This is a genomic window from Comamonas sp. wu1-DMT (assembly GCF_040187805.1).
Taxonomy (GTDB): domain Bacteria; phylum Pseudomonadota; class Gammaproteobacteria; order Burkholderiales; family Burkholderiaceae_C; genus Comamonas; species Comamonas thiooxydans.
Genome location: NZ_JBANEM010000018.1, coordinates 1 through 55,460, shown reverse-complemented (window position 1 = coordinate 55,460; position 55,460 = coordinate 1). Strand labels below are relative to the sequence as shown.

Below are 55,460 nucleotides of genomic sequence, written 5' to 3'. Positions count from 1 at the left end.
CCAGCAGCGATTTGGTGCACGCGCCGTGGTGGATATCCACGTGGATGTGGGGCCCAACCGTGCGCGGCGCGTGATCGAGCGCTTGCGCCAGGCCGGCGCGCAAGCCTCGCAGGCGCTGGCCTAGGGACGCACAAGCAAAAGAGAAGTACCCGAGATGAAGACTGAAACCACGTTCGAGGTGCGCATTGCGCACAAGCAGGAGCAGGCAGCCGGTATCTGCAGCCTGGAATTGCGGGCTCTGGAAGGCGCCAGCCTGGCGCCGTTCAGTGCGGGTGCGCATATCGATGTGCACCTGCCTGGTGGGCTGGTGCGCCAGTATTCGCTGAGCAACGATCCCGCCGAGCTGGACCGCTATGTGATTGCCGTGCTGCGCGAGCCCGCCTCGCGCGGTGGCTCGGCGGCCGTGCATGAGCAGCTGCAGGCCGGCCAGCAAATCACCATCAGCCTGCCGCGCAACCATTTCGAGCTGCATGCGCCGGCCCGCAAGCATCTGCTGCTGGCGGGCGGCATAGGCATCACGCCGATTCTGGCCATGGCGCGCAAGCTGGCGCGCGACGGTGCGGATTTCGCACTGCACTACTGCGGTCGCTCGCGCGAGCGCATGGCGTTTGCCCAGACCATCGAGACTGCGCAATGGGCTGACAAGGCGCAGATCCATGTGGATGACGTGAATGGAAAGTCGTCGTTGGGTTTGAGCGAATTGCTGCAGCAAAGAGAGCAGGGTCAGCATCTGTATGTGTGCGGGCCCAAGGGTTTCATGGACGCCGTGCTCGATACGGCACGAGCGGCGGGCTGGTCCGCCGAACAGCTGCACTATGAGTTCTTTGCCGCTGAAGTGGAGCACCGCGCCGACGACGAGAGCTTCGAGGTGGAGGTCGCCAGCAGCGGCCAGGTGGTGCGCGTCACGCCGGCGCAGACCGTGGTGCAGGCGCTGGAGTCCATCGGAGTCTGCGTTCAGACCTCGTGCGAACAGGGCGTCTGCGGCACCTGCCTGACGCGCGTCATCTCTGGTCAGCCCGATCACCGCGATATGTATCTGACCGAAGACGAGCAGGCTGCCAACGACCAGTTCCTGCCCTGCTGCTCGCGCGCCAGGTCCGGCCGTCTGGTGCTGGATCTGTGATGAACGGATCGGGCAGGTTTTGACCATGCACGGGCAGGGCTGGCGCAGCCTGCTCAAAATAGGTGTTTTCCATGAAAGCGCCGCGTTCCCGCCATGAAGCCTGCCCTGCTAGTCCTGAATCTCCAGGTCCCCGCCCATCTGCAGCAGATGGAGCAGACCTTTGCCGACTTTGATGTGATCTATGCGCCCGAGGCCGATCAGGCCGAGGCCGCAATCGCCGCCCACGGAGCTCGCGTGCAATGCGTGTGCACGATTGGCGCAACGGGCCTGTCGGCCGCGCAGATGCAGCGCATGCCCGGGCTTGCTCTGGTCTGCGCCATGGGCGCGGGTTACGAGAACATCGACGTGGCCTATGCCAAGGCGCACGGGATTGCCGTCGGCAACGGCGTGGGCACCAACGACGACTGCGTGGCCGACCACGCCATGGGTCTGCTGATCGCCGCAGTGCGCGGCATCGTCAAGCTGGACAAGGCCACGCGTGCCGGCATCTGGCGCTCGGCCCTGCCGCTGCCGGCCAATGTCTCGGGCAAGCGCCTGGGCATCGTGGGGCTGGGCCAGATCGGCGCCAAGATCGCCAGGCGCGCGGCCGCCTTCGATATGCCCGTCGGCTATCACAACCGCAAGCCGCGCGAGGGCGCCGACTACCGCTACTTCGACGATCTGCTGGCGCTGGCTGCCTGGGCCGATGTGCTGCTGGTGGCCACGCCGGGAGGCGCTGGCACGCGCCATCTGATCAATGCCGAGGTGCTCGATGCGCTGGGCGAGAAAGGCGTGCTGGTGAATATCGCGCGCGGCTCGGTGGTCGATACTCAGGCGCTGGCCGACGCCGTGCGTGCATGTCGCCTGGCCGGAGCCGGACTGGATGTGTATGAAAGCGAGCCGCTGCCGCCGCAGGAGCTCATTGATCTGGACGCCGTGGTGCTGACGCCCCATGTGGGCGGCTGGTCGCCCGAGGCCGTGCAGAACTCGGTGGATCGCTTCATTGCCAATATGCGCTGCCATCTGGATGGCAGGCCCTTGGTTTCGCCCATCTGAGTGCTATTGAATCGAAAGCTGCTTGCGATTGATATGGTTGTATTTCAATTTGATTTGATGTTGAAATTCACTTATATCGGGCGCTTACAGCTTTGATATTCATAGCAAAAAAAATCCCCGCCACGGCAAGCCGTGCGGGGATTTTTACTATCTGCGGCGCCATGAAGCTGGCGCGGACCAAACCAGTGACACCAAGCAAGGGCCGCCCCGCAGCGAGGGTGTCGTCCCCCTCCCGAAGAGAGAGGGGGAAGCCGCGGGGCCGCCTAGGCGTAGCAGCTCAGGGGGAGCTTATTTCTGGCTGGCAGCAATGGCCTTTTCGGCCTTGTCGACCAGCGGTGCGCCGATCTGGCTCTTCCACTTGTCGTAGACGGGGCGGGTGGCCTTGACAAAGGCTTCGCGCTCGGCAGCGTTAGGCGTGGTCACCGTCACGCCGAGGCCGGCCAGGTCCTTGAGCAGAGGCTTATCGGCTTCGACCAGGCCCTTGCGAGCGATGGCGATTTCTTCCTTGGCGGCATCCAGCGCGGCTTGCTTGACGATGGCCTGGTCAGCCGGTGTCCAGCTGTTCCAGATGTCCTTGTTCACCACGAAGATCAGCGGATCGTTCATATAGCCCCACATGGTCAGATGCTTCTGGCCCACGGACTGCAGCTTGGCCGCCATGTAAACGCCGATGGGGTTCTCCTGGCCGTCCACGGCGCCGCTGGCCATGGCGGGCTGGGCATCGGCCCAGCTCATCTGCGTGGGATTGGCGCCCAGGGCCGTGAAGGTGTCCAGGAACAGGGGCGAGCCCACGACGCGGATCTTCATGCCCTTGAGGTCTGCGGGCGTCTTGATGGCGTGCTTGGAGTTGGAGATTTCGCGGTAGCCGTTCTCACCCCAGGCCAGAGGCACGACACCGCCTTTTTCCAGGGTCTTGAAGATTTCCTGGCCCACTTCGCCCTGGGTCACGGCATCCACGGCCTTGAAGTTGGGGAAGAGGAAGGGCATGGAGAACAGGTTCAGCGACTTGACCTGGGGCGACCAGTTGATGGTCGAGCCCACGGCCATGTCGATCACGCCCTGGCGCAGCGCGGAGAACTCGCGCGTCTGGTCGCCCTGCACCAGCGAGGTGCCGGGGTAGAGCTTGATGTTGATGCGGCCCTGGGTGCGTTCGCGCACCTTGTCGGCCCACAGCTCGCCGCCCTTGCCCCAGGGAAAGGCCGTGCCCAGCACCAGGGACATGCGGTATTCGCTCTTGTACTTGGTCTGGGCCATGGCCATGGGCGATGCAAAGGCCAAAGCGGCGGCCGTGGCCACGGCGGATGCGAGGAAGGTACGAAGTTTCATTTGGTTTGTCTCCCTTTTAGAAACGAAAAAATGCTTTGCTTGTTGGATGCATTGCACATGGAATCAGCACGGCCCATCTCAGCGGACACCGCGCAAGGGCCGAAGCTGGCCGCGCCGCCCCGCAGCACTGGTGTCGTCCCCCTCCCGAGAAGCGAGAGAGAGGGGGGAAGTGGTGGGGCCGCCTAGACATAGCCGCTCAGGGGGTCAATAGCCAAGTCTTGCGGGCAGCCACAGCGCGAGCTGGGGGAAGGCAATGACCAGAATCATCACGGCGAACATGGACAGCAGCATCCAGCCCACCCAGCGCACGGTGGACTCCATGCGCACGCCCGCGATGCGGCAGCTGACCATCAGGTTCACGGCCAGCGGCGGCGTGAACTGGCCCAGTGCCACCTTGAGCGTGAGGATCACGCCAAACCAGACGGGATCCCAGTGGTAGTGGTTCATGATGGGCAGCAGCAGCGGCACAAAGATCAGGAAGATCGAGATGCCGTCGAGGAACATGCCCACGGTGATCAGCAGCAGGATCAGCAGGCCCAGCACGCCGTATTCGCCGAGACCGGAATTCACGATGGCGTTGGCCACCGGATCGATCACGCCCAGGGTGGACAGCGAGAAGGCAAAAATGCCGGCCAGCGACACCACCAGCAGGATCACGGCCGACAGCTCGCCCGCTTCGCGCAGAATCGGAAACAGGTCGCGCAGGCCGATGGTGCGGTGAATCACCATGCCGACGAACAGCCCGTAGAACACGGCAACCACGGCGGCTTCGGTGGGGGTGAACCAGCCCATGCGCATGCCGCCCAGGATCAGCACCGGAGCGGCCAGGCCCCAGGAGGCCTCGCGCAGGCTTTTCCAGAACGGCGGGCGGGGCATGGAGGCTTCGAGCGCACCCATCTTGTGCTTGCGCGACATCCACACGGCGGGAATGATGAGCGCGATACCCGCCAGCACGCCGGGAATCATGCCGGCCGCGAACAGGGCCGGCACCGAAGCGCCGGGCACCAGCACCGAGTAGATGATGAAGGCCACCGAAGGCGGAATCAGAATGTCCGTCGCTGCGGCCGCTCCGACCACGCTGGCCGAGAAGCTCTTGGGATAGCCCGCGCGGCTCATGGCGGCGATCATCACGCCGCCCACGGCCGCCGCATTGGCCGGCCCGGAGCCGGAGATGCCGCCCAGGAACATGGCCACGGCAATCGCCACCAGCGGCAGCATGCCGGGGCCGCGGCCCACGATGGCCACGGCAAAGTTCACCAGCCTCAGGGCAACGCCCGAGCGATCGAAGATGGAGCCCACCAGCACGAACATGGGAATCGCCAGCAGTGGATATTTGCCCAGCCCGGCATAGAAGTTCTGCGGCACGGCCAGCAGACCGAACCACTGTGTATCGGCATTGGCCAGGGCAATCGCCGCCGCACCGGCCAGACCGAGGGCGGCGCCTATGGGCACGCCGATGAACATCAGGCCCAGAAAGGCCACGAACAGCAAGGTGGCGATCATGCGATCTCCTTGCTGTGGTCTTTTTCCACTGGCTCGTCGGGGAAGGCTCCGGGCTTGCCCTGGCGGATGAACAGGCCGATGGCGCGTGCAGTGATCAGTGCCGAGACCACGGGCAGCCAGATCGAATACCACCATTGGGGCAGGCCGATGCCGGGCGAGGTCTCCTCGAAACGGAAGTCGTCCCAGACTACGCGCACGCTGAGCACGGCAATGATGGCAAACAGCAATGCCACCATCAGAGAGCCGAACCGGGCCAGTGCCTTGCGGCGCTGGACGGAGCCGCTGTCCGAGAAAAACTCGATGCGGATATGCTGATTGCGAGCCACGGCGGCAGAGCCTGCGACCAGGGCCAGCAAGATCATCAGAAAGACCGAGATTTCCTCGGTCCAGGCGAAGGATGAGTTGGTGAAGTAGCGCACCAGCACATTGGCAAAGGTGATCAGGGCCAGAGCGGCCATGATGATCACGGTCAGCCAGTCTTCAATGCGCAGGGAACGAGGCTCGTCCGGGCGCGCGCCGGCATCGGCTGCACCATCGGTCTCGGGAGGAGTGGAGGACATGAACGCGGAAAGTCAGAAAAACACACAGGAGTCAGGGCAGCTCGCCTGAATGGCGTGATCCGCGCGCACTCGATGAGAATGCCCTTATGTTCACGACTTACGCAAAACGGGTTCCGGCAAGACGATTGCCTCAGGAGGCAGGCCGTCGTTGCATTCTTGTTTGCGTAAGTCCTTATGTTGTTCCTTGACCTTCACGGCGTTGTGCGCCGGGATGGCTTGGAGCGAGTAGACACACCGGATAGATGTGAGCAAATATTATCAAGGTATCTATGTCGCAGGGCTTACGTCCGGCGGCAGGCATTACCCTAGGGTCTGGCGACCAAGGCATGGCTCATCGTCGAGTCTGTGTTTTGTCCCGTTTACTAGCCAACAAGGATTACCTCCGTTGCACAGCTTTGGTGCAGGGCAGCGGATAATGAGAGTCTATGGAAACCAAATGGCTTGAAGATTTTGTCAGCCTTGCTGAAACCCGCAGTTTCAGCCGCTCGGCCCAGCTGCGCCACGTTACGCAGCCTGCGTTCTCGCGCCGCATCCAGGCGCTGGAGGCCTGGGCGGGAACCGATCTGGTCGACAGAAGCTCGTATCCGACGCGACTGACGCCAGCAGGCAAGACCATGTACGAGCAGGCGCTGGAGATACTGCAGTCCTTGCAGAGCACCCGCACCATGTTGCGTGCCCACGTCAGTGCGGGCAAGGGCATGGTGGGCTTTGCCGTGCCGCATACCTTGGCGTTCACGTTCTTCCCGAACTGGGTTTCGGCCGTGCACGAGAAGTTCGGCCCCTTCCGCAGCCGTCTGTTCGCACTCAATGTGCATGATGCGGTTATGCGTCTCGTGGAAGGTGGCTGCGATCTGCTGATTGCTTACTACCACTCTTCTCAGCCTTTCCAGCTGGACCCTTCGCGCTATGAGATGGTGAGCCTGGGGCATGAGGTGCTGGCTCCCTACTCCAAGCCGGACGAGAACGGCAACCCCATCTTTGCCCTGCCCGGCCGCCAGGGCCAGCCCTTGCCATACCTGGGCTATGCCGCTGGCGCTTATCTGGGGCGGGTGACGGAGCTGATCCTCAAGGAGGCGGCCGAGGCCGTGCACCTCGAGCGCGTCTATGAAACCGATATGGCCGAAGGCCTCAAGGCCATGGCGCTGGAAGGTCATGGCGTGGCCTTTTTGCCCTATAGCGCGGTGCGCGGCGAGCTGGAGTCCGGTCGACTGGTGCGTGCAGTGCCGGAAGGTGTGACCGGTTTTCAGATGGACATGGAAGTGCGGGCCTATCGGGAAAAACCCACAGGCGATGCCCCTCAGGGAGGAGCGGCTGCGCTATGGAACTTCCTCAAGGAGCAGGGCGAGATTGCGGGTGGCGAGGTCAAGGCTGTGTAACCCGATCGAGTGTTGCTTTTCTTCCAAAAGGGCCAGTTGGCCCTTTTTTTTGCTTGTGTGACCAGCTTGCCGTGATTTCAGGTGTTTTACTGGTGAAAACCCTAATGTTATGCATCGGGTTAATACTGAATATGCAAGTTGCGCATAAGGATTTTTGCCATCGGCATTGGCTTGTGAAATCACGAAAGCATTAGAGTTCGCAGCTTGCACAAAAAGAGGTGCTGCTTTGCAACACAAGATTGAGGCGGTAAGTAGGTGGTTGCCTTCCTGAATTGCCTACGGGAAAAGTCTTAGAAATGATTGCATTTCAGCCATCTTCATGACTGCACAATGTGTGCAGTACATTTGTTAACGCAACCTGTCCACCCTCACAAAGGGCGATGCGTTAAGGAGTGGCAAGCGTTTTTGGTCCTTACCAATAGGAGATCCGTATGAAGAAGCATTTGTTGGCCATCGCCGTAACCGCACTGGCAACTGGCACCGTGTTTGCACAGGCCAATGACACCTTGGCCAAGATCAAGTCCACCGGCAGCGTCACTCTGGGCGTGCGTGAATCGTCCGGCCTGGGCTATACGCTGGGCAATGGCAAATATGTAGGCTTCCATACCGAAATGGGTGAGCGCATTCTCAAGGACATCCAGAAGCAACTGGGCCTGACAGCGCTGGAAGTGAAGTACCAGCCCGTGACCTCGCAAAACCGTATTCCTCTGGTGCAGAACGGCACCGTGGACATCGAGTGCGGCTCCACCACCAACAACACGGCTCGTCAGAAGGATGCAGCCTTTGCCTTCACCACCTATGTGGAAGAAGTGCGCATTGCCACCCGTGCCAACTCCGGCATCACCGGCATCAAGGACCTGAACGGCAAGACCATCGTGACCACGACGGGTACGACTTCCGTGCAGACCCTGCGCAAGAACAAGCGCGCTGACGGCCTGACCTTCAAGGAAGTCATGGGCAAGGACCACGCCGACAGCTTCCTGATGCTGGAAACCGGCCGTGCCGATGCCTTCATCATGGACGGCTCCATCCTGGCCGCCAATATTTCCAAGTCCAAGGCTCCCAACGATTACAAGATCGTGGGTGAAGTGCTGTCGGTGGAGCCCATCGCCTGCATGATGCGCAAGGACGATCCCGCCTTCAAGAAGGCTGTGGACGAATCCATCGTGCGTCAGATCAAGGATGGTTCTCTGACCAAGCTGTACGACAAGTGGTTCCTGCAGCCCATTCCTCCCAACAACGTGAAGGTGGGTCTGCCACTGTCGGCAGCGACCAAGGATGCGTGGGCTCACCCCAACGACAAGCCCATGGAAGCTTACGAAGTCAAGTAATCCCGCCTATAGGTGTACCGCCCCTTCTGCCAAGCGGTTAGAAGGGGCTTTTTTGTTGCGAGGGCCGGTGTGAGCGTTTGCCCTCATAAACCAAGAATGAAAGAGGTGCTCGTATGAGTTGGGATTGGCAGGTGTTCTGTCAGGACACCATTACCCAAGAGGTCGGGCAGAGTTGTTTTGGCAAGAACGGTGACATCACCTATCTGGATTGGATGATGTCGGCCTGGGGCTGGACCGTGTCGGTGGCATTGCTGTCGCTGGTCATCGCTCTGGTGCTGGGCGCAGTCATCGGTACCTTGCGTACCTTGCCCGATCGTCCGTGGATAGTGCGCCTGGGCAATGCCTGGGTGGAGTTGTTCCGCAATATTCCCTTGCTGGTCCAGGTGTTCATCTGGTACCACGTGGTTCCGGCCATCTTCCCCGCAATGAAGTCCCTGCCGGGCTTTGTGCTGGTGGTGTTTGCGATCGGTTTCTTCACCTCTGCCCGTATTGCCGAGCAGGTGCGCTCCGGTATTCAGGCTTTGCCGCGGGGCCAGCGCTACGCCGGCATGGCAGTAGGCTTCACGACCTTCCAGACCTACCGCTATGTGCTGCTGCCGATGGCGTTTCGCATCATCATTCCGCCGCTGACCAGCGAGGCCATGAACGTGTTCAAGAACTCGTCCGTGGCGTTTGCCGTGTCCGTGGCCGAACTGACCATGTTCGCCATGCAGGCCCAGGAAGAGACGGCTCGTGGCGTCGAAATTTATATGGCTGTGACAGGTCTGTATGTGATTTCTGCCTTCATCATCAACCGCATCATGGCCTTCATCGAGAAGCGTTCTCGCGTGCCCGGCCTGATTGCAGCCAGCGGTGGAGGCCACTGATATGAATCTCAACCTCGACTGGTCGTTTTTCTCGTGGGACCTGTTCAGCAACTTTGTGCTGAAGGGGCTGTATTTCAGCGTGTCCCTGACCGTGATCGCCACGCTGGGCGGCATCTTCTTCGGCACCTTGCTGGCGCTGATGCGCCTGTCGGGCAAGAAGTGGCTGGACCTGCCTGCCACCATCTATGTCAACGGCATGCGCTCCATCCCGCTGGTGATGGTGATTCTGTGGTTCTTCCTGCTGATGCCCATGCTGATCGGCAAGCCCATCGGTGCGGAGACTTCGGCCATCATCACCTTTGTGGCGTTCGAAGCAGCATATTTCTCTGAGATCATGCGTGCCGGCATCCAGTCCATTCCACGTGGACAGGTGTTTGCCGGACAGGCGCTGGGCATGACCTATGGTCAGAACATGCGTCTGGTGGTGCTGCCTCAGGCCTTCCGCAACATGCTGCCCGTGCTGCTGACCCAGACCATCATCCTGTTTCAGGATACCTCGCTGGTCTATGCAATCGGTGCCTACGACATGCTCAAGGGCTTCGAAATCGCCGGCAAGAACTTCGGCCGACCCATCGAATCCTATCTGGCGGCTGCCGTGACCTATTTTGTGATCTGCTTTGCACTGTCTTGGTTCGTCAAGCGTCTGCACAAGAAGATTGCCATTATTCGATGAAACACCCCCTGAGTCGCTTCGCGCCCTCCCCCTCAAGGGGGACGACGGCCTCGGCTGCGGGGCGGCCCTTGCTGGCCGTCCCTGGCCTGACCGAGCCCGTTGCAGGCGCTGCGATGGATCACTGACAAAAGTCGGAGTGAAAAATGATTGAACTCAAGAACGTTTCCAAGTGGTACGGCAGCTTTCAGGTGCTGTCCGATTGCTCCACCAATATCAACAAGGGCGAGGTGGTGGTGGTGTGCGGCCCTTCGGGCTCCGGCAAGTCCACGCTGATCAAGACCATCAATGCGCTGGAGCCTTTCCAGAAGGGCGAGATCTTTGTGGACGGCACGGCAGTGCACGATCCCAAGACCAATCTGCCCAAGCTGCGCAGCCGTGTGGGCATGGTGTTCCAGCACTTTGAGCTGTTCCCCCACCTGTCGGTGACGGAGAACCTGACCATCGCACAGATGAAGGTGCTGGGCCGCAGTGCTGCAGACGCCAAGACCCGTGGCCTCAAGATGCTGGACCGCGTGGGCCTGACCGCTCACAAGGACAAGTTTCCCGGCCAGCTCTCCGGCGGTCAGCAGCAGCGCGTGGCCATTGCGCGCGCTCTGTCGATGGATCCCATCGTGATGCTGTTCGACGAACCCACTTCGGCACTGGATCCCGAAATGGTGGGCGAAGTGCTGGACGTGATGATGGGCCTGGCCAACGAAGGCATGACCATGATGTGCGTGACCCATGAAATGGGATTTGCGCGCAAGGTGGCAAGCCGTGTGATCTTCATGGACGTGGGCGGCAAGATTCTGGAGGACTGCAGCAAGGAAGAGTTCTTCGGCCATCCCGAAAACCGCCAGCCGCGTACCAAGGAATTCCTCAACAAGATCCTGCAGCATTGATGCTGCAGGCAAGCCGCAAAAAGGCGCTCGCAAGAGCGCCTTTTTTCATTTCACCATGACTCCAGCACCGAACTTCGCTGGACTACGCCGAAGCCCGATACAGCAGGTTTATCAATAACTTAGGCGAGTTCAACATATGCCGGTGCTTTCCGAAACCTGACCTGGCTTCCCCTCTGCTGGCCCCTACAAGGCTCCTGGGAATCGGGTCTTTCCGAGGAGTCATCATGGCGAAAATCAAGCTCACCAAGTCCGCAGTCGATGCGGCACAACCCCAAGCGCAGGCCGTCGAACTCCGGGACACGCTGGTGCCCGGCTTCCTGTGCAAGGTTACACCAGCGGGCCGCAAGGTGTTCATGCTCCAGTACCGCACGAACGCTGGCGAGCGGCGCAAGCCTGCCCTGGGCCTGTATGGGGAACTGACGGTCGAACAGGCCCGCTCGCTGGCCCAGGAATGGCTGGCCGAGGTTCGCCGAGGCGGCGACCCCAGCGCGGCCAAGGCCGCCGCCCGTTCAGCCCCCACGGTCAAGGAGCTGTGCACCAAGTTCATGGAGGACTACTCCAAACAGCGCAACAAGCCCAGCACCCAGCGCGGGTATCAGGCCGTCATCGACCGCTGCATAGTTCCGATGCTGGGCCGTTTGAAGGTTCAGGACGTGAAGCGGCCGGACGTGGCCACGGCGATGAAGAAGATGGCCCACAAGCCCGCCGAGGCCAACCGTGCTTTCAGCGTGATGCGCAAGATGTTCAACCTGGCCGAGGTGTGGGGCCACCGGCCTGATGGCACCAACCCCTGCCGCCACGTCCCGATGTACCCCAACGGCAAGGCTACCCACCTCATCAGCGACGAGGACATGGGCAAGCTGTTTCGGCGACTGGAGCACATCGAAGCCGAGGGTCTGGAGAACTACGTCATCCCGCTGGCGATCCGTCTGCAATTCGAGTTCGCTGGCCGCCGCTCCGAAATCGTGACGCTCCAATGGGATTGGGTGGACATGGACAACCGCCGCGTGGTCTGGCCGGACAGCAAGACGGGTGGCATGTCCAAGCCCATGAGCGAGGAAGCCTATCGGCTGCTCTCGACGGCGCCACGGCAGGAAGGCATTCCCTACGTGCTGCCGTCTCCAAGCCATCCGGGCAAGCATCTGACCACGGGCGAGTATTACAACGGCTGGAGCCGCGCCCTCAAGGCGGCGGGCGCCACGCACGTCGGCACGCACGGTATCCGCCACCGTTCTGCGACCGACATTGCTAACTCGGGCATCCCGGTCAAGGTCGGCATGGCGCTGACGGCGCACAAGACCGTGGCGATGTTCATGCGCTACGTCCACACCGAGGACGATCCGGTGCGCAAGGCGGCTGAACTGGTGGCGAACCGGCGCAAGACGATCACCGAGGCGCAACGTCCCGCAGAGGTGGCAGCATGACCAAGAAGACGCCTGCGGCGGCGGGAGCCGCACCCGCCGCTTTGCCTGCCGGCTACGCCGGCATCCACGGCGGTATCGTGGAAATGCTCGACGCTGCCCGCCAGGCGGCGGCGCGCAGCGTCAATGCGCTGATGACGGCCAGCTACTGGGAGATCGGCCGCCGCATCGTGGAGGCCGAGCAACAGGGCAAGCGGCGTGCGGGGTATGGCGAACAGTTGATGGCCCGGCTGTCCGCCGACCTGACCGCTCAGTTTGGGCGGGGCTTTGGCGTGAACAACCTGGAGAACATGCGGCGGTTCTTCCTCGCATACCCAGTCTCCGAGATTTCCCAGACACTGTCTGGGAAATTGGACAACGAGCTGCCTGATGAGAAATCCCAGACGGTGTCTGGGAAATTGAGCCTCGCCGAGCTGGCGCAAGTGTTCACGCTGCCGTGGTCGGCCTATGTCCGGCTGCTGGTGGTCAAGGATACCCATGCCCGGCGCTTCTACGAAACCGAGGCACTACGCGGCGGCTGGAGCGTGCGCCAGCTTGACCGGCAGATTGGCAGCCAGTTCTACGAGCGCACCGCCTTGTCCAAGGATAAGGCGGCGATGCTGGTCAAGGGAGCTGTGGCGAGGCCCGAGGATGCCGTCACGCCCGACGACGCGATCAAAGACCCGTATGTACTGGAGTTCCTGAACCTCAAGGACGAGTATTCGGAATCCGATCTGGAGGCCGCGTTAATCCAGCGGCTGGAGGATTTTCTGCTGGAGCTGGGCGAAGGCTTCACCTTCGTCGGCCGGCAGCGGCGCTTGCGCATTGACCAGACTTGGTATCGGGTCGATCTGCTGTTTTTCCATCGCAAGTTGCGTTGCTTGGTCATCATCGACTTGAAGCTGGGCAGCCTGACCCATGCGGACGTGGGCCAGATGCACATGTATTGCAACTATGCCAAGGAGCATTGGGCCTATCCCGATGAGAACCCGCCCGTGGGGTTGATCCTCTGCGCCGACAAGGGCCACGCGCTGGCGCGGTATGCCTTGGAAGGTTTGCCGACGAAGGTGATGGCGGCGAACTACCGTACTGTGTTGCCCGATGCCGAGCTGTTGCAGAAAGAGCTGGAAACCACGCGGCGCTTGCTGGAGTCGCGTGTGGTGAAGCAGCCCAAGAAGCTCCGGCAATAACCGGGCGTCCCGGCGTGCCGCCGTCGGGCTCGCGGGCTGCGCCCCGCGCTTCGTGCCGAATCGCGGCCATTCGGCTTTGATCCCTGACGCCTCCGGCCCTCTCGGGCCTGCGCGCTCCGCTTGCCCCCAAAGCCAACTGTGTGCAGTAGGCGGGTGTGGGCGGTCTTGCTGTTCCCTTCACCGTATCACGGCGTTCTCGCCGTCAAGGGCGGCGCGCGCGGGTGCGCGCTTGCGTCCTGGCGGCCGTCTGCGACCCCTGACTGCTTGCGCTGCGCCGTGCTCCCGACGGTTCCGGGCAATTCCGCCCGAGCAACCGGAGCACGATCATGTCGCAACTGTCCTTTTCCTCGTTCGATGCCTCGCTGATGGTGCGTGATGCGCAGGGCGGCTACCTGCTGGCGACGACTGACCAGATTCTGGAGGCTGCGCGCCAGGCCATCGAGCACAAGATGCAACGCGGTGAAGCGTTCAGTTCGCCGGCGGCGGTCAAGGAGTACCTGTGCGCCAAGCTGGCCGGCTACGAGCACGAAGTCTTTGCGGTGCTGTTCCTCGATTCGCAGCATCGCCTGATCGAATACGCCGAGATGTTCCGCGGCACCATCGACAGTGCATCGGTGTACCCGCGCGAGCTGGTCAAGGAGGCACTGCGGCTCAATGCGGCGGCGGTCATCGTGTCGCACAACCATCCGAGCGGGAACCCGGAGCCAAGCGCGGCCGACAGGGCGCTGACCCAGCGGCTCAAGGAGGCGCTGGCGCTGGTGGACGTTCGCACGCTGGATCACGTCATCGTCGCGGGAAGCAGCACTACGTCATTCGCCGAATGCGGTCTGATTTGACCGAGGGGGCTTCGGCCCCCTTTTTGCTGTGCCCGGCGGTGCAACTCTGGCCCGCGCGGGCCTGCGCGTGCTGCGCACTTGCCGAAAACCGGGTTGCGTGGAGGTGAGAGGGAGGCGGTCTTGCTGTTCCCTTCATCGTGCCACGGCGTTCTCGCCGTCAAGGGCTGCGCGTACTTGCACGCTTGCGGCCTGCGGCCGTCGTTGACCCCTGACTGCTTGCGCTGCGCCGTGCCCCGGAAGGGTCGGGCAATTCCGCCCGGCATCCTGTCAGGAGTTCATCGTGAACAACGCACTCATCACTAACGAGCAGCGCATCGTGCTGCTGGCCAACGGCCGCGAATCCTTGGAGAACCCAGACTTCGATCCGGCCCCCGTGGTCAAGCTGTACACGCCGGACGCCGGCGCGACCTGGCTGCTGACCGAGATTGATCCCGATGACCACGACCACGCCTTTGGTCTTTGCGACCTGGGCCTGGGGGCGCCGGAAATCGGCTGGGTCAGCCTGGGCGAACTGGCGACGGTGCGCGGGCGGCTGGGCTTGCCGATCGAGCGCGACCTGTCTTTCCACGCCGAGAAGCGGATGAGCGTCTATGCGTGCGATGCGCGGCTGGCCGGGCGAATCGCTGTCTGATCCCGCATTGGGGCTGCATTGAGCAGCCTCTTGCTCTAGGCGTCAGCCTGCGGCTCAGGCCACCTGCAAAGAGCCTACGGCGCCCATCAGCATATCGACCACATCGGGAGCAGTGATGATCTCGAAGCGCGCGTCCATCTGTTCGGCAGAAAGGCCATTGTGCAGCATGCACGACTTGCAAATGGCCACCCGGCCACCTTCGGCCAGGTATTTGCTCAGCAGGTCGGCCGCGGGCTCGAAGGGCTGACCAATATTGATGCCGTCGGCCGTGCCCGGAACGCCCAGTGCAACGCCCTCGGCCATGAGGATCAGGCAAGCCGAATGGCCCTTGAGCCGCGCGTTAAGCGCCATAGTCAGCGCGACGGTCATCTTGTCGGCGTTGCCAGGGCCGTGGAACAAGGTTGAAACAAAGGCTGCTGTCTGAAGCATGCGTTTTCTCCTTCGCTCAAGCTTGGGCCGGTGCGGAAAATTCATTGAATGCGGCCACTGCATTGGCCGCGTACATGGCCACTGGGCCACCACCCATGTAGATGGCAACGCCCAGGGCCTCGTGGACTTCCTCGGTGCTGGCACCCAGGCGCGCCAGCGCCTTGGTGTGAAACCCGATGCAGCCATCGCAGCGCGCAGCCACCCCCACGGCCAAGGCGATCAGCTCCTTGGTTTTGGGGTCGATGACACCTCCCGCCATGGCGGCCTTGCCCATGTCGCCAAAGCCTTTCATCACGCTCGCCTGGGTCTTGTGCAGTTGGGCCAGGTTGGTCGAGATGGTCTGAGTGAGTGATTTGTAGTGCGGGACGGTCATGGGATAGCTCCTGGTTTCGGGTTGATGAAGTGGATGGGTGCCCCCTGTCCTGTCGCGCGGACAGGGGCTTTCCTGAAAGATATAATTTAGCGCGAGCTAAATTAGACAATGCTAAACTATATGCGTCAACTTCCCCTGAAGACATGACCCAGCGCAAATCCGACATTGAGCTGTTGCAGGACAGCGCCGAGCAGGCAGCGGCATTGCTACAGGCGGTGGGAAACCCCAGCCGGTTGGTGATGTTGTGTCTGCTGATCGTCCACGGTGAGATGACCGTGGGAGCCCTCAACGAGCAGGTGCCTCTGAGTCCATCGGCGCTCTCGCAGCATCTGGCCCGGATGCGCGAGGAAGGTCTGGTGACTTACCGGCGTGAGGCGCAGACGCTGTACTACCGCATCGAAGACCCGAACGTGGCCAAGCTCATCGCCACGCTGAAGGACATCTTCTGTCCTTGATTCCTTTCATTCTGGAACCCACACGATGACCTTGAAGACGCTTTCTCCCGAAGCTGCTGGCGCGCTCCTCGCGCAGGGTGCTGTCCTGGTGGACATTCGCTCCGCCAACGAACATGCGCGTGTGCGCATTGCGCAGGCTCGCCACATCCCTTTGGCGAAATTGGCGCAAGGCGCCATGCGCTTCGAGGGGGCGAGCGCCGTCATCTTCCATTGCCGCTCGGGTGCTCGCACGCTGATGAATGCGCAGTTGCTGGACGGCTGTGCGGCCTGCGATACCTACCTGCTCGAAGGCGGGCTCGATGCGTGGAAGCGCGCCGACCTGCCCATCGTCACCGACGCTCGCCAGCCGCTGGAGTTGCAGCGGCAGGTGCAGATCGCCGCTGGCGCAGCGGTGTTCGCGGGGACGGCACTGGGCGCCACGCTGTCGCCGTGGTTTTACGCACTGTCCGGTTTCATCGGTGCCGGCCTGGTATTCGCGGGCGTGAGCGGATTCTGTGGCCTGGCGCGCTTGCTGATGAAGGCGCCTTGGAATCGGAGGGCGTTGTCCAGTTGATTCGTTTCCCTTTTATCTTTCATAGGAGAACTCATGAAATCGAATGTTGGCGGAATTGACCGCGTACTGCGCATTGTGGTGGGCGTCGTGCTTATTGCCTTGGCTGCAACCAATACCGTGGGCTGGTGGGGTTGGCTTGGGGTGGTGCCACTGCTGACCGGGTTGATGGGCGCTTGCCCGGCCTATCGGCTGTTGGGCTTGAACACCTGCCCATTGAAGAAAAGCAAGTAAGCCGACCAGTGCCTCAATACAAAGGCCGCCCTCCGGGCGGCCTTTGCCGCTTTTATCGGCATCAATTACGCCGAGATGTTCCTGGGCTTCATCGACATTGCATCGGTGTATCCGTGCGAACTGGTCAAGAAGGTGCTGGGTCAGTGCCCGACGGCTTGGCGTGATGCCTTTGCGCCCCTGAATGCGGCGACCCGGCCTGTGCCGAATCGCCTCGGTCAACGGTGGCTCTCGGTCGGATGGGCTTCCAGCGTTTCGGGCTGTGAAGTTGCCAGCCATTCCATGAGGGTGTCGATGTCACCGTCCAGTTGATTGCGCGAGGTTTCGGCCATCAAGTACCAGGTCGCGCATCCGTCCGATCCGGCGGCCTTGTTCACCACGGCGTTGAGCTGCGCGCGCCACCTCAGCAATCGCTGCATTTCATCGCCGACTTGCTGGCGGTCGGTCGTCCAGGCCATCGTGGGCAGGAAGATGCCTCGCGGTGGCGGCATGGGCGTTACGGCTTCGGTGTGCGTGTGATCTGACATGCTGTTTCTCCAGAAGTTAGAGATCCCACGGTAGGCATCTGGCTGCAATCGAGCCATCCGAAATGTGCGCTATCTATCTGGTGGAGCTTTCGACATTGGCGCGTTCGGCTGCCATGTCTGTCGATGCAAGCCCCATGAGCTGCCATTGGGCGTCCCCGGCCCCTGGGAGATGGCCGGTCGCGCTGTCGTGCGCGTGGCGCATCGAGCCGCCTGCGGCGTCTCGCCCCTGACGGGCTTCCATCGTTCCCTCGCTCCGCTCGGCTGACGCCTCCGGCCCGGATTTCCAGATCCGGGCCTGCGCGCTTGCGCTTGCCGTGCGGTCGGCACACAGGGAAGGCCGTTGCCATGTCCAGCCGTCTTCCCTGACTCCATCACCTTGTCCGCGACTGTAGCCCGCGGCCGTGTGCCGTCAAGGCGCGCAGGGCCGTGTCCTCGGCTGCGCCTGCGGGCCGCACCAACCCTGCGCTTGTCTCCTTGACGGCCCCCGTCCACGGGCTCCCTTTCGTCGCGGGCGATGAACTCAGGAAAGACGGTGGCAACAGGGCCAACCGGGTTCCTCGTGCCGACCGCACCGAACAGCCGAAAGGCTGGGCTCCGAATCTTGGAATCCGGTGTGCGGTGTGAACAGCAAACCTCTTTTATCAGGAGAAAGACCATGCAACTCGCATCCCGCTTCGCTTCCCGTTCCCCTTCGCTGCGCAGCGACTACCCGCTGTCCGATGACCAGATTCGCAGCGTGGCCCCGTCCATCTTCGCGGACGCCCCGCACGAGAGCCGTTCCGAACGGTACAGCTACATCCCCACCGCCGCCGTCCTGACCGAGCTTCGCAAAGAAGGCTTCCAGCCTTTCATGGTGACGCAAACCCGCGTGCGCGATGAAGGCAAGCGCGAGCACACCAAACACATGCTACGCCTGCGCCATGCCAGCCAGATCAACGGCGCGGAGGCCAACGAAATCGTGCTACTGAACTCGCACGACGGCACGAGCAGCTATCAGATGCTGGCCGGAATGTTCCGCTTCGTTTGCAGCAATGGCCTTGTGTGTGGTGACACCGTGGCCGATGTGCGCGTGCCCCACAAAGGCGACGTGGCCGGTTCCGTCATCGAAGGCGCTTTCGAGGTGTTGAGCGGCTTTGAGCGGGTGAAGGAATCGCGCGACCTGATGCGTGGCATCACCTTGGACGATGGCGAATCCGAAGTGTTCGCCCGTGCTGCGCTGGCGTTGAAGTACGACGACCCCGACAAGCCCGCGCCCATCACTGAATCGCAAATCCTGATGCCGCGCCGGTTCGATGACCGCCGCCCCGACCTGTGGAGCGTGTTCAACCGCACGCAGGAGAACTTGACCAAAGGCGGATTGCATGGCCGCAGCGTCAACGGACGCCGCCAGCAAACCCGACCCGTGCAGGGCATTGATTCCGATGTGCGCCTCAATCGCGCCCTCTGGATGCTGGCCGATGGCCTGCGCCTGTTGAAAGCCTGAATCCCCATGCGGCAGAGGCAGGCAGCAGCCTTTGCCGCTTTCTTCGCTGCTGCATTTCCTAACCGCAAGGAGCTATCACCATGAACGCCATCACCCAAACCGCAGCCCGCGCCATCCAAGCCCCCGCGCTGGAAGCTGCCGACCCGACCAAGAACCTGATTCTGGTTCCGCTGTCGCGGCTGGTGCTGCGCCCCACGGGCCGCAACGTGCGCAAGATCCCGCGCATGTCCATCCCTGAACTGGCCGCGAGCATCCAGCGCGTGGGCCTGCTGCAAAACCTCATCGTGATTGCATCCGCCGATGGCGAGCATTACGAAGTCGTGGCCGGTGGCCGTCGCCTCGCGGCCCTCAAGCTGCTGGCGAAAAAGCACCGCATCGGCAAGGAATGGGAGGTGCCTTGCCTGCTGGTAGCCGATGGCACGGCCCGCACCGCCAGCCTCACCGAGAACGTGCAGCGCGAAGCCATGCACCCGGCAGACCAGTTTGAAGCCTTCGCGGCGCTGGTGGCCGAAGGCCGACCCATCGAGGACATTGCGGCGGATTTCAGCGTTACGCCGCTGGTGGTGCAGCGTCGCTTGAAGCTGGCGAATGTCTCGCCGCGCCTGATGGCGGACTATCGGGCCGATGCCGTCACGCTCGATCAGTTGATGGCCTTGTCCATTACCGACGACCACGCCGCGCAGGAAACCGCGTTCTACGATGCCCCGCAGTGGCAGCGCCAACCGTCCGCGCTGCGCGAACGCCTCACCGAACGCGAAATCGACGCTTACCGGCATCCGCTGGTGCGCTTCGTCGGGCTGGACGGCTACGAAGCCGCAGGCGGCGGCATCCGCCGCGACCTGTTCGCGGAAGGCGATGCGGGCGTGTACCTCAACGACGCCGCGCTGCTGGAACGGCTGGCGCAAGACAAGCTGGCACGCATCGCCGCCGCTGTCCGCGCCGAGGGTTGGGCGTGGGTGGATGCCACGCCGGGCGTGACCCATGCCGATCTGCACGCCTTCCAGCGTGCTCCGAGGGAACGGCGCGAGCCGAATAAGCGGCAAGCCGCACGCATCGAGAAGCTGCAAGCCAAGATGCAGGAGGTTGCCGAAGCGGTGGATGCTGCGATGGACGCCGACGATGAGGACAAGGCCGACGTTTTGCAGGAGGAAGGCGAAGCCCTGGGCGAGCAGCTGCAGGCACTGGAAGATGGCTTGCAGGACTACGGCGCGAACGTGAAGGCCGCAGCCGGTGCCATCGTCACCATCGACCGCAACGGCGAGGCCGTTATTTATCGCGGCCTGATGCGCGAGGCCGAGGCCAAGGCGCTGCGCACGCTGGAACGGCTGCGCCAAGGGTTCAGCGGCGAGAGCGCCGAGAACGACGACGAAGGCGACACGGAGGATGAGACGCAAGCCCCAGCCATGTCCGACCGGCTGGCACAACGCTTGAGCGCCCACCGTACCGCCGCGCTGCAAATCGAAGTCGCACGACATCCGCAAGCTGCGCTGGCTGCCGTGGTGCATGGCATGGTGCAGGCCGTCTTGCAGGAAAGCCGCTATGGCTTCAAGCGTAGTTCCTTGCCGCTGGGCGTGAGCCTGAAACCGCACGACCGGCTGGAAGGCATGGCCCCGGATTGGCCTCACTCCGCCGCCGCCGTGGCGCTGCGCGAACTGCAACAGGTGGCGGGCGAAGCCTTGCCGGAGGACAGCGCCGAACTGTTCGCCGCGCTGCTGGCGATGGAGCAAGGCGAACTGGTCAAGCTGCTGGCCGTGTGCGTGGCTTCCACGGTGGACGTGGTGACGCCCCGCGCCACGCCGCACCAGCCCGGCGAGGAACTGGCGCAGGCCGTTAGCCTCGACATGGCCGCATGGTGGCAGCCGACCGCCGAGGGGTATTTCAAGCACGTCCCGAAGGCGGCAGTTCTGCAAGCCGTGGGCGAGTACGCTCCCGATCAGGTTTCCCGGCTGGCGAAGCTGAAGAAGACCGACATTGCCAGCGAAGCCGAGCGGCTGGCCGATGGCACGGGCTGGATGCCTGCCATCTTCAAGGCCGAAGGCCCGCAGGATGCCGCGCAGGAGGCAGGCCCGGAGCAGGACGCCCCGGAGGATGCCGAGGAAATGGCGGATGAACCCGCCGAGGCGCTGGCCGCTTGACCCACGCCGAAGGCAAGCGCCCCGGCTTCGACCGGGGCGCTTCGCTGAAAGGAGACGCCCCCATGACCCGCACCACCACCAGCCGCCCGCGCATGGCGGCGGTCTATGCACCCGGCACGGTGCGCGCCCGCCGCTGGCACGGCGATGGCGACGTGCGCGGCTACCGCCCGCCCTCGGGCTGGTCGGCCCGCGCTGACCTCACCGACATACATCCCATCACGGGCCGCGCCTTGCCGCGTGCAGTGTGGTGGATCATCGAGACGAAGGAATGACCGCGTTCAGCACCGCGCCCAGATCGTTCCGTCCTGGGCGCGGTGAAACGCAAAATCCGGGCGCGGCGGTGGCCGCGCCCGGTGTTGAAACCGAATAGCCGGGGCATTACGCCGCCGCCTTCGCTGGCACTCAGGCGGCGGCGTTGAAGGCATCGCTGTACTGCGCGATGCCTTCGGGCACTGGCCCGTGGAAGGCCAGTGCCATGAAATAGCCGGGCGGCACGCCCGGCAGTTGCAGGCCCGCATGGGCCTGGAAGCCAAAGCGCCCGTAGTACGCGGGCTCTCCGAGCAGCACACAGCCTGCGGCCTGCATGGCCCGCAGTTCAGACAGCGCCTGTTTCATCAGGCGCGAGCCGATGCCGTGCCCCTGCCTCTGCGGCAGGACGGAGATCGGCCCCAGGCCGTACCAGCCTTTGGCCTTGTGGCCGTGGTCGTTGGTGATAGTCACGGGCGACAGGGCCACATGGCCGATGACCTGACCATGTTCTTCGGCCACGAGGGAAAGCGCCAGTTCGCCAGCATCGCGCAGCGCACGCACGATGAATTGCTCCGTGTGGCTGGTGTGCGGTGCATTGGCGAAGGCGGCAATGGTCACGGCTTCGATGGCGGCAATGTCGTTCGTGGTTTCGTGTCGTAGCTGGATGGTCATGGTGTTCTGCGTTCTCTGCTGAAAATATAGAACGGCCTGGGCGTGTCGGCGCGATGCGCCGCCGGGCTTTCGGGCCGCGCCCCGTGCCGACTTCGCTGTCACGGCCATTCGGCTTCAATCCCTCACGCCTTCGCGCCTGCGGCGCTGCGCGCTTCGCTTGCCTCCGAGGGATCGGCGCAAGGCCCATCCCCGCCGCGCAGGCTTGGCGCCCCTCGATACCGCCGAACCGGCTACGCCGGATCGGCAGGCCAGCGCCCCGCTGCAATGGACGAGGCTTGGCGAACACGCTAGAGCTTGCTGCGGCAGGTTGTGCGAATCGGTGCCGTCCTCAACGCTGGCGGTTCTCGCCCATCACGTCACGAAGGACGGTTCACGGACATCCCGCCCGGCATCGCTATGGAGCTTCCACGCCACGCCTCAAGACCGGCGCCCCAAGGTGCGGCCGGGGCGTTCTCGCTTGTCGTCGGGTGGTTGACCTGGCCCGCGTCAGTGGGCGAGCCGGTGCAGCCTTCGTGCGGGGATGCCGAGCCAGCCCTGTCTCCTTTCGGAGCGGTTCGGCCCAAGGCGTCCTTGTGTTGTTGTGAATCCTGGCGGTGGCGCGGCTGCGCCTCGGGCTTCATGGCTGCAACCGTCCAGCGAAAACAATTTCCCCTCTGCTGCGCAGATTCCTCGCGGGACAAATTCTTTTCGCCTCCCGGCTCTCCACTGTGTTGCGACCGCAAGCGGTGCAGCCCGCCCGTCCCCCGCCGGCCGGATCACAACAAGGACGCGATGGGCGCGAACCTTGTTCAACCGAATGGAGAAAACATCATGGCCAACATCGGCAGCTTCACCGCAGACAAAGACGGCTTCACCGGCACGCTTCGCACCCTGACGCTCAACGTCAAGGTCAAGCTGGTTCCCAACGACAAGGGTGACAACGAGAAAGCCCCGGACTTCCGCTTGCAGGCCGCCAGCCACGATATCGGCGCGGCGTGGAAGAAGACCAGCGAGGCCGGGCGGGAATACATCTCCGTGACCCTCGACGATCCTTCGTTCCCGGCCACGGTCTACGCCCGCCTGATCGAAGGCGAGAACGGCACACACGACCTGATCTGGTCGCGCAGCAAGCCCCAGGCGGCCTGACGGCCGCCAGCGCCCCGCCCGCGCGGCGGGGCGCTGTGCTGCTTTCGCGGCACTTCAAGGAAGGCAACACCAACGCCTGGGCTGCGCCGTGTCGAGTTGCTTCCTGGGTATTGCAGCCTTCGGTTCAAGAACGGCCGGGCGTGTCGGTGCCTTGCACCGCCGGGCTTTACGGGCTGCGCCCCGTGCCGACTTCGCCGTCACGGCCATCCGGCTTCAATCCCTCACGCCTTCGCGCCTGCGGCGCTGCGCGCTTTGCTTGCCTCCAGGGGAAAGCCCTGCGGCCTATCCCCGCCGCGCGATGCTTGGCGCCCCTGCAGTCCCCGAACCGGCTGAGCCGGATCGGCCACGCCAACGCGGTCGCGCGCTATGGCGTGTCACTCTTCTTCGCCACAGTCTCCAACTCCTGGCGCACCTGCACCAGAAGCTGATCGACCTGCTGCAGGTCGTCGCCGGCATAGGCCAGGGTCAGCAGCGTGAGCGGGTGCACCTCCATGACCTCGCACAGCTCGGCCAGCTTGTTCAGGGTCGGACTTTTGAGGTCGCGCTCCAGCGTGCTCATGTAGGTGCGGCTGGACACGTCGGAGAACGCCTCCTGGCTCAATCCACGCGCTTTCCTGATGGTCTTCAATGCCTCCGACAATGTATGTTTCGCTGCCAACCCTGGATCTCCCCAAAATCCAAGATGACAGCCGATTGCGCCCTATAGGACTACAATCTATAGTGCTCAACTATGCCCGCCTGCCGCTTTCGTGCTTTTACGGAAATCCGTATCTGCGGCTTCTCGCAGAAGTGCAAAGCCGCATCCGTGCCTTTCCACAAACCCGCCGATGCGGTTTTGCGCTTTCACGCTTCGGCGGTTTTGTGCGAATGAGGTGACGCCCATGAACCAGCTCATCTCCGAGGACGAGCGCAGGCTGTTGCTGGAACACGGCCAGGCCCGCGCCGCTGGCCGGGCCATCGACCCGCTGCCCGTGGTGCGGCTGTTCACGCCGGACGCACACGCCACCTGGCTGCTGGTGTCGCTCGACCCCGCCGACGGCGATACGGCCCATGGCCTGATCGACTTGGGGATCGGCATGCCCGAGCTGGGCGAGATCAAGCTGTCCGACCTCGCATCCATCGTCGGGCCGCGCCAGCAGCCCGTGATGCGGGACCGGTATTTCCGGGCGGTGCGCCCGTTGTCGGAGTACCTGCGGCTGGCCCAGGAGAATGGTTCCGTCCTCGATTGAGCCGTTCGCGCCCCGGCCAAGCCGGGCGCATTGAGACTATTTCGGTCTTGCTCCAGACCCGTCAGGTCTTAATCCGCACTGTTGCACCAAACCAGTGCCACCCTGACGCAAACGGTCATGACGCCAGCCGTGCCATCGGGCACGGTGGATAGCGCAGGAGGCCGCATTTCCTCGCGCGCCACCGTCGCATTCAGACGATCCGCGCAATCCATCGGATGCTTTTCGTCTTGACACGCAAGTTACTAATCTACCAGCTTATTCACGATTGGATGCTAGTTCGATGCGGTGACGTTTGCGTGTGAAACCGGTGACGGTAGTCCTGCTCTACGGGAGCTTGCGTCATGGCCGAACCGCACCACCTCGCGCACTGGTATCCGACCGCCGCCTACCTCTACGTGCTGTGCCTGGATACGCTGGCACTGGCCTGGGAGTATCTGCGCCGCCATCCCGACTACCGGCTCGACTGGCTGCACCGTGCGCGCCGCCTCGATGCTGCGCATCGCTGGGGCTTGCGTCTGCTGGAAGACCCGGCCCTGGATGCGCGTGACGCGCATCCGGCCTGGCTCCCCGGCCATGGGGCCGTGGTGCAGCTCTACCCTGACGCTGATCCGCCATCCAACGCTGCTGCATTCGACTTCTGGTGCATCCCCGGTCACAAGCAACTGTTGCATGACGGCAAGGGCCTGGCGCTGATCGCGCGCAGTTCAGGCCATTGTCTGCGCTATGCGCTGGCGCCTGGCCTGGAGGACGGCATGGCCGTGGCTTACGCCCACCGCGGTCGCGGCACCACGCATGTGCCCGACACGCCTGCGCCAATGGCGCGGCCCAGGCCACCGCCTGCGGCGCTGCTGGAGTTGCACACCCTGCAGGCGCTCGACGCCACCCTCGCGGGTGCGTCCTTGCGCGACGTGGCCGAGGGCTTGTTCGGCGTCGATGCCGCGGCCGGTTGGTACAGCGATGGCGGCCTGCGCTCCAAGGTGCGCCGCCTGGTGCGGCGTGGCGATGCGTTGATGCGCGGCGGCTATCGCCGCCTAGCACAACTGTCGTCGCTTGAGAAGGGTCGTTTTGAAGAGAGCACAAAACGACCCTGAGCAAGAGGGCTTCGTTTTCTGAGACTGCCTCCATCCGGTTGCGCTGTGTGGCCGGAGCCCTGCAACCGATGGAGGTTCTCACCATGCGTCCTGCTCCCTTGCGGCCTGCCGCCGCTCCCATTGCTTCCGCTGCGCAGCCGCAGCGCTATCTCACCAACGACGAGGCCGCAGAGTATTTGCGCCTGTCGCCCCGCACCCTGGAGAAACAGCGCGTGCTGGGTGGCGGCCCCAAGTTCCGCAAGTTCGGCCGCCGCGTCATGTACGCCGTGGCCGACCTCGATGCCTGGGCTTCCGAGCGCAGCTTCGAGAGCACATCAGATCCCGAGTACGCCGAGCAGCATTCGGCGGACAGCCGTGCGCGTTGATCGCTTGCGCGCGGGTGGCCTTCGCCATGTCCAGCCCATCCGGGGCAGTCAGGCAGGAGCGCGAACAGCTCGATCTGTTCCGCGCCTTGCCGGGCGACATGGCGCCGCGCGACAGCCAGGACCTGATGGCCTTTCCGTTCTTCTCGCTGGCGAAGTCGCGGCGCACGGCGCCGATCGACTTCCAGGCCAGCGGCGTGACGATCCGCGTGGAGGGGACGCAGGAGCATGGCATCGCGACGATTTGGGACGCGGACGTGCTCATTTGGGCGGCCTCGCAGATCGTGGAGGCGCGCGACGCGGGCTTGCGTCCGTCGCGGCTGATGCAGGCCACGCCCTACGAGATCCTGCGCTTCATTGGGCGCGGTACATCGCTGCGCGACTACCAGCGCCTCAAGGCGGCCTTGGATCGCCTGCAATCGACCACCGTGGCCACGTCGATCCGCGAGACGACCGGGCGGCGGCTACACCGCTTCTCGTGGATCAACGAGTGGAAGGAACTCGCCGATGCCAAGGGCACCCCCTTGGGGCTGGAACTGATCCTGCCGGACTGGTTCTATGGAGGCGTGCTGGATGCGGCACTGGTGCTGACCATCGACCCGGCGTATTTCCAGCTCACGGGCGGGATCGAGCGATGGCTGTACCGCCTGGTGCGCAAGCACGGCGGGCGACAGCCTGGCGGCTGGCAATTCGACTTCCGGCACCTGCACCGCAAGTCGGGCAGCACGGCCAAGCCCTACGACTTCGCCTGCGACCTGCGCGCCCTGGTGGCGCGGCAGTCGCTGCCGGGCTACGTCCTGGGCATAGAGCGGCTGAATGGCGCCGAGCTGCTGACGTTCCGGCCAGGGCGTCCCGTGCCGCCCACGGCACGGGGATAACCGGGGCAAAGCCTGTGGACGGACTCGTGCTATCAGGCGTGCCAGGTGTCGTGCTATCAGGCGTGGGACTATCGTGCTATCAGGCGTGTCCATCGGCCGCAAAGCCAATGCTGGCACGGGTTTCGGCCTCCCTTAACTTCCCTAACTTAAAACCTCTAACTGGTAGTAGCAGCGCCGCGCCGCGGTGGACAACCACCACGCGGCCAGAAATGCAGCAGCAACAGCCGGGCTCTCCAACGCGGAGGGCCAGGCCATGATCGTCGCGCTGCTCAACCAGAAAGGCGGCGTGGGCAAGACCACGCTCGCCACCCACATCGCCGGCGAGCTGGCGATGCGCGGGCAGCACGTCGTGTTGCTGGACGCTGATCCGCAGGGCTCCGCGCTGGACTGGACGCAGCGCCGCAGCCAGCAAGGTTTGCCACGGCTGTTCAGCACCGTGGGCCTCGCACGCGAAACGCTGCACCAGGAAGCGCCAGAACTGGCCCGTCGCGCCGATCACGTCGTCATCGACGGCCCGCCACGCATCGCGGCGCTGGCGCGCTCCGCGCTGCTGGCGGCCGAGCGCGTGCTGATCCCCGTGCAGCCCAGCCCCTACGACCTGTGGGCCAGCGCCGAGATGGTGGCGCTGATCCGCGAAGCGCAGGTGTTCCGGCCTGCGCTACGCGCGGCCTTCGTCATCAACCGGCGCGTGAGCACCACCGTGATCGGACGCGAAGCGCGCCAGGCGCTCGCCGACCAGCCGCTTCCTGCGCTGCGCTCGGAAGTGCATCAGCGCATCGTGTTCGCCGACAGCGTGGCCGCTGGTCGGCTTGCCCGCGAGACGGCGCCCGACAGTACCGCCGCGCGAGAAATCACCGCGCTGGTGGACGAACTTCTGCGGTGGCCGACATGACTGCGAAGCCGCCACCCAGCAGCAAACGCACGGCCAAGCATGTCTGCATCGGCGCGCGTCCGCCTGCGAATCCGCACGCCGAGGCGTGGATTCGCCAAGGCGATGCCGATGCGCTGGGTAAGGGCGACCTCTACACGGCCCGCCTGACCCTCGACATCACGCCCGCGATGCGGGCGCGCATCAAGGTATCGGCCTTCACGCAAGGCGTGACAGTGGCCGACTTGCTGCGCGCGCTGCTGGAGCGGGAGTTTCCAGAACACCGCAGGGAGAACACACCATGATCGCATCCGCTTTGCCTGCCGCTGACGCGGCCACGGCTGCAACGTCGCCATCACTCCCAGCACGTGCGGCGCGGCCTATCTCAACGCCGCTGACGCGCGTTTCGCTGGCCTTCCTGGAGCACCGTTTCAAGCTCTATCTGCGCTTTGGCGAACCGGCGCGCACGCTGCGGCTCGATCGCTGGCGCAGTCTCGCCGTGTTCATGCCCAACGCCGTGTTCTGCCGCATTCGCTGGCAGGCCAACGACTACGGCACCGTGCGCTGGCAGCTCATGGTCATGCAGGCGTGCACGCCGCTCGATGCAGCGCAGCGCATCCCCGGCGTGCAGCCGGGCGCGCGCCTGGTGCTGCACGCCGAGGGCGAGAACCAGGTGCGCGCCGTGCTGGAACGCATCGACGCCATCGAGGCGCTGGGCATCACGCCCGCTGCCGCTTCGCCCGCGTACTGGCGCACGCTCGCCAACCGGCTCGCTGCGCGCCTGCCGCTGCCCGAATACACCGCCGAGCGGCACTCCGCTTGGCTCGCCGGGAGGGCACTGCCATGACCGCCGTTTCCACTTCCGGCACCACGCCGCATCCTCGCTCGCACCGCGCACGTTTGCGCGCTCGCCTCGTGTTGGCGGGCCTGTCCGCCTGCGGCCTCGCTGCGCTGGCCTGGGCGTCCTTCGTGCATCCACTGCCGCGCCTGACCTACAACCCGTCCGACAGCGTGGCGGTCGGCTGGTATCGCGTCGATCCGCTCGACCCTCGCGCCAGCTCGCCGCCACGTCCGTTGTCCGTGGGCAGCATCGTGCTGGTGCCGCTGCCCGCCGAGGCTGCCGCGCTCGCTGCGCAGCGCGGCTACCTACCAACGCGCATCTCGCTGCTCAAGCGCGTAGGTGCGGTGGCGCCGCAAGAGGTGTGCATCGCTGACGGCAGCGTCCGCATCAACGGCGTGCCTTCGGCCGCCGTGCTGCCTGCCGACCGCTGGGGCCGCCCGCTGCCATCCTGGCAGCAGTGCCGCCGCCTTCGGCCTGGCGAGCTGTTCCTGCTCAGTGTCACCAATCCGGCGTCGTTCGACAGCCGGTATTTCGGGCCGGTCAGCGCATCCGCCGTGGTCGGCGTCGCGCATCCGGTCTGGCTGGAATCCCGCCCATGATGGCCGTCGATTCGCTGCACGTTGCCGTGCATCTCATCGTGCCATCGGGCGTGTCGTCCTGCTGGTCGTCGCCGTGTCGTCGCGCGTGCAGTGCGGGTGCCAATCCTGCGCATTGGGCACCGCACTTCGCGCTGCCTTCGGCGCAGCCGTCCAACGTGCAGGCGTCTTGCCTCGAACGCGCCCGGCCTGCGGCCGTGTCCGCGTTCGCCGGCGCGCTGGCTGCTCGCGCAGCAGCGCCGCCGGGCCGCCGCTGCTCCGAGCGACAGCGAGGGGCAAAGGCGGAAGGCAAGACAAAAGGGGGCGGCACCTGTCGGCCCGCAAAGCCAGTCTGCACGTGGGGGGGGCGAGGCACGCAGCGGCTTTGCCGCCGTGCCGCTTGGGGCGTGAGGCACGCACCGATACAGGCATGTCCGCGTGCTTCGCACGCCCGGACACGCCAGAGTTTGCAGGGAGCGCAGGCATGACCAACCGCCGCGACGATGATTTCCGCATCCGCCCCAGCGCACCGAAGAACCGGGGCCAGGGCTTCGTATCCAAGGTGCTCCAGCAGGCAGGCAAGGCCAGCGGCGGCAAGTCCACGGTGCGCCGTCCTGGCGGCAGTGGCAAGGGCACCGGCCAGCGGCCCGGATCGCGCCTGGGACGCGGCCACACGGCGGCGCGCTTCGCAGGGGCGAAGCTCACGCCTATGTCGCGGCGCGTGACCATCAAGACACTACTGGTCAACCAGCAGCGGGCCAGTCCGCAGTCGCTCGCCAAGCACCTGCGCTACATCGAGCGCGACGGCGTGGGCCGCGACGGCGAACCGGGTCGGGCCTATGGGCCGCAGACCGACGAAGCTGATCTGAACGCATTCAAGGAGCGCTGCGCCGATGATCGGCACCACTTTCGCTTCATCGTTTCGCCCGAGGAAGGGGCCGAGCTGGAAGACCTGCGCACCTACACGCGGCACCTGATGGGACGCATGGAGGCCGACCTGGGCACGCGGCTGGAATGGGTGGCGGTCGATCACTGGAATACCGACAACCCGCACACCCACCTGATCGTGCGCGGGCGCGACGACACCGGCAAAGACCTCATCATCGCGGGCGACTACATCACTGATGGTTTTCGTCATCGCGCCGCCGAGCTGGCGACCGAATGGCTGGGGCCACGCACCGAGCTGGAGATCCAGCAGACCTTGCAGCGCGAGGTGGAGCAAGAGCGGTGGACTAGCCTGGATCGCACGTTGAAACGCGAGGCCGGCGAGGATGGCCGGGTACAGATCGAACGCTTCAACGAACCGACGTTGCAACGCCAGCGCCTGCTGCTGATCAGCCGCCTGCAACGCTTGCAGCACCTGGGCCTGGTCGACGAGACGCAGCCCGGCAGTTGGGCCGTCCATGCCGATGCCGAGAAGACCTTGCGCGCCCTGGGCGAGCGTGGAGACATCATCCGCACCATCCAGCGGGCCATGAGCGGCCAGCCGCGCGAGCTGGCGGTGTTCGAGCCGGGCGACGATGGCCGAACTATTCTCGGCCGCGTAGCCGCGAAGGGGCTGGCCGACGAACTGCGCGACCGGGGCTATCTGGTCATCGACGGCGTGGACGGCAAGGCCCACTACGTCGCGCTCAATGCCCGCGACGAGCTGGCGAACTATCCCAGCGGCGCCGTGGTGGAGGTGAAAGGATCGGCCGACGTGCGCGCGGCGGACAAGAACATCGCCGCGCTGGCGAGCGATGGCTTGTACCGTACCGACCATCACCTCGCCATCGCCCAGGGGCAGGCCGTGCCCGGCCGCGATCCGCAGGAAGTCGTCGCGGCCCATGTCCGCCGACTGGAAGCCTTGCGCCGCGCCGGCATCGTGGAGCGTGTGGCCGAAGGTCTATGGAAGGTGCCGGACGATCTGCCCGAGCGTGGCCGTCAGTACGACGCGCAGCGCCTGGGAAGCGTGGCCGTGGAACTGAAATCGCACCTGCCCATCGAGCGGCAGGCCCGCGTGATCGGGGCCACCTGGCTCGACCAGCAACTGATCGGCGGCGGCTCGGGCCTGGGCGACCTGGGCTTTGGCGGCGAGGCCAAACAGGCCATGCAGCAGCGCACCGACTTCCTGGCCGAACAGGGGTTGGCCGAGCGGCGCGGGCAGCGCGTGATCCTGGCGCGCAACCTGCTGGGCACGCTGCGCAACCGGGAGCTGGCGCAGGCCGCGAAGGACATTGCAGGCGAAACGGGCCTGGAGCATCGGCCCGTGGCCGACGGGCAGCGCGTGGCCGGCATCTACCGGCGCAGCGTCATGCTCGCCAGCGGGCGCTACGCGATGCTTGATGACGGCATGGGCTTCTCGCTGGTGCCGTGGAAGCCGGTGATCGAACAGCGATTGGGGCAGCAGCTTTCCGCGACGGTTCGCGGCGGCGGGGCGTCCTGGGAGATTGGGCGGCATCGGGGGCCAACCATTTCTTGAGTCAAGGTAAAGCCACAAGCCGGTGGGCAAAATTAGATTTTATCCATAGATGGGTGATCAATCCAAAGCGTTACCAAAGGTTGGGATGTCAAAATTAGAATTATCTGTAATTTCGGATACACGGCCACATTCAAAGGCACGCTATCGCGTATATGGATTGATGGTTTCCGACCAGTGCCGCATGCGCCTTCCGCAGAATTTGGGGCAAATCCACGATGAAGAGAATAATTTGGACGTTCTGGTTTTTTGCGCTGGCATTGAGCGCTTTATGGCTTTTTACCGATACGCTCTGGCCTGCACAGTCCAACTACTTCGCCCTGCGAACGGTATGGATTCAATACAGCGGCGTACTGGCCATCGGCGCGATGTCCGTGGCGATGATGTTGGCCACGCGCCCGGCGTGGCTGGAGCCCAGCTTGAACGGACTGGACAAGATATACCGCCTGCACAAGTGGCTCGGCATCGCTGCTCTGGCCGCTGCAACAGTACACTGGCTGTGGGCGCAGGGTACTAAATGGGCCGTAGGCTGGGGCTGGCTGACGCGCCCCGCGCGCAAGCCCCGCGCAACGGCTGATTCAATGGGCTCCATTGAATCGGCGCTGCGTGGCTGGCGTGGACTGGCCGAGGACTTGGGCGAATGGGCCTTCTACGCCGTCGCCGTGCTACTGGTGCTGGCTTTGGTTAAGCGCTTTCCCTACCGGCTGTTCGCCAAGACGCACCACTGGATGGCAGCGATCTACTTGGTGCTGGCCTTCCACACCTTGGTGTTGGTGCAGTTCTCCTACTGGGCCCAGCCCGTGGGCTGGGCTTTGGCTATGCTGCTGGCGAGCGGCACGGTATCGGCGGTGTGGGTGCTGCTGGGCCGAGTCGGTGCGCAGCGCACCGCGCACGGTGTCATCGAATCGCTGCAGACCTACCCTGCGCTGAACGTGCTGGAAACCACCCTGCGGATGGACCCGGGCTGGCCCGGCCACCGGCCCGGACAGTTTGCCTTCGCCATGTCCAACCCGAAAGAAGGCCCGCACCCCTACACGCTAGCCTCAGCCTGGGTGCCGGAAGACCGGCGCATTACCTTCATCACCAAGGCGCTGGGCGACCACACCCGCCGGCTGCCTGAGCGCCTACGGGTAGGCGACCAGGTAACGGTCGAGGGGCCTTACGGCTGCTTCACTTTCGACGACGAGAAGGCCCGCCAGATCTGGATCGGCGCCGGCATCGGTATCACGCCATTCATTGCGCGCATGAAGTATTTGGCGCAGCATAAAGGCCAAGACGCACGCCCGGTCGATTTGTTTCATCCTACGAGCGACGTTGATCCGCAGGCCATCGAGAAACTGCGCGCCGACAGCCAGGCGGCCGGCGTTGTGCTGCACCTGCTCATCGACAAGCAGAACGGTCGCCTGACGGGTGAACGCCTGCGTGCCATGGTGCCGGGTTGGAAAGACGCCAGCGTCTGGTTCTGCGGCCCCACGGCCTTCGGCCGCGCGTTGCGCGCCGACCTGCTGGCCCAGGGGCTGGAGCCGGAGGCGTTCCACCAGGAGCTTTTCGAGATGCGCTGAATGGAAGAAAGCACATGCGCGTATTGATCGTGGAAGACTCGCAAACGCTGGCCGAAGCCCTGAGCCAGAGCCTTCAGTCGGAAGGCTATGCCTGCGATACAGCAGCCGATGGCGTGTCCGCGCTGAAGTTTCTTGCCAGCTACCGGTACGACGCCATCATTCTGGACTTGATGCTGCCCCGGCTGGACGGCTTTGGCGTGTTGCGCGCATTGGGCCGGGAGGCCCATGCCGCACCGGTGTTGGTGCTCTCCGCGCGCGAACTGCTCGACGACCGGGTGCGGGCCTTGGATGCGGGTGCCGATGACTACCTGACAAAACCCTTCGAGCTAGCCGAACTGCTGGCTCGCCTGCGGGCGCTAGTACGGCGTCCGCCGCAACGGGACGTTCCAGTTCTGCGCCACGGCGATCTGGAGGTCGATCCGCGCTCGCGCATCGCGAGGTTCAAGTGCATTGATCTTGGGCTCACGCCGAAGGAGTATGGACTGCTCGACTTGCTGCTGCGTCGGCGCGGCGCCACGCTGTCGCGCTCGCAGATTTTTGAACATTTGTACGACAGCCGCAGCGATGCATCGGACAAAGTGGTAGAGGTGATCGTCAGCACCTTGCGAACCAAGCTTGCCCTGTGCGGCCTGGATGAACTGATCGTGACACGCCGTGGCTTCGGCTACATCCTGCCCTGAACGATGGTACGTCCCGATTCCGAAGCCCTTTCTGATGCGAGTCAAGGCGGATCCTGGTCCTTGCAGCGGCGGCTGGCTGCCAGCTTGGTGATCTGCATTGGAGGAACCTTCGCGATCCTGTTTCCCGTCCTCGACTACTGGATTGACCACGAAATCTATCGACGGATGGATACCACCCTGATGCAACGATCAGCGGCGGTGGGGCGCGTGCTGCAGGAGTTGGATGCGAGAAAGCTCGAAAGCCTCATGCCGGAATATGAGCCTGGCGGGCATACCGAGTTCTTCACGGTCTTCGATTCGCAGACCCACCGGGCCTTGCTACGCTCTCCCAGCAGTGCAGGCGCCGAGCTATCGCTTGGCCCGGTGGAGCAAGGCACCCCGCGCTATTACGACGTGACACTTCCGGATGGCCACGCGGGCCGCGCGCTGGCGACGCGCGTGTCGGTAACTGGAGAGAGGTCTCAGCTATTAGTCGTCGCAACAGAACGCCGGGATTGGGATCAAACCGAGCGGCGCATCCACTTTGCGCTCTTGGGCGGTATTGTGCTGGCAACGCTGCTAGCGACGGGCCTGGCGCTGCTCATGGTTCGGCATATCGTGGTCATGCTGGAGCGGGTCGGCGAGCAACTGGCCGATCTGCGTTCGGATCGGCCGATTGCGCGGATCGGAGCGGACTTTCCCCGTGAACTGCGTCCATTTGCCGAAGCCTTCAATCAGGGCTTGCATCACCTGTATGTGGCCATTGTCCGCGAGCGCCGCTTCTCCCGCGATGTGGCCCACGAGTTGCGCACGCCCCTGGCGGAAATCCGCATCAGCGCAGAAAGCGCTTTGATCGATGCCGACCCGGCCCGAATCCAGCGCGCCCTGAATGCAATGATCCAGGCCAGTTCACGCATGCAGCGCAGTGTGGACACTCTGCTGTTGTTGGCGCGACTTGAGTCCGGCCAACACACAATGGCGCTGGATCCTCTGGATCTAACTGCTTTGCTGCGAGAGTTGCTGGCGGGACTTAACGTCCAGCAAATGGCACCCAAGTCACCCATCCGCGTGACTTTGCCTGAATCGGCATGGGTGCAAAGTGATCAGGGCGTGATCGAACGCATCCTCTCCAACCTCTTGCGCAATGCCATTGAATACGCGCCCGAAGGCGACGACATTCAATGTAGGTTGGAGCTCGAGGCATCCGGCTGGATGTTAACCATCGTCAACACAGCTCCCAATTTGCTGGCATCCGATCTAGATCAATTCGGCCTTCGCTTCTGGCGCAAGGATTCCGAAGGCGGCACGGCGCATCACGCTGGACTGGGACTGGCGCTGGCCCTGGCTCTCGCGCATGCCATAGAGCTGCCGCTGGCGTTCTCACTGGACAACGGTCGGCTGTCCGCGCGGCTTGGCCCTTGGCCACCGCTGCTCTGAGATTGACGCAGATCTACACCGCAGTGCCGAACATGGCTCCCACGCCCGCTGTCACCGCCATGGCAAATGTGCCCCAGAACGCGACGCGCAGCGCACTTTTGAAGAGCGGCGTACCACCCACGGCAGCAGCCGCAGCACCGAGCAGGGCCAGGAAGACAATCGCCGTCGCGACGATCCAATAGAGCAGGCTCTGCTCCGGCGCCAACAGAACCACGGCCAGCGGCATGGCCGCACCCACGGCGAAGCTTCCAGCGGACGCCATGGCGGCTTGCAGCGGGCGAGCGCTCAAGGTTTCAGAAATGCCCAATTCATCGCGCGCGTGCGCGCCCAGCGCATCATGCGCCATCAATTGCGTGGCGACCTGATCCGCGAGTCGATGATCCAGGCCACGCCGAACATAGATGGCCGTGAGTTCGCGATGTTCGGCTTCCGGACTGTTCTTCAGTTCATCACGTTCCCGCGCCAGATCCGCCTTCTCCGTATCAGCTTGTGAATAGACCGATACGAATTCGCCTGCAGCCATGGACATGGCACCGGCTACCAACCCCGCGATGGCCGTGGTCATGATGCTGGCATGGCTTGCATGGGCCGCAGCCACGCCTGCAACTAGGCTGGCCGTGGAAATGATGCCGTCATTGGCACCCAGAACAGCTGCGCGTAGCCATCCGATATGTTCAGTGCGATGACTTTCAGGGTGAGCGCGATGATGAAATTTTGTCATTGAAAAATCAAATCCATGTGAAGCAGCCCAAGGCCAGCAGTTCAGGTGCGATGACCGGGAAGCATGCGAACCAGTGTGTTGTCACGCATGACGTAGTGGTGCAACAGCGCCGCCATCGCATGCAATCCGATCAAGACATAGCCCAATGTCGCCAGCGCCTCATGGACATCCTTGAGTTGGCGCGACAAAGCAACGTCGGTGCCGATCAGAGAGGGAACGGGCAAGCCAAACAGAACAATCGGCTTGCCCGCCGCACTCAAGGTGAGCCATCCGAGCAGCGGCATGGCGAGCATGAAGCTGTAGAGCGCATAGTGCATGCCATCGGCGAGCGTGGCCTGCCAGCGTGGCATGGGTGGTTGGATCGCGGGCTTCACGCCCGCCTGGATGCGCACCCCGATACGGATCACGACGATCACCAGAACGCTGAGGCCCAATAGAAAGTGCAAGGACTTCATGGCGCCGCGCAACTCGCTGCCCTTGGGTGCCAGTCCGCGCAATTCCATGCTCGCATAGACCGCAATGATGAGAATCACGGTCAGCCAGTGCAAGCCTATGACCAAGGGACTGAAACGGTATTCGGAATTCTTGATGTCCATGGCGCATGGCCCCGATGTTTGAGATGGCAAAAAAGCGAACCGCTGGCTATCCTGGCTATCGGATCAAGTGACTGAGAAGTCAACTTACCGGCAGCTTGTGGCTCAAGACAAGCGGTTTTTTTCTGAATAGATCGTACAGAGAAAATTTCGCTTTCTCCAAAGCTTTCTCAAAGCTTCACCGAAGAACATGAGCTGATCTTTACAAGAGATCGACCGCATGTTTCGCCTCATTAACCTCGCGCACCGCTTCATATGCGACGAATTTTCAATTCGCGCTGTGTGCTCTCTACTCTGCTCTACGTCATTTGGGGCGGCACAAGCATGAGCTTCCCGACCTTGAAAGCGGCGGGCACCTCCAGCCGAACCAAGACCTTGGCCCTGTCCGCCGTCGGTGTGGCAGTTCTGGCTGCCGTAGGGTACGGCTGGTGGGCTTGGGCAACCCAGCAGACAACCGTAGCCGATAAAGACGCGAGCGAAGCTGTCGCCCAGCCGAGTGCTGGCGGCGTTCACCTCAATGCCACTCAGCTTCGCGCGCAGGGTGTGGAAACCGCACTCGTCAAGGATGCTGCAGTGATACCGCTGGATAGCTTACCCGCGCAGACGGTGGCACCACTCTCGGCTAGCGCGCAGGTCGTGGCGCCCTATGGCGGTGTGGTGACGCGCGTTCTGGTCGATGAAGGCGCCGCAGTGCGCCAAGGTCAGGCACTGGCGCGCATCCAGAGCAAGGACGTTCTGGCGGCGCAAGCCGATCTGGCGCGTGCCCGCACCGAAGCGGCGGTGGCTACGGCGCAGGCCCGGCGCGATGCCACGCTCTTGGCCGAGGGCATCATCCCAGCCACGCGCAACGAGCAAACCCAGGCGCGCGCGGCGGCTGCGCAAAGTACGTTGCAAGAGGCCAATGGCGCCCTCGCACGGCTTCGACCCGTTAGCGGCGGGCAGGCCGGCGAGTATGAATTGCTGGCGCCTTTGTCCGGGCGGGTGATGCGTCGTCACCTGAGCCTCGGGCTGGCGGTCGCGCCGCTCGACATCGCCTTCATAGTGGCTCAGCCTGGCCCGCTGGATGTCAGCGTCGCGGTTCCGCTGCGCTGGCGCTCGGATCTCCACCCAGGCTTGGAAGTGCGTCTTCCCGATGGCACGATCGCTCGCGTGACGGCTGTTGGTGGCGACACTGACCTCAGTAGTCAGAGCCTGCGGGTACGTGCCCGCGTCGATGCAGATCAGGCAGGGGCAGACCGCTATGCGGCCGGGCAGCAGATCAGTGTCGCGCTGTTGCTGCCAGCACCGCAGGGCACCTTGAGCGTGCCATCGTCCGCACTGCTGCCAGCGGGCAGCGCCCACGTGGTCTACGTTGCTGAGCCGTCATCGCAAGACAAGCACGGCGACCTACGCGTCCGCGCTGTTCCGGTGCGACTGCTGGGGCAAGACGAATCAGAGGCGTCAAGCGCCGTGCGTGCCGTCTCGCCAGACACTGCGCCGCTTGCGGCAGGCATGCAGGTCGTCGTGCGCGGTACGGCACTGCTTAAATCCATGATTCCATTGCAATGAGGGGCGACCACGCATGTTGTCCCGTCTGATTGAATTTTCCCTGCGCCAACGTGCGCTGGTACTGCTTGGCGTGCTGGCTTTGGCGGGTGCGGGCCTGGCGGCCTTCCTGCAACTGCCGATCGACGCCTATCCAGATATTTCCCCCACGCAGGTCAAGCTGATTATCAAGGCCCCTGGCATGACGCCCGAGGAGGTGGAGTCGCGCGTGATCACGCCGCTGGAGATGGAGTTGCTCGGTGTGCCGCGGGGCGTGATGCTGCGCTCCACGGCCAAGTACGCCATAGCCGACATCACGCTGGACTTTGCCGAAGGCAGCGACATCTACTGGGCGCGTCAGCAGGTGGCTGAACGCTATGCCGGCGTTTCGGGCAGCCTCCCCGAAGGCGTCAGCGGCGGGCTGGCGCCGATTTCGACACCGCTGTCGGACGTGTTCATGTTCACCATCGAAGGCGGTGGCCTCACGTTGAGCGAGCGCCGCGCCCTACTGGACTGGACGCTGCGCCCGGCCCTGCGCACGCTGCCCGGTGTTGCTGATGTCAACGTGCTGGGTGGAGAAGCCAAGAGCTTTGCTGTGGTGCCGGATCGCGCACGGCTTTCCGCTGCGGGCCTCAGCTTCTCTGATGTCATCACGGCGATCGGCCGCAACAACCGCAATGACGGTGCGGGCCGCCTGGATGCAGGCGAAGACACGCTGATCGTGCGCGCCGAAGGCGCGATCCACACTTTGGACGATTTATCCCGTCTGATCCTGCGCGCGGGGGCCAATGGTACGGCCCCAGTTCGCCTGGGCGACGTGGCCCAGGTGCGCATCGAAGGCGTGACGCGATATGGCGCCGTCACCCGGGACGGCGCGGGCGAAGCGGTGGAAGGCATCGTGGTGGCGCTGCGCGGGGCCGATGCCTCGGCGCTGGTCAAAGCCATTCGAGCCCGGCTGGACGAGGTGACTCCCAGCCTGCCGCCCGGCGTCAAGGTGGTGCCGTTCTATGACCGCAGCACGCTGATCGAGCGCGCCGTGGGCACGGTGGAAAGCGCCTTGCTGGAGGCGACCGTACTGGTCGTCATCCTGCTGCTTCTGTTCCTCGGCGAGCTTCGCGCCGCGCTGGTTGTGGCGGTGATGGTGCCTTTGGCGGCACTGGGCACCTTCTTGCTGATGCGTCTGGTCGGCATGAGCGCCAACCTGATGAGCTTGGGGGGCCTCGCGATCGCCATCGGCATGCTGGTGGACGCTGCCGTAGTGGTGGTGGAAAACGCCGTCAGTCGGCTCGACCCGCACGCGCCCAGTGCGCACCAGCCGCGCCTGCACCGCATATTCGCCGCGGCGCGCGAGGTCGCCATGCCTGTGGCCTCGGGCATCCTCATCATCTGTCTGACCTTCATGCCCCTGCTCACTCTGCAAGGGTTGGAAGGCAAACTGTTTGTGCCGGTGGCGCTGACCATCGTATTCGCCCTGGGCGTCTCGCTGCTGCTGTCGCTCACGCTGGTGCCGGTGCTGGCCTCGCTGCTGCTCAAGGAACACGCTCACACCGAGCCGTGGGTGATGCGCTGGGCCACGCGCCTGTACCAACCGCTGCTGGAGGCTGCGCTTCACCACCCGCTACGCGCATCGGCGGTCGCCATCGCGGCCCTGGCATTGGGTGTGGTGGCCTACCTCGGCACGGGCAAGGCGTTCATGCCGACGATGGACGAGGGCGATATCCTGCTGCAACTGCAAAAGCCGCCGTCCATCGGGTTGCAGCGCTCGCTGGAGATTGACCTGGCAGTGCAGAAGGCCATCGGTGCGGCGGTGCCCGAGGTGCGGCACAGCATCGGGCGGGTGGGCTCCGACGAGCTGGGGCTCGACCCGATGGGCCTGAACGAAACCGACCTGTTCATGCAGCTCGCACCGCGCAAGGATTGGCATGCAGCCGACAAGGACGCGTTGAGTGCCGAGATACGCAAGGTGATGGATGCCTTCCCCGGCCTGGAATTCGGCTTTACCCAGCCCATCGAGATGCGCATCTCGGAAATGCTCACCGGCAGCCGGGGCGACGTGGCCGTCAAGCTATTCGGCCCTGATCTGCAAACGCTGGGCGATCTGGCGCAGCGCATGGCCGCTCGCATCGAGAAAGTGCCCGGTGCGCGCGACGTGCTCACCCAGGCCAGCGACAGCGTGGAATACCTGCAGGTGAAGGTGGATGCGCAGGCGGCGGGGCGCGCCGGGCTGGCCGTGACACAGGTTCAGGACGAGTTGCGCGCGCAACTCGAAGGCGTTCCGGCCGGGCTGGTGATTGAGCCGGACAGGCGCACGCCGATCGTGGTGCGCGGCGACGCCCGCCTGCGCGGCTCGGCCGAGCGCTTCAAGGACTTGCAGCTCGCCCGCGGCGATCAGGGCGAAATCCCCTTGACCTCGCTGGCGCGCATCGCCACCACTGATGGCCCCGTGCTGGTGCGGCGCGAGAACGGCTCGCGCTTCGCGCTGATCCAGTCCAGCGTGAGCGGGCGCGATCTGGTCGGCTTCGTAGATGAAGCGCGCGAAGCCGTGGCGCGCGACGTGCCGCTACCACCCGGCTACCGCGTCGAATGGGGCGGGCAGTTTGAGAACCAGCAACGTGCAGCGGCCCGCCTAGGCATGGTGGTGCCGGTAGCCCTGGGGCTGATTTTCTTCGTGCTGTTCATGACCTTCGGCTCGGTGCGGCAGGCCGCGCTCATCCTCGGCAACGTGCCGTTTGCCATGGTCGGCGGCGTGGCGGCGCTGTGGCTGTCGGGGCAGTACCTGTCGGTGCCTGCTTCGGTCGGCTTCATCGCGCTGCTGGGCATCGCCGTGCTCAACGGATTGGTGCTGATGACGCACTTCAACCACCTGCACGCGCTAGGCCTGCCCATGGAACAGGTGGTGCGCGAAGGTTCGCTGCGACGGTTGCGCCCCGTGCTGATGACGGCTTCCATCACCGCCTTTGGCCTAGTGCCCCTGCTGCTGGCCAGTGGCCCTGGCTCTGAGATCCAGCGCCCACTCGCCATCGTGGTGATTGGCGGACTGGTCAGTTCCACTGCGCTGACCCTGGTCCTGCTGCCGGTGCTGTACCGGCGATTCGGCCAGGCCATCTCCTCACAACAAGGAGTCCACGCATGAACGGATTGAAAGAAGCGCAACTGGTGCGCCTGAATCTGGTGTTTCCACCCACGCTCGAAGACGCCGTCACCGATGCCCTGATGGCCGACCCGGTGCTGCCAGGGTTCACCCTGTTGCACGCCGAAGGGCATACCGGCGACTTCGCGCGCGCGTCCATTCGCGAGAAGGTTCGCGGCCGTGTGGATCGGCGCGTCATTTGGGTGTTGATCGAATATGAACAACTGGAACAGGTCCTGGCGCATCTGCGCCAGCGCATCGCGTCTAGCGATGTCCGCTGGTGGGTGGAGTCGGTGTTGGCAAGTGGAAGACTGGTATGACGAGTAAAAACAAAGGATGCAGCCTGGTACTACCGACTGGTGCCGTCATGGTGGCTATCGCGGCTTTGACATTTCATCCCGCGCAAGCGCGCGCCGATGATCTTTCGTGGCTGCCTGCGCAGGCGCAAGTCGAAGCGGCGATAAAAATCCAGCCGGTCGTGAATGCCGCAGCCGCTCGCTTGGACGCGGCGGCCGCCACGCAAAGCGCCCTTGAAGCCGGTAGCCACGAATTTGAACTCAGTAGTGGCCTACAACGTCGCAACGTGACCAACGAAGCGCGTCGCTACAACGAATGGGAAATCCAGCTCAGCCGTGCTGTTCGCTTGCCAAACAAGGCGCGTATAGATCGGGACATCGGCAGCCGCACCCGTAGGGTGGCCGATATGCGCCTTGAAGATGCCGAGCACCAAATGGCAAGGCGACTGTTGGAAGTCTGGGCCGGATGGCTGCGCAGTTTCGTCGTAGTCGACGAGATGCAAGCTCAGGAAAAGTTGCTTAGACGTGAGCAGGAAGCAATGGCCCGCCGCGTGGCCCTGGGCGATGCAGCGCAGCGGGACAGCGACGTTCTGCAAGCCGAACGCGCGATGCTTGCAGCCCAGGTTAGCGCTGCGCGCGACGCAGAACGGGCAGCACGACAAACGATGGTGATCGAGTTCCCGGGCATTGAGATTCCCGCGCGGCCATCCACGCTGCCAGATCCCGATCCTTTGCCGGGCGGGGTACAGGAGTGGCTGGCGCGAATTGTGCGACAAAGCGTCGAAATCGGCATTGCCGATGGAGAGGCAGCGCGCCTTGCCAAGGTGGCCGAGCGAGCTCGCGCCAACCGCACGCCCGACCCCACAGTCGGGGTACGGATGATGTCTGAACGCGGTGGGACGGAACGTGTCATTGGCGTTGTCCTGACGGTGCCATTTGGCACTGACTATCGCAGTGCAATGGCTGCCACGGAAAGCGCCAACGCAGCTGCCGCAGAGGCAGAGGCGCTCGGCGTGCGGCGCGCGGTGGAGCAAAGTGCGTGGGTAGCCGCGCAGGCAGCTGAAAGTAAGCGCACGCAGTGGCAGTCATTCGCGCAGGCGCTGGCCGCGCAGACCACGGCCAGCAACCGCACGCGGCGAGCTTGGGAACTGGGAGAGGCCCCCTTGGCCGAATACCTCTTGACGTTGCGAAACCTGCGCCAGACACGCCTCGGTGAGGCACAGGCTCGCATCGATGCGCTGCAAGCGTCAGCACTGGTGCGTATCGATGCGCATGCGCTGTGGCATTCGAAGGGGGCACATGCCGATGCCCCTCAATGAATCCCGACTACTGGGCAACGCCCCACTATCCAACGCACCATTCGCACCTCGATTCTTAATCACTCATTTAGCGCTACCAGCGGGTGCGGCGCTGATCATCAGCAGTCTATTGATGGATGGCGGTGGGGACTTCTGGGTCGCCGATCATCTCTATCGCTTGCAGGGCAGCCGATGGGCTTTGCGGGATGCCTGGCTAACCAGCAACCTGCTGCATCGTGGTGGGAAGAATCTTTCCACCTTCCTGGCAATTGCGGTTGCAGCAACGTGCATCTGGGCTTGGAGAAAAAAACGTAGCAACAAATGCTCGGCATACCTACGCTGGCCGCTACTGTATCTTTTTTGTGCGTACTTGATCGGGGCACTGACGGTTTCGGCGCTGAAATCGTTCACTAACATGGATTGCCCCTGGAACTTGGTGCGCTATGGCGGAACGCGAGTGTTTGTGGGCCTGTTTGAAACACGCCCGCCCGGTATGCCGCGCGGTGTGTGCTTTCCCGCAGGGCATGCAAGTGCCGGATATGCATGGGTCAGCCTATATTTCTTTACCTTGATGGTTCGTCCTGCCTGGCGTTGGATGGCCTTGGCTGCAAGTTTGATGATAGGTGCCATCTTTGGATGGACCCAGCAGGTGCGCGGAGCCCACTTCCTTTCCCATGACTTGTGGACGCTCCTGATTTGTTGGGTCGTTGCCTTGGGTCTTTTCATGGTCTGGCAACGCTGGTTTGTTGATGGCTCAGGCGATGTCTATTCATCGGGGTTCCAAGCATGAGAACTTTCAAACAGGCTCTCGGTCTGATGCCGCGATTCAGAACTGCAAACCTCAAGGACCTAAGCCATTGGCGACCACAATGCAGCGTCGAGTGGCTGATCTTGATGACCAGTATTTTCTTTGCACTAGCCTGCAATGGTCTATTTTGGAGTAGCGCCTTAGGCGTCCAGTCCAGCTTACGCATGGGTACATCCGTACTGCTGTTTCTGGTGGGAATTCACAGTCTGCTGTTGAGTTTGGTTGTGTGGCGCTGGAATGCCAAGGTTTTACTTGCGGTGCTTTTTGTTGCCTCTGCCCTCGCAACACATTACATGCGCAGCTTTCATATCTACCTCGATTCGAGCATGTTGCGCAATGTTCTAGCCACAGACTTCAAGGAAAGTCGCGAGCTACTGACGCCTGCATTGATTGCTCCACTAAGCCTACTGGCAGTAGTTCCGATTATTTTTCTTTGGCGAATCCGATTGCTCGGGCGTACTTGGCTGAAAGCAACCGTGTGGCGTATGGGATTGATGCTGTTTTCGACACTGATGATTTCGGGCGGTGTCATGCTGTCATTTCAGGACATGTCCGCACTGATGAGAAATCATCGCGAAGTGCGATACTTGATTACACCGGGAAACTATCTGGTGGGTTTGCCGAAGGCACTGACAGGTTCCTCTATCACGCAGTCCGCCGAAAAAATACCCATTGGAGCTGATGCCGTTGCAACAGTCAGGCCCGAAGGCAGTCGGCCACGTTTATTAGTCTTTGTCGTAGGCGAGACGGCTCGCGCCCAAAACTGGGGATTGAACGGCTATGCACGCGAAACAACGCCTCAATTGACTCAGATGGGTGTGATCAATTTCTCCGACATGCACTCCTGTGGAACTAATACCGAGGTTTCTGTGCCTTGCATGTTCTCGTCCTTTGGTCGCCGAAACTACGATGAAGACAAGATTCGCTCACACCAATCCTTACTGCATGTTCTGGAGCGCGCCGGTATTACCACCTTATGGAGAGATAACCAGTCAGGTTGCAAAGGGGTGTGCGATGGTCTCGAATATCAAAGCCTAGGGAATGCACAAAGTTCCTCTTTATGCGTTGATGGTCGGTGTTTCGATGAGATTTTGCTTGAAGACTTACCAGCTCAGGCTCGCAAAAATCCCGGTGATCGTGTGATTTTTTTGCACCAGCTTGGAAATCATGGCCCCAGCTACTTTCAACGATACCCAGCAGCGTATCGAAAATTCATCCCAACATGCGACACACCGGAAATGGGGAAATGCACCCGCGAACAGATTGTGAATAGCTACGACAACGCTATTCTCTACACAGATCATTTCCTAACCCAAGTCATTAAAAAATTGCAGGGCCTTTCCGACTACGACACAGCTATGATATTCGTCTCGGATCACGGCGAATCCCTGGGCGAGAAGGGACTTTTTCTGCACGGCATGCCTTATGCGATTGCTCCACAAGAGCAGACTCGTGTTCCTTTGGTTATGTGGTTCTCTTCAACGTTTACTCAAAGTCGAGGGCTGAATATTGGCTGTTTGAGTGAGCGAGCCCGCTCTTATGCGAATCACGACGCATTGTTTTCGTCTGTCTTGGGGCTAATGCAGGTTAAAACAAGTGAGTACGATAGGAATTTCGATTTTTTCTTTGGCTGTGATGATAAGAATATATAAGAGTTGTTCTCATGAAAGATAAAAAACACACAATCGCAGCTGATTCCATGTCCGCATTCGAAAATAAACAAAAATCTCGCCGAGGAATATTGAGAATTTGGCATGCGTCCCATTACTCAATTCAGGGATTGCGCGCTGGATGGAATGAGCCGGCCTTTAGACTTGAGTCAGTATTTTCCTTTGTGTTGGTCCCATTGGCCTTCTGGTTGGGGCAGGGATGGGTCGAAGTCGCTCTTCTCTCAGGAAGTATCCTTATTTTGATGATTGTGGAGCTACTCAATACTGCTGTGGAATCGGCGATTGATCGTATTGGCCCTCAATGGCATGAGCTATCAAAGCGTGCAAAGGACATGGGAAGCGCTGCCGTGCTGTTAGCCACTTTGCTGACTGGGGGGGGTTTGGCTGTCAGCACTCTGGCAAAGGCTGATTAATTAGCCGCGCAAATGAAATTAGACGAATTAAAGTGGAGTGAGCACAATGGAGCTTCGACATCTTCGCTGCTTTCTCATCGTTGCGGAGGAACTTCATTTCGCTCGCGCCGCTGAACGACTACATATCGACCAATCTCCACTTTCACGCACTATCAAAGAATTAGAAGAGGAACTTGGTGCTCGTTTATTCATTCGTACTACCCGAAGCACTCAACTAACCCGTGCCGGGCGACAGCTTTTGGAGCATGTCCCGCGCATTTTTACCGCATTGGATCAGGCCCGTGATGGCGTCAAGTCTGCCACCAACGGATTTTTAGGCCAGTTACGCATTGCCTTGTCTGATGGTGTAACACCCACACGATTGTCAACTTTGCTGGCGCGATGCCGTGAAGAGGACCCTGAAGTTGAGATGCGTCTGTTTGAGGTGCCGCTCGGGCTGCAGATCAAGGGTTTGCATGAAGATCTGTATGACGTAGGTTTTTCGATGGCAGAGGATGGAGGCGATGGTATCTTGGTCACACCTGCTTGGGAAGATGAACTGATGGTAGCGGTGCCAGCCCGCCATCCCGTGCTCGCCTTCAAACAGGTTCCGCTGAAAGAAGTGCTGCGCTATCCGTTGGCACTGGGCGACCCGGCGGTCTGCGAAGGCCACGCGCGGCAGATCGATCGTTTTCTGCGCAAGCTCGATCAGGAGCCGCTGATTGCGCAGCGCGTGGCAACCTTCGACGTGATGATGACGCTGGTTTCCGCTGGCCTGGCTTTGGGCCTAGCGGGCGAGGCGCATATCGCCTCCAGCCGCGAGCCGGGTGTCGTGGCCCGCCGCTTGGCAGGCAAGCCATACATGCTTACGACCTATCTGCTACGCCGCGATGCGGAGCCGTCCGAGATGCTGGCTCGGTTCATCGAGCGTGTGGCCTTCATTGATTCGGCAGACGGTATCGACGCTGCCGACGATGCCTGAACCATCCGACGAAAGGACTGGAATCATGAACAGAGTGATGCTACTGATGCTGACCGTCGCACTGACCGCATGTGGCTCGTCTCAACCTTCGGAAACCGTGGATTTCCTCGCGGCGCATCCCGAGCGCATCAAGGAGATTCAACGGCAATGCAAGGAAGATCGCACAAAAGTCGGTGATGAACTTTGCCGCCGTGCTGCCGAAGCCGCCAATCGGCGTTTCTTCGGTGACCGACCTGAGCAGAAGTCCAAATAGCTCTGTTGTAGTCGCTTCGCAGCGACAAAGTTCTCGCTGACACCTCACTACGCCGCAACGCGCTCCCGTCTGCGGCGTTTTTATTGCCTTCGCTCCTGCAAGAAATCAGGCTTTTTCGGCCTAAATCCCCGCCATAACGGTCTTTGACCGACCTATGCACACGCCTTGATCCTGATGCACGCGGCACGTTGTTGTGCCGTGATTGGAGGCGGGATCATGCAAGGGACGAACGTGCTGTTCGGTCAGATCGCCGTGGTATTCGGCATCGTGATCGCCGGCGTGTGGGCAGCCACACAATGGACAGCCGCCGCCCTGGGCTATCAGCTACGCCTTGGCTCGCCCTGGTTCGACTTCTTCGGTACGCCGGTCTATCACCCGTGGCGGCTGTTCGAGTGGTGGTTCTTCTTCGATGCCTACGCGCCCAGCGTCTTTGACATCGGCGGCGCCATTGCGGGTGGCAGCGGCCTGGTGGCCGTGCTGGTGGCCATCGGCATGTCGATCTGGCGCTCGCGGCAATCGCGCCTGGTCACGACCTACGGCTCGGCGCGCTGGGCGAACGCGGATGACATTCGCGAGGCCGGTCTCACGCAGCCGGACGGCGTGTTCCTCGGCCAGCACGAACGCCAGTACCTGCGCCACGAAGGTCCGGAACACGTCCTGACCTTCGCACCAACCCGCTCGGGCAAAGGCGTGGGCCTGGTGGTGCCCACCTTGTTGAGCTGGCCCGCGTCCGCCGTCATCCATGACATCAAAGGCGAGAACTGGCAGATCACCGCAGGCTGGCGCTCGCGCTTCTCGCATTGCCTGCTGTTCAACCCGACCGATGCGAAGTCAGCGGCCTACAACCCGCTGCTGGAGGTGCGTCGCGGCGCCCATGAGGTGCGCGACGTGCAGAACATCGCGGACATCCTGGTCGATCCCGAAGGCGCGCTGGAGCGGCGCAACCATTGGGAGAAGACCAGCCATGCTCTGCTGGTCGGCGCCATCCTGCACGTGCTCTATGCGGGCGAGGACAAGACGCTGCGCGGCGTCGCCAACTTCCTCTCCGATCCGGCTTGCCCATTCGAGCTGACGCTGCACCGGATGATGACCACGCCGCATCTCGGCTATGGCCCGCATCCGGTCGTCGCATCGGCGGCGCGCGAAGTGCTCAACAAGTCGGACAACGAGCGTTCCGGCGTGTTGAGCACGGCCATGTCGTTCCTCGGCCTGTACCGCGACCCTACGGTGGCCGAAGTCACGTCGCGTTGCGATTGGCGCATTGCCGACCTGATCGCGGCCGAGCATCCGGTATCGCTGTACCTTGTGGTGCCGCCTTCAGATATTTCGCGGACGAAGCCGCTGATCCGCCTGATCCTCAATCAGATCGGGCGACGGCTGACGGAATCGCTCGATGGCTCCGACGGCATCGAGCGCCGCCACAAGCTGCTGCTGATGCTTGACGAGTTCCCGGCGCTCGGGCGGCTCGACTTCTTCGAGACGGCACTGGCCTTCATGGCGGGCTATGGCATTCGCAGCTTTCTCATCGCGCAGTCGCTCAATCAGATCGACAAGGCGTATGGGCAGAACCATTCGATTCTGGACAACTGCCATGTCCGCGTGACGTTCGCCACCAACGACGAACGCACGGCCAAGCGGATCTCCGAAACGCTGGGCACTGCAACCGAGCTGCGCGCACAGCGCAACTACGCAGGCCACCGGCTCGCGCCGTGGCTGGGCCACCTGATGGTGTCGCGCCAGGAGACCGCGCGCCCACTGCTGACGCCGGGCGAAGTGATGCAGTTACCGCCGGATGAAGCCGTGGTGATGGTGTCCAGCGTGGCGCCGATCAAGGCCAAAAAGCTGCGCTATTACGCGGACACCAATTTCAAGCGGCGCGTGCTGCCGCCGCCCGTGCTTGCGGCCGGACGCTATGCCGACGTTCCGCCCTCGCGAGCCGACGACTGGAGCGGGCTGGCGATTCCCGCCGTGCCTGCCGCACCGGCCACTGCACCTACTGATGGCCTGGAGCACTTGGGTTCGGCCGACGACGGCGGACCGCGCCGTCAGCCCGAACTTTCCGAAGCCGTCGCCTACGACCCCGAGCTGGCCGCGTCCGCAGCCGACCTCGGGTTGCTCGATGACGATGACGACCTGCCGCTTCCCCTTCCTCGCCAGCTTGACCCGGCCATGCAGCGCACGGCCCGGCTGGCTTCCCTCGACCCCAACGACGGAATCGAGCTATGAGCCACTACCGCCTCAACCTGTTCATCCAGCCGGAGCATGCCAAGCGTCTGGACGAGCTGGCCGCCAAGAAAGGCGTATCGAAATCCAGCATCGTCGCGGCGGCGCTCGCATCGTGGCTGTCGCCCGATGCTGCCGACCAGCGCGAGGCAGCGATTGCCAAGCGGCTTGATCGCCTCTCGCGCCAGGCCGAGCGCATGGAGCGCGACCAGAACATCGCCATCGAAACGCTGGCGCTGTTCATCCGCTATTACCTCACGGTCAGCACGCCAGTTCCCGAGGCGCACCAAGACGCGGCACGCGCACAGGGCAAAGCGCGCTTCGAGCAGTTCGTTGAACAGTTGGGTCGCCACCTGCTGCGCGGTCGAAGCCTGGTGCGCGATGTGGTGGAGGAACTGCACCCCGACCCGGCGCGGATGGATGACGCGGCGGCAGTTGCCGAAGCGCAAGAGCGCGCCTCATGAGCGTCGCACCTTCGTCCTTCGCCACCTCGCTCGACCGCCGCATTCAGATGCTGCGCACGGCGATGGGGCCGCTGATCGCTGCCGCGCTCGAAGACCCGGACGTGGTGGAAGTCATGCTCAATCCTGATCGCACCCTTTGGGTGGATCGGCTTTCATCGGGCCGCGCACCGATGGGCGTGGAGCTGTCCGAGGCGGACGGCGAGCGAATCATCCGCCTTGTCGCCGCCCACGTTGGCGCAGAAGTCCATCGCGGCCAGCCGCTACTGTCCGCCGAACTGCCCGAAACCGGCGAACGCTTCGAGGGTATCTTGCCGCCCGCCGCGCCAGGGCCGGCCTTCGCGCTGCGGAAGCGCGCCATCGGTGTGATTCCGCTGGAGCGGTACGTCATCGACGGGATGATGACCAGCGCGCAGGCGGGCTTTCTCGTTCGTGCCGTGCGCGAGCGGCAGAACGTCCTGATCGCCGGCGCCACCAGCAGCGGCAAGACCACGCTCGCCAATGCGCTGCTGGCCGAGATCGCCGCCACGGGCGACCGCGTGCTGGTGCTCGAAGACACGGTGGAACTGCAATGCGCGGCCCGCGACCACGTTCCGCTGCGCACCCGCGCAGGCGTGGTGTCGATGACCGAGCTTGTGCGCTCGTCCATGCGCCTGCGGCCTGACCGCGTGGTCGTGGGCGAGGTGCGCGGCGCCGAGGCGCTGGATCTCATCAAGGTGTGGGGCACGGGCCATCCGGGTGGCATTGCCACGATCCACGCCGGCTCCGCCCTCGGCGCGCTGCTGCGCCTGGAGCAACTGATTCTCGAAGTGGCGGTGAACCCGCCCCGCGCGCTGATCGCCGAGGCGGTCAACGTGGTGATCCACATCGCCGGGCGCGGACGCAAGCGCCGCATCGAGAGCATCGCCCGCGTCGTCGGCTTCGACGGCGTGGGTTACCGACTGGCGGATGCGATGGACGCGCCGTTTCCCGAGCTGCCGCCACTTCCCGATGCCGCACCCGCTGCGGCGACTTCCCCATCCCTCGACCTTTCTGGAGAACTGCCATGACGCACGTTGATGCTTTCCGTATTTCTGTAAATCCGCTTTCCCGCCGCTCCAGTCCCGCGCGGCTGGATGGCCTGGCCCGCCCGGCCATGCAAGGCTTGATGCTCGCTGCCTTCATGCTGCTGCTTGCGGGCACTGCACAGGCCGCCGGTTCCTCGATGCCGTGGGAAGGCCCGCTGCAATCCATCCTTGAATCCATCCAGGGGCCGGTGGCGCGCATCGTCGCGGTCATCATCATCATCGCCACGGGCCTCGCGCTCGCGTTCGGCGACACGTCGGGCGGCTTTCGCAAGCTGATCCAGATCGTGTTCGGCTTGAGCATCGCCTTCGCCGCGTCCTCGTTCTTCCTGTCGTTCTTCAGCTTCTCGGGCGGGGCCGTCGTATGAGTGCCCCGGACACCTTCGCGGCCGGGTTCGAGGTGCCGCTGCATCGCTCGCTCACCGAGCCGATCCTGCTGGGCGGCGCACCGCGCACCGTGGCGATCGCCAACGGCACCTTGGCCGCCGCTGTCGGGCTGGGCCTGCAACTGTGGATTCCCGGTGTCGTGCTCTGGATCGTCGGCCATTCGCTGGCGATGCGGGGCGCGCGCGTCGATCCGCAGTTCATGGCCGTGTTCGCGCGGCACATCAAGCACCGCCCGCTGCTGGACGTGTAGGGGAGGACGCCGCGATGCTGAACCTCGCCGAATACCGCCAGCGACCGGCCTTGCTCGCCGACTGGCTGCCCTGGGCCGGACTGGTGGCACCGGGCGTCGTCTTGAACAAGGACGGCAGCTTCCAGCGCACGGCGCGCTTTCGTGGCCCCGACCTCGACAGCGCGACGCAAGGCGAGCTGATCGCCACATCGGCGCGCTTGAACAACGCGCTGCGCCGCCTGGGTTCGGGCTGGGCGCTGTTCATCGAAGCCGAGCGCCGGTCTGCCGCCGACTACCCGCACTCCGATTTCCCCGAACCGCTGTCCTGGCTGGTCGATGAAGAACGCCGCGCCGCCTTCGAGGATTCGGGCAACCACTTCGAGAGCGGCTATCACCTGACGCTGGCCTACCTGCCGTCCGAGGAATCCCGTGCTCGGGCCGCGGGCCTGCTGTACGAAAACCGGCCCACCGAAGGCGTGGATTGGCGCGAGCGGCTGCACGCCTTCGTCGCTGAAACGGATCGCATCTTCGACCTGCTCGATGGCGTGATGCCGGAGATCGCCTGGCTTGATGACAGCCAGACGTTGACCTACCTGCATTCGACCGTCTCGACGCGCCGCTACCGCGTCGGCGTTCCCGAAGTGCCGTTCCACATCGACGCGCTGCTGACCGATTCCGCGCTGGTCGGTGGCCTGGCGCCGATGCTGGGCGACCAGCACCTGCGCGTGGTGTCGGTGCGCGGTTTCCCGACCTCGACCTGGCCGGGGATTCTGGACGACCTCAACCGCCTGGGCTTCGCGTATCGCTGGAGTACGCGCTTTCTGTGCCTCGACAAAGCCGAGGCGGAAAAAGAACTCGCCCGACTGCGCCGCCAGTGGTTTGCGAAAAGGAAGAACGTCATCGCGTTGCTGCGCGAGACGATCTTCCAGCAGGAAAGCCCGCTGGTCGATACCGACGCCAACAACAAGGCCGCCGACGCCGATGCTGCCTTGCAGGAGCTGGGCAGCGATCAGGTCGCCTTCGGCTACCTGACGGCGACCGTCACCGTCATGGACGCGGACGCCGCCGTTGCCGACGAGAAGCTGCGCATGGTGGAGCGCGTCATCCAGGGGCGCGGCTTCGTCACCATCCCCGAAACGCTCAACGCCGTGGATGCGTGGCTGTCGTCCATTCCGGGCAACGCATACGCCAATGTCCGCCAGCCCATCGTCTCGACGCTGAACCTGGCGCACATGATGCCGGTGTCGGCGGTATGGGCCGGCCAGGAACGCAATGCGCATCTCGATGGGCCGCCGCTGATCGTCACGCGCACAGACGGCGCCACGCCGTTCCGGCTGGTGACGCACATCGGCGACGTGGGCAACACGCTGGTGGTTGGCCCCATCGGCATGGGCAAGTCGGTGCTGCTGGCGACGATGGCGATGCAGTTCCGCCGCTATCGCGGCTCGCGCATCTTCGCCTTCGACATGGGGCGCTCGATCCGCGCGGCCATCCTGGGCATGGGCGGCGAGCACTACGACCTGGGCGCGGACGACGAGATCGCCTTCCAGCCGCTGGCGCGCATCGACCGAGAGGGCTACCGCACCTGGGCCAGCGAATGGGTGGAAGGCCGCCTGCTGCACGAAGGCGCGGCCGTCGGCCCGGACGAGAAGGCGGCCATCTGGTCTGCGCTGGGGAGCCTGGCCAGCGCGCCGGTGGAGCAGCGCACGCTCACGGGCCTGACGGCCTTGCTGCAATCGAACACCTTGCGCCAGGCACTCGCGCCCTACGTCCTGGGCGGCGCGCACGGCAGGCTGCTGGATGCCGACCACGACCGCCTCGGCACATCCGACGTGCAGGCGTTCGAGATGGAGGAGCTGATGCACAGCAAGGCTGCTGTGCTCGCGGTGCTGCGCTACCTGTTCGCGCGCTTCGAGGAGCGGCTGGATGGTGCGCCCACGCTGCTGATCCTCGATGAAGCCTGGCTGTTCCTCGATGACCCGGTGTTTGCGGCGCGCATCCGCCAGTGGCTCAAGACGCTGCGCAAGAAGAACGTCAGTGTCATCTTCGCCACGCAGTCGCTCGCGGACGTGAAGGATTCGGCCATCGCGCCGGCCATCATCGAAAGCTGCGCGAGCCGGATTTTCTTGCCGAACCCGCAAGCGACCGAACCGCAGATTCGCGCGATCTACGAGGGCTTCGGCCTCAACAGCCGGCAGATCGAGATCGTCGCCACCGCGCAGCCCAAGCGCGACTACTACTACCAATCCCGCCTCGGCAACCGCGTGTTCGACCTCGACCTGGGGCCGGCGACGCTGGCCTTCGCGGGTGCTTCCACGCCGCAAGACCAGCGCGCCATTGATGAGGTTCTTGGCCGCGTGCCGCAGGACGCCGGCGTGCCCGGCTTCGCGGGCGCCTGGCTGCGCCATCGCGGCCTCGATTGGGCGGCCGACCTGCTGCCCTCGTTCCCCGGCTACGCGCCGGGTTCCCTCCGTACCGCTGACCACCCCCAGGAGAACCAACTATGAAATTGCATACCCCCAAGCTCGCCGCGTTGACCGCCGCCTGCGTGCTCGCATTCGGCATCGCGCAACCCGCCCACGCCTTGTTCGGCGTCGGCGACATCGTGCTCGACCCGACCAATCTGGTGCAGAACACGCTCACCGCCGTTCGCACGCTGGAGCAGATCAATAACCAGATCCAGCAACTCCAGCACGAAGCGCAGATGCTCATTAACCAGGCGCGCAACCTGGCCAGCCTGCCGTCCAGCGTGGTCGGCCAGTTGCGCGCGAACCTGGCGACCACCCAGCGACTGATCGCGCAGGCCAAGGGCTTGGCCTACGAAGTGACAAGCATCGACCGCGAATTCGTGCGCCTGTATCCCGAGAAGTACGCCGCCACGGTGAGCGGCAATCAGATGTACCTCGATGCGCAGGAGCGTTGGAAGAACACGCTCAACGGCCTGCAAACGACCATGCAGATGCAGGCCCAGGCGTCGCAGAACCTGAGCGACGACGAAAGCGTGCTGGCCGACCTCGTGGGCAAGAGCCAGTCGGCCGAGGGCGCGCTGCAAGCGATGCAGGCCATGAACCAGTTGCTGGCCTTGCAGGCCAAGCAGTCGATCCAGACGCAGCGGCTCCAGATCACGCAAGACCGCGCGGCCTCGCTGGAACTGGCGCGGCAGGCGGCGGCCACGGAGCGCGGGCGCGAAGTGACGCGCCGCTTCCTGGGCGAAGGCACGCCGTACACGCCGCAGCCCGTCAATTTCTACAACCGCTGACGGAGGCTGCCATGCAACGCACGCCCGTCGTGTTTGCTTTCGCCATTCATGCGCTGGTGCTGGCCGGATGTGACCGGCCGCAGCAAGTGTCGGTGAATGCGCTCGCCGCCGACCCGGCCCGGTTGCACGCGCTGCGCGCGCAGTGCCGCGCGGGCGCGCACGACGGCGCGTTTTGCGCGCAGGTGGCACAGGCCGACCTGCGGCGCTTTCTCTCCGGCCAGGCCGGGCCGAATGAGTACCAGACGCTGGCCGACCTGCCGCCGATCCCGCCCAGCTTCGATGAACCCGCCGATGGCAGCGCGGCAATCGCTCTGCCTGGGCAGGAGGACTCGCCATGAACGACGTGACGGTCATCGACCGCTTCCTCGACACCTTCTCGCGCTACATCGACTCGGGCTTTGGCCTGTTGCACGGCGAAGTGGCGTTTCTGACCGTCACGCTGATCGTCATCGACATGACGCTCGCCGGGCTGTTCTGGGCGATGAGCCATGCCACCGGCCAGGGCGAGGACGTGATCGCCAAGCTGATCCGCAAGGTGCTGTACGTCGGCGCCTTCGCCTACATCATCGGCAACTTCAACTGGTTGGCTGGCATCGTGTTCCGCTCCTTCGCCGGGCTGGGCCTGACGGCCAGCGGCTCGACCCTGAGCATGGAGAACTTCCTGCAACCGGGCCGGCTGGCGAAGGTCGGCATCGACGCCGGTGCGCCGATCCTGAAACAGATCGGCGACATGGCGGGCTTCCCCGAAGTCTTCGTGAACATCACGCCCATCGTCGTGATGTTCCTCGCTTGGCTGATCGTCCTGCTGTGCTTCTTCGTGCTGGCGATCCAGCTTTTCATCACGCTGATCGAGTTCAAGCTGACCACGCTTGCCGGCTTCGTGCTGGTGCCGTTCGCGCTCTGGAACAAGACCGCATTTCTCGCCGAGAAGGTGCTGGGCAACGTGGTGTCGTCCGGCATCAAGGTGCTGGTGCTGGCGGTGATCGTGGGCATCGGCTCGGGCCTGTTCGCCGAGTTTCAGGTACAGCCCGCCGAACCATCCATCGACCACTCCGTGGTCGTGATGCTGGCCTCGCTGACGCTGCTGGCCTTGGGCATCTTCGGGCCGGGCATTGCAACCGGGCTGGTGTCCGGCGGCCCGCAGCTCGGCGCAGGTGCGATGGCCGGTGCGGCGCTGGGCGCGGCCGGCGCTGCTGTTGCCGTGGGCGCTGCGGCTACGGGCGTCGGCGGCGCAGTCGCCGCCGGGGCCC

General features: G+C 63.5%; 58 protein-coding genes and 1 pseudogene (1 of these 59 running past the window's edge). 49 read left to right on the top strand and 10 right to left on the bottom strand.

Going from position 1 to position 55,460, the window contains the following annotated elements; translation table 11 throughout:
- The 3 genes from V8Z78_RS21425 to V8Z78_RS21415 form a co-directional block, all read left to right on the top strand.
- Nucleotides 1-124: the 3' portion of a Rieske 2Fe-2S domain-containing protein gene (locus V8Z78_RS21425; RefSeq protein ID WP_349732086.1), read on the top strand. It extends 956 nt beyond the left edge of the window; the window shows 124 of its 1,080 coding nt (coding positions 957-1,080); the start codon falls outside the window, past its left edge; its stop codon occupies nt 122-124.
- Nucleotides 125-154: 30 nt separating this feature from the next.
- A complete protein-coding gene (locus tag V8Z78_RS21420; RefSeq protein WP_349732085.1) occupies nt 155-1,123 on the top strand; it encodes a PDR/VanB family oxidoreductase in 969 nt (322 codons plus the stop codon).
- A 93-nt stretch (nt 1,124-1,216) separates the two neighbouring features.
- Nucleotides 1,217-2,158, top strand: a complete 942-nt coding sequence (locus V8Z78_RS21415) for a 2-hydroxyacid dehydrogenase (protein ID WP_349732084.1) — start codon at nt 1,217-1,219, stop codon at nt 2,156-2,158.
- 288 nt (nt 2,159-2,446) lie between these two features.
- Here V8Z78_RS21415 and V8Z78_RS21410 read toward each other — a convergent pair whose 3' ends face one another.
- The 3 genes from V8Z78_RS21410 to V8Z78_RS21400 form a co-directional block, all read right to left on the bottom strand.
- On the bottom strand, nt 2,447-3,484 hold the full coding sequence (locus V8Z78_RS21410; RefSeq protein WP_280040339.1) for a DctP family TRAP transporter solute-binding subunit: 1,038 nt from the start codon (nt 3,482-3,484) through the stop codon (nt 2,447-2,449).
- A gap of 204 nt (nt 3,485-3,688) precedes the next feature.
- A complete protein-coding gene (locus V8Z78_RS21405; protein ID WP_003068086.1) occupies nt 3,689-4,987 on the bottom strand; it encodes a TRAP transporter large permease in 1,299 nt (432 codons plus the stop codon).
- The gene (locus tag V8Z78_RS21400) at nt 4,984-5,547 is read right to left on the bottom strand and encodes a TRAP transporter small permease (protein ID WP_003068089.1); all 564 of its coding nucleotides are present in this window, start codon (nt 5,545-5,547) and stop codon (nt 4,984-4,986) included. The genes V8Z78_RS21405 and V8Z78_RS21400 overlap by 4 nt, the downstream gene beginning before the upstream one ends.
- Nucleotides 5,548-5,972: 425 nt before the next feature.
- Here V8Z78_RS21400 and V8Z78_RS21395 point away from each other — a divergent pair, with 425 nt between their 5' ends.
- The 9 genes from V8Z78_RS21395 to V8Z78_RS21355 all read left to right on the top strand — a co-directional run bounded on the left by V8Z78_RS21395 (nt 5,973) and on the right by V8Z78_RS21355 (nt 14,731).
- On the top strand, nt 5,973-6,923 hold the full coding sequence (locus V8Z78_RS21395; protein WP_039050033.1) for a LysR substrate-binding domain-containing protein: 951 nt from the start codon (nt 5,973-5,975) through the stop codon (nt 6,921-6,923).
- Between the two features lie 431 nt (nt 6,924-7,354).
- A complete protein-coding gene (locus V8Z78_RS21390; protein ID WP_003051113.1) occupies nt 7,355-8,254 on the top strand; it encodes a transporter substrate-binding domain-containing protein in 900 nt (299 codons plus the stop codon).
- A 113-nt stretch (nt 8,255-8,367) separates the two neighbouring features.
- Entirely contained in the window at nt 8,368-9,120 is a 753-nt protein-coding gene (locus V8Z78_RS21385; protein WP_003068095.1) for an amino acid ABC transporter permease, read from the top strand.
- A 1-nt stretch (nt 9,121) separates the two neighbouring features.
- On the top strand, nt 9,122-9,793 hold the full coding sequence (locus V8Z78_RS21380) for an amino acid ABC transporter permease (protein WP_003068096.1): 672 nt from the start codon (nt 9,122-9,124) through the stop codon (nt 9,791-9,793).
- A gap of 143 nt (nt 9,794-9,936) precedes the next feature.
- Nucleotides 9,937-10,674, top strand: coding sequence for an amino acid ABC transporter ATP-binding protein (locus V8Z78_RS21375; protein WP_003068099.1), 738 nt, complete (start codon nt 9,937-9,939; stop codon nt 10,672-10,674).
- 224 nt (nt 10,675-10,898) lie between these two features.
- Entirely contained in the window at nt 10,899-12,098 is a 1,200-nt protein-coding gene (locus V8Z78_RS21370) for a tyrosine-type recombinase/integrase (protein WP_087080893.1), read from the top strand.
- A complete protein-coding gene (locus tag V8Z78_RS21365) occupies nt 12,095-13,264 on the top strand; it encodes a PDDEXK nuclease domain-containing protein (protein WP_087080895.1) in 1,170 nt (389 codons plus the stop codon). Before V8Z78_RS21370 ends, V8Z78_RS21365 begins: the two co-directional genes overlap by 4 nt.
- Before the next feature lie 326 nt (nt 13,265-13,590).
- On the top strand, nt 13,591-14,100 hold the full coding sequence (gene radC, locus V8Z78_RS21360; RefSeq protein ID WP_087080897.1) for a RadC family protein: 510 nt from the start codon (nt 13,591-13,593) through the stop codon (nt 14,098-14,100).
- 280 nt (nt 14,101-14,380) lie between these two features.
- Nucleotides 14,381-14,731: a DUF2958 domain-containing protein gene (locus V8Z78_RS21355; protein WP_349732083.1), complete on the top strand. Its 351-nt coding sequence runs from the start codon at nt 14,381-14,383 to the stop codon at nt 14,729-14,731.
- 54 nt (nt 14,732-14,785) lie between these two features.
- Here V8Z78_RS21355 and V8Z78_RS21350 read toward each other — a convergent pair whose 3' ends face one another.
- Together V8Z78_RS21350 and V8Z78_RS21345 are read right to left on the bottom strand one after the other, a co-directional pair.
- Nucleotides 14,786-15,160 carry a DsrE family protein gene (locus tag V8Z78_RS21350; RefSeq protein WP_087080901.1) on the bottom strand — a complete coding sequence of 125 codons (375 nt, stop codon included), beginning with the start codon at nt 15,158-15,160 and terminating at the stop codon, nt 14,786-14,788.
- Between the two features lie 16 nt (nt 15,161-15,176).
- The gene (locus V8Z78_RS21345) at nt 15,177-15,533 is read right to left on the bottom strand and encodes a carboxymuconolactone decarboxylase family protein (RefSeq protein WP_087080903.1); all 357 of its coding nucleotides are present in this window, start codon (nt 15,531-15,533) and stop codon (nt 15,177-15,179) included.
- A gap of 143 nt (nt 15,534-15,676) precedes the next feature.
- On the opposite strand from V8Z78_RS21345, the gene V8Z78_RS21340 reads away from it, so the two are divergent.
- From V8Z78_RS21340 to V8Z78_RS21330, 3 genes are read left to right on the top strand one after another with little or no spacing between them, the layout of a single operon-like run.
- The gene (locus V8Z78_RS21340; protein ID WP_087080906.1) at nt 15,677-15,988 is read left to right on the top strand and encodes an ArsR/SmtB family transcription factor; all 312 of its coding nucleotides are present in this window, start codon (nt 15,677-15,679) and stop codon (nt 15,986-15,988) included.
- 25 nt (nt 15,989-16,013) lie between these two features.
- Nucleotides 16,014-16,541 (top strand): rhodanese family protein, encoded by a 528-nt coding sequence (locus V8Z78_RS21335; RefSeq protein WP_349732082.1) that lies wholly within the window; start codon nt 16,014-16,016, stop codon nt 16,539-16,541.
- 33 nt (nt 16,542-16,574) lie between these two features.
- Entirely contained in the window at nt 16,575-16,772 is a 198-nt protein-coding gene (locus V8Z78_RS21330; protein ID WP_087080910.1) for a YgaP family membrane protein, read from the top strand.
- A 215-nt stretch (nt 16,773-16,987) separates the two neighbouring features.
- Here the strand turns inward: V8Z78_RS21330 and V8Z78_RS21325 are convergent, their stop codons facing one another.
- Entirely contained in the window at nt 16,988-17,296 is a 309-nt protein-coding gene (locus V8Z78_RS21325; protein WP_349732081.1) for a hypothetical protein, read from the bottom strand.
- 655 nt (nt 17,297-17,951) lie between these two features.
- Between V8Z78_RS21325 and V8Z78_RS21320 the strand changes: the two genes are divergently transcribed.
- The 3 genes from V8Z78_RS21320 (at nt 17,952) to V8Z78_RS21310 (ending at nt 21,186) form a co-directional block, all read left to right on the top strand.
- Entirely contained in the window at nt 17,952-18,779 is an 828-nt protein-coding gene (locus V8Z78_RS21320) for a DUF932 domain-containing protein (protein WP_087080914.1), read from the top strand.
- Nucleotides 18,780-18,859: 80 nt separating this feature from the next.
- On the top strand, nt 18,860-20,914 hold the full coding sequence (locus tag V8Z78_RS21315) for a ParB/RepB/Spo0J family partition protein (protein ID WP_349732080.1): 2,055 nt from the start codon (nt 18,860-18,862) through the stop codon (nt 20,912-20,914).
- A 62-nt stretch (nt 20,915-20,976) separates the two neighbouring features.
- Nucleotides 20,977-21,186 (top strand): hypothetical protein, encoded by a 210-nt coding sequence (locus tag V8Z78_RS21310; RefSeq protein ID WP_049285381.1) that lies wholly within the window; start codon nt 20,977-20,979, stop codon nt 21,184-21,186.
- A gap of 130 nt (nt 21,187-21,316) precedes the next feature.
- Here V8Z78_RS21310 and V8Z78_RS21305 read toward each other — a convergent pair whose 3' ends face one another.
- Nucleotides 21,317-21,835 carry a GNAT family N-acetyltransferase gene (locus tag V8Z78_RS21305; protein WP_349732079.1) on the bottom strand — a complete coding sequence of 173 codons (519 nt, stop codon included), beginning with the start codon at nt 21,833-21,835 and terminating at the stop codon, nt 21,317-21,319.
- Between the two features lie 810 nt (nt 21,836-22,645).
- Here V8Z78_RS21305 and V8Z78_RS21300 point away from each other — a divergent pair.
- On the top strand, nt 22,646-22,960 hold the full coding sequence (locus tag V8Z78_RS21300) for a DUF736 domain-containing protein (RefSeq protein ID WP_107316610.1): 315 nt from the start codon (nt 22,646-22,648) through the stop codon (nt 22,958-22,960).
- A 364-nt stretch (nt 22,961-23,324) separates the two neighbouring features.
- Here the strand turns inward: V8Z78_RS21300 and V8Z78_RS21295 are convergent, their stop codons facing one another.
- Nucleotides 23,325-23,618, bottom strand: coding sequence for a helix-turn-helix domain-containing protein (locus tag V8Z78_RS21295; RefSeq protein WP_016452551.1), 294 nt, complete (start codon nt 23,616-23,618; stop codon nt 23,325-23,327).
- A 223-nt stretch (nt 23,619-23,841) separates the two neighbouring features.
- Here V8Z78_RS21295 and V8Z78_RS21290 point away from each other — a divergent pair, with 223 nt between their 5' ends.
- From V8Z78_RS21290 to V8Z78_RS21235, 12 genes are all read left to right on the top strand, one after another.
- Nucleotides 23,842-24,189 carry a DUF2958 domain-containing protein gene (locus tag V8Z78_RS21290; protein WP_049286387.1) on the top strand — a complete coding sequence of 116 codons (348 nt, stop codon included), beginning with the start codon at nt 23,842-23,844 and terminating at the stop codon, nt 24,187-24,189.
- A gap of 341 nt (nt 24,190-24,530) precedes the next feature.
- On the top strand, nt 24,531-25,280 hold the full coding sequence (locus tag V8Z78_RS21285) for a DUF2285 domain-containing protein (RefSeq protein ID WP_059400462.1): 750 nt from the start codon (nt 24,531-24,533) through the stop codon (nt 25,278-25,280).
- Nucleotides 25,281-25,363: 83 nt separating this feature from the next.
- Nucleotides 25,364-25,645, top strand: a complete 282-nt coding sequence (locus V8Z78_RS21280) for a helix-turn-helix transcriptional regulator (protein WP_049286390.1) — start codon at nt 25,364-25,366, stop codon at nt 25,643-25,645.
- Nucleotides 25,646-25,671: 26 nt separating this feature from the next.
- A complete protein-coding gene (locus V8Z78_RS21275; protein WP_049286388.1) occupies nt 25,672-26,520 on the top strand; it encodes a replication initiator protein A in 849 nt (282 codons plus the stop codon).
- A gap of 253 nt (nt 26,521-26,773) precedes the next feature.
- Nucleotides 26,774-27,412 (top strand): ParA family partition ATPase, encoded by a 639-nt coding sequence (gene parA, locus V8Z78_RS21270; protein ID WP_349732078.1) that lies wholly within the window; start codon nt 26,774-26,776, stop codon nt 27,410-27,412.
- The gene (locus V8Z78_RS21265; protein ID WP_087080931.1) at nt 27,409-27,693 is read left to right on the top strand and encodes a chromosome partitioning protein ParB; all 285 of its coding nucleotides are present in this window, start codon (nt 27,409-27,411) and stop codon (nt 27,691-27,693) included. Before parA ends, V8Z78_RS21265 begins: the two co-directional genes overlap by 4 nt.
- Complete coding sequence (locus V8Z78_RS21260; RefSeq protein WP_150584771.1) at nt 27,690-28,235, top strand: DUF2840 domain-containing protein; 546 nt, start codon at nt 27,690-27,692, stop codon at nt 28,233-28,235. Before V8Z78_RS21265 ends, V8Z78_RS21260 begins: the two co-directional genes overlap by 4 nt.
- A complete protein-coding gene (locus V8Z78_RS21255) occupies nt 28,232-28,828 on the top strand; it encodes a S26 family signal peptidase (RefSeq protein ID WP_349732077.1) in 597 nt (198 codons plus the stop codon). Before V8Z78_RS21260 ends, V8Z78_RS21255 begins: the two co-directional genes overlap by 4 nt.
- A gap of 460 nt (nt 28,829-29,288) precedes the next feature.
- Nucleotides 29,289-31,265, top strand: coding sequence for a relaxase/mobilization nuclease domain-containing protein (locus V8Z78_RS21250; RefSeq protein WP_011517536.1), 1,977 nt, complete (start codon nt 29,289-29,291; stop codon nt 31,263-31,265).
- Between the two features lie 215 nt (nt 31,266-31,480).
- Entirely contained in the window at nt 31,481-32,824 is a 1,344-nt protein-coding gene (locus V8Z78_RS21245) for a ferredoxin reductase family protein (RefSeq protein WP_003056168.1), read from the top strand.
- Nucleotides 32,825-32,838: 14 nt separating this feature from the next.
- Nucleotides 32,839-33,504, top strand: a complete 666-nt coding sequence (locus tag V8Z78_RS21240) for a response regulator transcription factor (RefSeq protein ID WP_003056167.1) — start codon at nt 32,839-32,841, stop codon at nt 33,502-33,504.
- 87 nt (nt 33,505-33,591) lie between these two features.
- A complete protein-coding gene (locus V8Z78_RS21235; RefSeq protein ID WP_349732102.1) occupies nt 33,592-34,920 on the top strand; it encodes a sensor histidine kinase in 1,329 nt (442 codons plus the stop codon).
- Between the two features lie 13 nt (nt 34,921-34,933).
- Here V8Z78_RS21235 and V8Z78_RS21230 read toward each other — a convergent pair whose 3' ends face one another.
- Complete coding sequence (locus tag V8Z78_RS21230) at nt 34,934-35,641, bottom strand: VIT1/CCC1 transporter family protein (RefSeq protein WP_021028154.1); 708 nt, start codon at nt 35,639-35,641, stop codon at nt 34,934-34,936.
- Between the two features lie 41 nt (nt 35,642-35,682).
- Entirely contained in the window at nt 35,683-36,237 is a 555-nt protein-coding gene (locus tag V8Z78_RS21225) for a cytochrome b (protein ID WP_349732076.1), read from the bottom strand.
- Nucleotides 36,238-36,558: 321 nt separating this feature from the next.
- Here V8Z78_RS21225 and V8Z78_RS21220 point away from each other — a divergent pair, with 321 nt between their 5' ends.
- The 18 genes and pseudogenes from V8Z78_RS21220 to trbL all read left to right on the top strand — a co-directional run.
- Nucleotides 36,559-37,782 carry an efflux RND transporter periplasmic adaptor subunit gene (locus tag V8Z78_RS21220; protein WP_349732075.1) on the top strand — a complete coding sequence of 408 codons (1,224 nt, stop codon included), beginning with the start codon at nt 36,559-36,561 and terminating at the stop codon, nt 37,780-37,782.
- A gap of 13 nt (nt 37,783-37,795) precedes the next feature.
- The gene (locus tag V8Z78_RS21215; protein WP_349732074.1) at nt 37,796-40,891 is read left to right on the top strand and encodes an efflux RND transporter permease subunit; all 3,096 of its coding nucleotides are present in this window, start codon (nt 37,796-37,798) and stop codon (nt 40,889-40,891) included.
- Nucleotides 40,888-41,208, top strand: a complete 321-nt coding sequence (locus V8Z78_RS21210; protein WP_003056157.1) for a DUF3240 family protein — start codon at nt 40,888-40,890, stop codon at nt 41,206-41,208. Before V8Z78_RS21215 ends, V8Z78_RS21210 begins: the two co-directional genes overlap by 4 nt.
- A gap of 47 nt (nt 41,209-41,255) precedes the next feature.
- Nucleotides 41,256-42,503 (top strand): TolC family protein, encoded by a 1,248-nt coding sequence (locus V8Z78_RS21205; RefSeq protein ID WP_349732073.1) that lies wholly within the window; start codon nt 41,256-41,258, stop codon nt 42,501-42,503.
- On the top strand, nt 42,484-43,272 hold the full coding sequence (locus V8Z78_RS21200) for a phosphatase PAP2 family protein (RefSeq protein WP_241213182.1): 789 nt from the start codon (nt 42,484-42,486) through the stop codon (nt 43,270-43,272). Before V8Z78_RS21205 ends, V8Z78_RS21200 begins: the two co-directional genes overlap by 20 nt.
- Nucleotides 43,269-44,942: a phosphoethanolamine transferase gene (locus tag V8Z78_RS21195; protein WP_003056147.1), complete on the top strand. Its 1,674-nt coding sequence runs from the start codon at nt 43,269-43,271 to the stop codon at nt 44,940-44,942. The genes V8Z78_RS21200 and V8Z78_RS21195 overlap by 4 nt, the downstream gene beginning before the upstream one ends.
- A gap of 47 nt (nt 44,943-44,989) precedes the next feature.
- Nucleotides 44,990-45,377 (top strand): annotated as a pseudogene (locus V8Z78_RS21190) (diacylglycerol kinase).
- Between the two features lie 42 nt (nt 45,378-45,419).
- Nucleotides 45,420-46,334 carry a LysR family transcriptional regulator gene (locus tag V8Z78_RS21185; RefSeq protein ID WP_012204568.1) on the top strand — a complete coding sequence of 305 codons (915 nt, stop codon included), beginning with the start codon at nt 45,420-45,422 and terminating at the stop codon, nt 46,332-46,334.
- Nucleotides 46,335-46,359: 25 nt separating this feature from the next.
- Nucleotides 46,360-46,587, top strand: a complete 228-nt coding sequence (locus V8Z78_RS21180; protein ID WP_003056142.1) for an EexN family lipoprotein — start codon at nt 46,360-46,362, stop codon at nt 46,585-46,587.
- 216 nt (nt 46,588-46,803) lie between these two features.
- The gene (locus tag V8Z78_RS21175) at nt 46,804-48,813 is read left to right on the top strand and encodes a conjugal transfer protein TraG (protein WP_003056140.1); all 2,010 of its coding nucleotides are present in this window, start codon (nt 46,804-46,806) and stop codon (nt 48,811-48,813) included.
- A complete protein-coding gene (locus tag V8Z78_RS21170) occupies nt 48,810-49,274 on the top strand; it encodes a ribbon-helix-helix protein, CopG family (RefSeq protein ID WP_003056139.1) in 465 nt (154 codons plus the stop codon). The genes V8Z78_RS21175 and V8Z78_RS21170 overlap by 4 nt, the downstream gene beginning before the upstream one ends.
- Nucleotides 49,271-50,320, top strand: coding sequence for a P-type conjugative transfer ATPase TrbB (trbB, locus tag V8Z78_RS21165; protein ID WP_003056138.1), 1,050 nt, complete (start codon nt 49,271-49,273; stop codon nt 50,318-50,320). Before V8Z78_RS21170 ends, trbB begins: the two co-directional genes overlap by 4 nt.
- Nucleotides 50,317-50,703 (top strand): TrbC/VirB2 family type IV secretion system protein, encoded by a 387-nt coding sequence (locus V8Z78_RS21160; protein WP_003056137.1) that lies wholly within the window; start codon nt 50,317-50,319, stop codon nt 50,701-50,703. Before trbB ends, V8Z78_RS21160 begins: the two co-directional genes overlap by 4 nt.
- A complete protein-coding gene (locus tag V8Z78_RS21155; protein ID WP_003056130.1) occupies nt 50,700-50,972 on the top strand; it encodes a VirB3 family type IV secretion system protein in 273 nt (90 codons plus the stop codon). Before V8Z78_RS21160 ends, V8Z78_RS21155 begins: the two co-directional genes overlap by 4 nt.
- A gap of 14 nt (nt 50,973-50,986) precedes the next feature.
- Nucleotides 50,987-53,458 carry a conjugal transfer protein TrbE gene (trbE, locus tag V8Z78_RS21150; RefSeq protein WP_003056125.1) on the top strand — a complete coding sequence of 824 codons (2,472 nt, stop codon included), beginning with the start codon at nt 50,987-50,989 and terminating at the stop codon, nt 53,456-53,458.
- Nucleotides 53,455-54,210 (top strand): P-type conjugative transfer protein TrbJ, encoded by a 756-nt coding sequence (trbJ, locus tag V8Z78_RS21145; RefSeq protein ID WP_003056124.1) that lies wholly within the window; start codon nt 53,455-53,457, stop codon nt 54,208-54,210. The genes trbE and trbJ overlap by 4 nt, the downstream gene beginning before the upstream one ends.
- 11 nt (nt 54,211-54,221) lie before the next feature.
- Nucleotides 54,222-54,548, top strand: a complete 327-nt coding sequence (locus tag V8Z78_RS21140; RefSeq protein ID WP_003056123.1) for an EexN family lipoprotein — start codon at nt 54,222-54,224, stop codon at nt 54,546-54,548.
- The coding region (trbL, locus tag V8Z78_RS21135) for a P-type conjugative transfer protein TrbL (protein ID WP_349732072.1) at nt 54,545-55,460 on the top strand (916 nt) is incomplete at its 3' end. The genes V8Z78_RS21140 and trbL, both read left to right, overlap by 4 nt.

Bases quoted from the DNA above. Each gene is read 5' to 3' on its own strand.
- V8Z78_RS21240 (WP_003056167.1), top strand. From the start codon at position 32,839: ATGCGCGTATTGATCGTGGAAGACTCGCAAACGCTGGCCGAAGCCCTG.
- V8Z78_RS21255 (WP_349732077.1), top strand. From the start codon at position 28,232: ATGACCGCCGTTTCCACTTCCGGCACCACGCCGCATCCTCGCTCGCAC.
- V8Z78_RS21415 (WP_349732084.1), top strand. From the start codon at position 1,217: ATGAAGCCTGCCCTGCTAGTCCTGAATCTCCAGGTCCCCGCCCATCTG.
- V8Z78_RS21370 (WP_087080893.1), top strand. From the start codon at position 10,899: ATGGCGAAAATCAAGCTCACCAAGTCCGCAGTCGATGCGGCACAACCC.
- V8Z78_RS21220 (WP_349732075.1), top strand. From the start codon at position 36,559: ATGAGCTTCCCGACCTTGAAAGCGGCGGGCACCTCCAGCCGAACCAAG.
- V8Z78_RS21390 (WP_003051113.1), top strand. From the start codon at position 7,355: ATGAAGAAGCATTTGTTGGCCATCGCCGTAACCGCACTGGCAACTGGC.
- V8Z78_RS21140 (WP_003056123.1), top strand. From the start codon at position 54,222: ATGCAACGCACGCCCGTCGTGTTTGCTTTCGCCATTCATGCGCTGGTG.
- V8Z78_RS21410 (WP_280040339.1), bottom strand. From the start codon at position 3,484: ATGAAACTTCGTACCTTCCTCGCATCCGCCGTGGCCACGGCCGCCGCT.
- V8Z78_RS21225 (WP_349732076.1), bottom strand. From the start codon at position 36,237: ATGGACATCAAGAATTCCGAATACCGTTTCAGTCCCTTGGTCATAGGC.
- V8Z78_RS21305 (WP_349732079.1), bottom strand. From the start codon at position 21,835: ATGACCATCCAGCTACGACACGAAACCACGAACGACATTGCCGCCATC.
- V8Z78_RS21345 (WP_087080903.1), bottom strand. From the start codon at position 15,533: ATGACCGTCCCGCACTACAAATCACTCACTCAGACCATCTCGACCAAC.
- V8Z78_RS21335 (WP_349732082.1), top strand. From the start codon at position 16,014: ATGACCTTGAAGACGCTTTCTCCCGAAGCTGCTGGCGCGCTCCTCGCG.
- V8Z78_RS21160 (WP_003056137.1), top strand. From the start codon at position 50,317: ATGACGCACGTTGATGCTTTCCGTATTTCTGTAAATCCGCTTTCCCGC.
- V8Z78_RS21175 (WP_003056140.1), top strand. From the start codon at position 46,804: ATGCAAGGGACGAACGTGCTGTTCGGTCAGATCGCCGTGGTATTCGGC.
- V8Z78_RS21310 (WP_049285381.1), top strand. From the start codon at position 20,977: ATGACCCGCACCACCACCAGCCGCCCGCGCATGGCGGCGGTCTATGCA.
- V8Z78_RS21395 (WP_039050033.1), top strand. From the start codon at position 5,973: ATGGAAACCAAATGGCTTGAAGATTTTGTCAGCCTTGCTGAAACCCGC.
- V8Z78_RS21205 (WP_349732073.1), top strand. From the start codon at position 41,256: ATGGTGGCTATCGCGGCTTTGACATTTCATCCCGCGCAAGCGCGCGCC.
- V8Z78_RS21180 (WP_003056142.1), top strand. From the start codon at position 46,360: ATGAACAGAGTGATGCTACTGATGCTGACCGTCGCACTGACCGCATGT.
- trbE (WP_003056125.1), top strand. From the start codon at position 50,987: ATGCTGAACCTCGCCGAATACCGCCAGCGACCGGCCTTGCTCGCCGAC.
- V8Z78_RS21260 (WP_150584771.1), top strand. From the start codon at position 27,690: ATGATCGCATCCGCTTTGCCTGCCGCTGACGCGGCCACGGCTGCAACG.
- trbB (WP_003056138.1), top strand. From the start codon at position 49,271: ATGAGCGTCGCACCTTCGTCCTTCGCCACCTCGCTCGACCGCCGCATT.
- V8Z78_RS21195 (WP_003056147.1), top strand. From the start codon at position 43,269: ATGAGAACTTTCAAACAGGCTCTCGGTCTGATGCCGCGATTCAGAACT.
- V8Z78_RS21265 (WP_087080931.1), top strand. From the start codon at position 27,409: ATGACTGCGAAGCCGCCACCCAGCAGCAAACGCACGGCCAAGCATGTC.
- V8Z78_RS21420 (WP_349732085.1), top strand. From the start codon at position 155: ATGAAGACTGAAACCACGTTCGAGGTGCGCATTGCGCACAAGCAGGAG.
- V8Z78_RS21385 (WP_003068095.1), top strand. From the start codon at position 8,368: ATGAGTTGGGATTGGCAGGTGTTCTGTCAGGACACCATTACCCAAGAG.
- V8Z78_RS21365 (WP_087080895.1), top strand. From the start codon at position 12,095: ATGACCAAGAAGACGCCTGCGGCGGCGGGAGCCGCACCCGCCGCTTTG.
- V8Z78_RS21285 (WP_059400462.1), top strand. From the start codon at position 24,531: ATGGCCGAACCGCACCACCTCGCGCACTGGTATCCGACCGCCGCCTAC.
- V8Z78_RS21185 (WP_012204568.1), top strand. From the start codon at position 45,420: ATGGAGCTTCGACATCTTCGCTGCTTTCTCATCGTTGCGGAGGAACTT.
- V8Z78_RS21245 (WP_003056168.1), top strand. From the start codon at position 31,481: ATGAAGAGAATAATTTGGACGTTCTGGTTTTTTGCGCTGGCATTGAGC.
- V8Z78_RS21320 (WP_087080914.1), top strand. From the start codon at position 17,952: ATGCAACTCGCATCCCGCTTCGCTTCCCGTTCCCCTTCGCTGCGCAGC.
- parA (WP_349732078.1), top strand. From the start codon at position 26,774: ATGATCGTCGCGCTGCTCAACCAGAAAGGCGGCGTGGGCAAGACCACG.
- V8Z78_RS21380 (WP_003068096.1), top strand. From the start codon at position 9,122: ATGAATCTCAACCTCGACTGGTCGTTTTTCTCGTGGGACCTGTTCAGC.
- V8Z78_RS21315 (WP_349732080.1), top strand. From the start codon at position 18,860: ATGAACGCCATCACCCAAACCGCAGCCCGCGCCATCCAAGCCCCCGCG.
- V8Z78_RS21210 (WP_003056157.1), top strand. From the start codon at position 40,888: ATGAACGGATTGAAAGAAGCGCAACTGGTGCGCCTGAATCTGGTGTTT.
- V8Z78_RS21405 (WP_003068086.1), bottom strand. From the start codon at position 4,987: ATGATCGCCACCTTGCTGTTCGTGGCCTTTCTGGGCCTGATGTTCATC.
- V8Z78_RS21250 (WP_011517536.1), top strand. From the start codon at position 29,289: ATGACCAACCGCCGCGACGATGATTTCCGCATCCGCCCCAGCGCACCG.
- V8Z78_RS21230 (WP_021028154.1), bottom strand. From the start codon at position 35,641: ATGACAAAATTTCATCATCGCGCTCACCCTGAAAGTCATCGCACTGAA.
- V8Z78_RS21280 (WP_049286390.1), top strand. From the start codon at position 25,364: ATGCGTCCTGCTCCCTTGCGGCCTGCCGCCGCTCCCATTGCTTCCGCT.
- V8Z78_RS21275 (WP_049286388.1), top strand. From the start codon at position 25,672: ATGTCCAGCCCATCCGGGGCAGTCAGGCAGGAGCGCGAACAGCTCGAT.
- V8Z78_RS21350 (WP_087080901.1), bottom strand. From the start codon at position 15,160: ATGCTTCAGACAGCAGCCTTTGTTTCAACCTTGTTCCACGGCCCTGGC.
- trbJ (WP_003056124.1), top strand. From the start codon at position 53,455: ATGAAATTGCATACCCCCAAGCTCGCCGCGTTGACCGCCGCCTGCGTG.
- radC (WP_087080897.1), top strand. From the start codon at position 13,591: ATGTCGCAACTGTCCTTTTCCTCGTTCGATGCCTCGCTGATGGTGCGT.
- V8Z78_RS21330 (WP_087080910.1), top strand. From the start codon at position 16,575: ATGAAATCGAATGTTGGCGGAATTGACCGCGTACTGCGCATTGTGGTG.
- V8Z78_RS21290 (WP_049286387.1), top strand. From the start codon at position 23,842: ATGAACCAGCTCATCTCCGAGGACGAGCGCAGGCTGTTGCTGGAACAC.
- V8Z78_RS21300 (WP_107316610.1), top strand. From the start codon at position 22,646: ATGGCCAACATCGGCAGCTTCACCGCAGACAAAGACGGCTTCACCGGC.
- V8Z78_RS21400 (WP_003068089.1), bottom strand. From the start codon at position 5,547: ATGTCCTCCACTCCTCCCGAGACCGATGGTGCAGCCGATGCCGGCGCG.
- V8Z78_RS21325 (WP_349732081.1), bottom strand. From the start codon at position 17,296: ATGTCAGATCACACGCACACCGAAGCCGTAACGCCCATGCCGCCACCG.
- V8Z78_RS21375 (WP_003068099.1), top strand. From the start codon at position 9,937: ATGATTGAACTCAAGAACGTTTCCAAGTGGTACGGCAGCTTTCAGGTG.
- V8Z78_RS21155 (WP_003056130.1), top strand. From the start codon at position 50,700: ATGAGTGCCCCGGACACCTTCGCGGCCGGGTTCGAGGTGCCGCTGCAT.
- V8Z78_RS21215 (WP_349732074.1), top strand. From the start codon at position 37,796: ATGTTGTCCCGTCTGATTGAATTTTCCCTGCGCCAACGTGCGCTGGTA.
- V8Z78_RS21340 (WP_087080906.1), top strand. From the start codon at position 15,677: ATGACCCAGCGCAAATCCGACATTGAGCTGTTGCAGGACAGCGCCGAG.
- V8Z78_RS21170 (WP_003056139.1), top strand. From the start codon at position 48,810: ATGAGCCACTACCGCCTCAACCTGTTCATCCAGCCGGAGCATGCCAAG.
- V8Z78_RS21200 (WP_241213182.1), top strand. From the start codon at position 42,484: ATGCCGATGCCCCTCAATGAATCCCGACTACTGGGCAACGCCCCACTA.